General features: G+C 69.6%; 57 protein-coding genes (1 of these 57 running past the window's edge). 19 read left to right on the top strand and 38 right to left on the bottom strand.

All coding sequences use genetic code 11. The features are described from left to right. Positions 1-918, top strand: partial view of an ATP-dependent 6-phosphofructokinase gene (locus ACWEQQ_RS29525; RefSeq protein WP_452350543.1) — the 3' portion only. 114 nt of this gene lie to the left of the window's left edge; only the last 918 of its 1,032 coding nucleotides appear in the window; its start codon lies off the left edge, out of view; its stop codon occupies positions 916-918. A gap of 320 nt (positions 919-1,238) precedes the next feature. Here ACWEQQ_RS29525 and ACWEQQ_RS29520 read toward each other — a convergent pair whose 3' ends face one another. Beyond that, the gene (locus ACWEQQ_RS29520; protein WP_452338759.1) at positions 1,239-1,817 is read right to left on the bottom strand and encodes a CGNR zinc finger domain-containing protein; all 579 of its coding nucleotides are present in this window, start codon (positions 1,815-1,817) and stop codon (positions 1,239-1,241) included. Between the two features lie 87 nt (positions 1,818-1,904). On the opposite strand from ACWEQQ_RS29520, the gene ACWEQQ_RS29515 reads away from it, so the two are divergent. After that, the gene (locus ACWEQQ_RS29515) at positions 1,905-2,399 is read left to right on the top strand and encodes a carboxymuconolactone decarboxylase family protein (protein WP_354835272.1); all 495 of its coding nucleotides are present in this window, start codon (positions 1,905-1,907) and stop codon (positions 2,397-2,399) included. 66 nt (positions 2,400-2,465) lie between these two features. Continuing rightward, positions 2,466-2,690 (top strand): hypothetical protein, encoded by a 225-nt coding sequence (locus tag ACWEQQ_RS29510; protein ID WP_452338758.1) that lies wholly within the window; start codon positions 2,466-2,468, stop codon positions 2,688-2,690. Between the two features lie 37 nt (positions 2,691-2,727). Here the strand turns inward: ACWEQQ_RS29510 and ACWEQQ_RS29505 are convergent, their stop codons facing one another. The 5 genes from ACWEQQ_RS29505 to ACWEQQ_RS29485 form a co-directional block, all read right to left on the bottom strand. Continuing rightward, positions 2,728-2,925 carry a DUF397 domain-containing protein gene (locus ACWEQQ_RS29505; RefSeq protein ID WP_452350542.1) on the bottom strand — a complete coding sequence of 66 codons (198 nt, stop codon included), beginning with the start codon at positions 2,923-2,925 and terminating at the stop codon, positions 2,728-2,730. Beyond that, positions 2,922-3,803 (bottom strand): helix-turn-helix domain-containing protein, encoded by an 882-nt coding sequence (locus tag ACWEQQ_RS29500; protein WP_452338756.1) that lies wholly within the window; start codon positions 3,801-3,803, stop codon positions 2,922-2,924. The genes ACWEQQ_RS29505 and ACWEQQ_RS29500 overlap by 4 nt, the downstream gene beginning before the upstream one ends. A gap of 333 nt (positions 3,804-4,136) precedes the next feature. Beyond that, positions 4,137-6,620: a protein kinase domain-containing protein gene (locus ACWEQQ_RS29495; RefSeq protein WP_452350541.1), complete on the bottom strand. Its 2,484-nt coding sequence runs from the start codon at positions 6,618-6,620 to the stop codon at positions 4,137-4,139. 68 nt (positions 6,621-6,688) lie between these two features. Continuing rightward, positions 6,689-7,348 carry a response regulator gene (locus ACWEQQ_RS29490; RefSeq protein ID WP_452338754.1) on the bottom strand — a complete coding sequence of 220 codons (660 nt, stop codon included), beginning with the start codon at positions 7,346-7,348 and terminating at the stop codon, positions 6,689-6,691. A gap of 125 nt (positions 7,349-7,473) precedes the next feature. Further along, positions 7,474-8,697 carry a sensor histidine kinase gene (locus tag ACWEQQ_RS29485; protein WP_452350540.1) on the bottom strand — a complete coding sequence of 408 codons (1,224 nt, stop codon included), beginning with the start codon at positions 8,695-8,697 and terminating at the stop codon, positions 7,474-7,476. A gap of 329 nt (positions 8,698-9,026) precedes the next feature. Here ACWEQQ_RS29485 and ACWEQQ_RS29480 point away from each other — a divergent pair, with 329 nt between their 5' ends. Next, a complete protein-coding gene (locus tag ACWEQQ_RS29480) occupies positions 9,027-9,761 on the top strand; it encodes a hypothetical protein (RefSeq protein WP_452350539.1) in 735 nt (244 codons plus the stop codon). Positions 9,762-10,063: 302 nt separating this feature from the next. After that, positions 10,064-11,374 (top strand): alpha/beta-hydrolase family protein, encoded by a 1,311-nt coding sequence (locus ACWEQQ_RS29475; RefSeq protein ID WP_452338751.1) that lies wholly within the window; start codon positions 10,064-10,066, stop codon positions 11,372-11,374. On the opposite strand, the gene ACWEQQ_RS29470 is transcribed toward ACWEQQ_RS29475, so the two are convergent. The 3 genes from ACWEQQ_RS29470 to gatC all read right to left on the bottom strand — a co-directional run bounded on the left by ACWEQQ_RS29470 (position 11,335) and on the right by gatC (position 15,410). Beyond that, positions 11,335-13,326: an ADP-ribosylglycohydrolase family protein gene (locus ACWEQQ_RS29470; protein ID WP_452350538.1), complete on the bottom strand. Its 1,992-nt coding sequence runs from the start codon at positions 13,324-13,326 to the stop codon at positions 11,335-11,337. The two genes, ACWEQQ_RS29475 and ACWEQQ_RS29470, sit on opposite strands and share 40 nt — an antisense overlap. Positions 13,327-13,644: 318 nt before the next feature. Continuing rightward, positions 13,645-15,114: an Asp-tRNA(Asn)/Glu-tRNA(Gln) amidotransferase subunit GatA gene (gatA, locus tag ACWEQQ_RS29465; protein WP_452338749.1), complete on the bottom strand. Its 1,470-nt coding sequence runs from the start codon at positions 15,112-15,114 to the stop codon at positions 13,645-13,647. After that, on the bottom strand, positions 15,111-15,410 hold the full coding sequence (gene gatC, locus ACWEQQ_RS29460) for an Asp-tRNA(Asn)/Glu-tRNA(Gln) amidotransferase subunit GatC (RefSeq protein ID WP_354835250.1): 300 nt from the start codon (positions 15,408-15,410) through the stop codon (positions 15,111-15,113). The genes gatA and gatC overlap by 4 nt, the downstream gene beginning before the upstream one ends. Before the next feature lie 244 nt (positions 15,411-15,654). Between gatC and ACWEQQ_RS29455 the strand changes: the two genes are divergently transcribed. From ACWEQQ_RS29455 to ACWEQQ_RS29445, 3 genes are all read left to right on the top strand, one after another. Next, positions 15,655-16,305: an amino acid-binding protein gene (locus ACWEQQ_RS29455; protein WP_452338748.1), complete on the top strand. Its 651-nt coding sequence runs from the start codon at positions 15,655-15,657 to the stop codon at positions 16,303-16,305. 240 nt (positions 16,306-16,545) lie between these two features. After that, complete coding sequence (locus ACWEQQ_RS29450) at positions 16,546-16,965, top strand: hypothetical protein (protein ID WP_452350537.1); 420 nt, start codon at positions 16,546-16,548, stop codon at positions 16,963-16,965. Positions 16,966-16,991: 26 nt separating this feature from the next. After that, positions 16,992-17,546: a hypothetical protein gene (locus tag ACWEQQ_RS29445; protein WP_452338746.1), complete on the top strand. Its 555-nt coding sequence runs from the start codon at positions 16,992-16,994 to the stop codon at positions 17,544-17,546. A 249-nt stretch (positions 17,547-17,795) separates the two neighbouring features. On the opposite strand, the gene ACWEQQ_RS29440 is transcribed toward ACWEQQ_RS29445, so the two are convergent. Further along, the gene (locus tag ACWEQQ_RS29440; protein ID WP_452350536.1) at positions 17,796-18,326 is read right to left on the bottom strand and encodes a GNAT family N-acetyltransferase; all 531 of its coding nucleotides are present in this window, start codon (positions 18,324-18,326) and stop codon (positions 17,796-17,798) included. A gap of 264 nt (positions 18,327-18,590) precedes the next feature. Next, entirely contained in the window at positions 18,591-20,696 is a 2,106-nt protein-coding gene (ligA, locus tag ACWEQQ_RS29435; protein ID WP_452350555.1) for an NAD-dependent DNA ligase LigA, read from the bottom strand. A 135-nt stretch (positions 20,697-20,831) separates the two neighbouring features. Here ligA and ACWEQQ_RS29430 point away from each other — a divergent pair, with 135 nt between their 5' ends. The 3 genes from ACWEQQ_RS29430 (at position 20,832) to ACWEQQ_RS29420 (ending at position 23,149) form a co-directional block, all read left to right on the top strand. Further along, entirely contained in the window at positions 20,832-21,251 is a 420-nt protein-coding gene (locus ACWEQQ_RS29430; RefSeq protein WP_452350535.1) for a PPOX class F420-dependent oxidoreductase, read from the top strand. Positions 21,252-21,431: 180 nt separating this feature from the next. After that, on the top strand, positions 21,432-22,673 hold the full coding sequence (locus ACWEQQ_RS29425) for an AAA family ATPase (RefSeq protein ID WP_452338743.1): 1,242 nt from the start codon (positions 21,432-21,434) through the stop codon (positions 22,671-22,673). 62 nt (positions 22,674-22,735) lie between these two features. Then, complete coding sequence (locus ACWEQQ_RS29420) at positions 22,736-23,149, top strand: hypothetical protein (protein WP_452350534.1); 414 nt, start codon at positions 22,736-22,738, stop codon at positions 23,147-23,149. 107 nt (positions 23,150-23,256) lie between these two features. Here ACWEQQ_RS29420 and ACWEQQ_RS29415 read toward each other — a convergent pair whose 3' ends face one another. After that, entirely contained in the window at positions 23,257-24,105 is an 849-nt protein-coding gene (locus tag ACWEQQ_RS29415) for an SAM-dependent methyltransferase (RefSeq protein ID WP_452338741.1), read from the bottom strand. Between the two features lie 147 nt (positions 24,106-24,252). On the opposite strand from ACWEQQ_RS29415, the gene ACWEQQ_RS29410 reads away from it, so the two are divergent. Further along, complete coding sequence (locus ACWEQQ_RS29410; RefSeq protein ID WP_452350533.1) at positions 24,253-24,807, top strand: TetR/AcrR family transcriptional regulator; 555 nt, start codon at positions 24,253-24,255, stop codon at positions 24,805-24,807. 52 nt (positions 24,808-24,859) lie between these two features. Here ACWEQQ_RS29410 and ACWEQQ_RS29405 read toward each other — a convergent pair whose 3' ends face one another. From ACWEQQ_RS29405 to ACWEQQ_RS29375, 7 genes are all read right to left on the bottom strand, one after another. Next, positions 24,860-25,903, bottom strand: coding sequence for a methionine synthase (locus tag ACWEQQ_RS29405; RefSeq protein WP_452350532.1), 1,044 nt, complete (start codon positions 25,901-25,903; stop codon positions 24,860-24,862). A gap of 201 nt (positions 25,904-26,104) precedes the next feature. Then, complete coding sequence (locus ACWEQQ_RS29400; protein ID WP_452350531.1) at positions 26,105-26,470, bottom strand: hypothetical protein; 366 nt, start codon at positions 26,468-26,470, stop codon at positions 26,105-26,107. An 83-nt stretch (positions 26,471-26,553) separates the two neighbouring features. Further along, positions 26,554-27,675 carry a tRNA 2-thiouridine(34) synthase MnmA gene (gene mnmA / locus ACWEQQ_RS29395; RefSeq protein ID WP_364613386.1) on the bottom strand — a complete coding sequence of 374 codons (1,122 nt, stop codon included), beginning with the start codon at positions 27,673-27,675 and terminating at the stop codon, positions 26,554-26,556. Then, positions 27,676-28,896, bottom strand: coding sequence for a cysteine desulfurase family protein (locus ACWEQQ_RS29390; RefSeq protein ID WP_452338737.1), 1,221 nt, complete (start codon positions 28,894-28,896; stop codon positions 27,676-27,678). A 288-nt stretch (positions 28,897-29,184) separates the two neighbouring features. After that, positions 29,185-30,837: an alkaline phosphatase family protein gene (locus tag ACWEQQ_RS29385; protein ID WP_379382188.1), complete on the bottom strand. Its 1,653-nt coding sequence runs from the start codon at positions 30,835-30,837 to the stop codon at positions 29,185-29,187. A 76-nt stretch (positions 30,838-30,913) separates the two neighbouring features. Next, complete coding sequence (locus ACWEQQ_RS29380) at positions 30,914-31,711, bottom strand: murein transglycosylase (protein ID WP_452338735.1); 798 nt, start codon at positions 31,709-31,711, stop codon at positions 30,914-30,916. A gap of 46 nt (positions 31,712-31,757) precedes the next feature. Next, positions 31,758-33,017 (bottom strand): hypothetical protein, encoded by a 1,260-nt coding sequence (locus ACWEQQ_RS29375; protein ID WP_452350530.1) that lies wholly within the window; start codon positions 33,015-33,017, stop codon positions 31,758-31,760. Positions 33,018-33,769: 752 nt separating this feature from the next. Between ACWEQQ_RS29375 and ACWEQQ_RS29370 the strand changes: the two genes are divergently transcribed. The 5 genes from ACWEQQ_RS29370 to ACWEQQ_RS29350 all read left to right on the top strand — a co-directional run bounded on the left by ACWEQQ_RS29370 (position 33,770) and on the right by ACWEQQ_RS29350 (position 37,253). Further along, the gene (locus tag ACWEQQ_RS29370; RefSeq protein ID WP_452350529.1) at positions 33,770-34,636 is read left to right on the top strand and encodes a helix-turn-helix domain-containing protein; all 867 of its coding nucleotides are present in this window, start codon (positions 33,770-33,772) and stop codon (positions 34,634-34,636) included. A gap of 262 nt (positions 34,637-34,898) precedes the next feature. Next, entirely contained in the window at positions 34,899-35,090 is a 192-nt protein-coding gene (locus ACWEQQ_RS29365) for a hypothetical protein (protein ID WP_354835216.1), read from the top strand. A 296-nt stretch (positions 35,091-35,386) separates the two neighbouring features. Further along, positions 35,387-35,983, top strand: coding sequence for a TetR/AcrR family transcriptional regulator (locus ACWEQQ_RS29360; RefSeq protein ID WP_452350528.1), 597 nt, complete (start codon positions 35,387-35,389; stop codon positions 35,981-35,983). A 65-nt stretch (positions 35,984-36,048) separates the two neighbouring features. Next, entirely contained in the window at positions 36,049-36,684 is a 636-nt protein-coding gene (locus tag ACWEQQ_RS29355; protein ID WP_452350527.1) for a glyoxalase, read from the top strand. 104 nt (positions 36,685-36,788) lie between these two features. Further along, entirely contained in the window at positions 36,789-37,253 is a 465-nt protein-coding gene (locus ACWEQQ_RS29350) for a phage tail protein (protein ID WP_452350526.1), read from the top strand. Positions 37,254-37,317: 64 nt separating this feature from the next. Here ACWEQQ_RS29350 and ACWEQQ_RS29345 read toward each other — a convergent pair whose 3' ends face one another. The 12 genes from ACWEQQ_RS29345 to ACWEQQ_RS29290 all read right to left on the bottom strand — a co-directional run bounded on the left by ACWEQQ_RS29345 (position 37,318) and on the right by ACWEQQ_RS29290 (position 48,187). After that, positions 37,318-37,458: a hypothetical protein gene (locus ACWEQQ_RS29345; RefSeq protein WP_452338728.1), complete on the bottom strand. Its 141-nt coding sequence runs from the start codon at positions 37,456-37,458 to the stop codon at positions 37,318-37,320. Between the two features lie 226 nt (positions 37,459-37,684). Continuing rightward, positions 37,685-38,329: a class F sortase gene (locus ACWEQQ_RS29340; RefSeq protein WP_452350525.1), complete on the bottom strand. Its 645-nt coding sequence runs from the start codon at positions 38,327-38,329 to the stop codon at positions 37,685-37,687. Next, positions 38,326-39,384: a hypothetical protein gene (locus ACWEQQ_RS29335; protein WP_452350524.1), complete on the bottom strand. Its 1,059-nt coding sequence runs from the start codon at positions 39,382-39,384 to the stop codon at positions 38,326-38,328. The genes ACWEQQ_RS29340 and ACWEQQ_RS29335 overlap by 4 nt, the downstream gene beginning before the upstream one ends. Before the next feature lie 245 nt (positions 39,385-39,629). Further along, a complete protein-coding gene (locus tag ACWEQQ_RS29330; protein ID WP_452350523.1) occupies positions 39,630-40,256 on the bottom strand; it encodes a VOC family protein in 627 nt (208 codons plus the stop codon). 75 nt (positions 40,257-40,331) lie between these two features. Further along, the gene (locus tag ACWEQQ_RS29325; protein ID WP_452350522.1) at positions 40,332-41,285 is read right to left on the bottom strand and encodes a lysophospholipid acyltransferase family protein; all 954 of its coding nucleotides are present in this window, start codon (positions 41,283-41,285) and stop codon (positions 40,332-40,334) included. A 6-nt stretch (positions 41,286-41,291) separates the two neighbouring features. Continuing rightward, complete coding sequence (locus tag ACWEQQ_RS29320) at positions 41,292-42,140, bottom strand: GNAT family N-acetyltransferase (RefSeq protein WP_452350521.1); 849 nt, start codon at positions 42,138-42,140, stop codon at positions 41,292-41,294. Positions 42,141-42,448: 308 nt separating this feature from the next. Continuing rightward, positions 42,449-43,579: an S-adenosylmethionine:tRNA ribosyltransferase-isomerase gene (locus ACWEQQ_RS29315; RefSeq protein WP_452350520.1), complete on the bottom strand. Its 1,131-nt coding sequence runs from the start codon at positions 43,577-43,579 to the stop codon at positions 42,449-42,451. Beyond that, a complete protein-coding gene (locus tag ACWEQQ_RS29310) occupies positions 43,576-44,265 on the bottom strand; it encodes an SDR family NAD(P)-dependent oxidoreductase (protein WP_452350519.1) in 690 nt (229 codons plus the stop codon). The genes ACWEQQ_RS29315 and ACWEQQ_RS29310 overlap by 4 nt, the downstream gene beginning before the upstream one ends. Positions 44,266-44,335: 70 nt before the next feature. Next, complete coding sequence (locus ACWEQQ_RS29305; protein ID WP_452338720.1) at positions 44,336-45,097, bottom strand: ABC transporter permease; 762 nt, start codon at positions 45,095-45,097, stop codon at positions 44,336-44,338. Continuing rightward, the gene (locus ACWEQQ_RS29300; protein ID WP_452338719.1) at positions 45,094-46,116 is read right to left on the bottom strand and encodes an ABC transporter ATP-binding protein; all 1,023 of its coding nucleotides are present in this window, start codon (positions 46,114-46,116) and stop codon (positions 45,094-45,096) included. Before ACWEQQ_RS29300 ends, ACWEQQ_RS29305 begins: the two co-directional genes overlap by 4 nt. 79 nt (positions 46,117-46,195) lie before the next feature. Then, a complete protein-coding gene (locus ACWEQQ_RS29295; protein WP_452350518.1) occupies positions 46,196-46,813 on the bottom strand; it encodes a PadR family transcriptional regulator in 618 nt (205 codons plus the stop codon). Between the two features lie 78 nt (positions 46,814-46,891). Beyond that, complete coding sequence (locus tag ACWEQQ_RS29290) at positions 46,892-48,187, bottom strand: NAD(P)/FAD-dependent oxidoreductase (RefSeq protein ID WP_452350517.1); 1,296 nt, start codon at positions 48,185-48,187, stop codon at positions 46,892-46,894. A 112-nt stretch (positions 48,188-48,299) separates the two neighbouring features. On the opposite strand from ACWEQQ_RS29290, the gene ACWEQQ_RS29285 reads away from it, so the two are divergent. Continuing rightward, positions 48,300-49,160, top strand: coding sequence for a LysR family transcriptional regulator (locus ACWEQQ_RS29285; protein ID WP_356997904.1), 861 nt, complete (start codon positions 48,300-48,302; stop codon positions 49,158-49,160). Between the two features lie 10 nt (positions 49,161-49,170). Here the strand turns inward: ACWEQQ_RS29285 and ACWEQQ_RS29280 are convergent, their stop codons facing one another. Then, complete coding sequence (locus ACWEQQ_RS29280; RefSeq protein WP_452350516.1) at positions 49,171-49,662, bottom strand: SRPBCC family protein; 492 nt, start codon at positions 49,660-49,662, stop codon at positions 49,171-49,173. Next, on the bottom strand, positions 49,659-50,444 hold the full coding sequence (locus ACWEQQ_RS29275) for an SDR family NAD(P)-dependent oxidoreductase (RefSeq protein WP_452350515.1): 786 nt from the start codon (positions 50,442-50,444) through the stop codon (positions 49,659-49,661). The genes ACWEQQ_RS29280 and ACWEQQ_RS29275 overlap by 4 nt, the downstream gene beginning before the upstream one ends. A gap of 76 nt (positions 50,445-50,520) precedes the next feature. On the opposite strand from ACWEQQ_RS29275, the gene ACWEQQ_RS29270 reads away from it, so the two are divergent. Continuing rightward, positions 50,521-51,132 carry a TetR/AcrR family transcriptional regulator gene (locus ACWEQQ_RS29270; RefSeq protein ID WP_452350514.1) on the top strand — a complete coding sequence of 204 codons (612 nt, stop codon included), beginning with the start codon at positions 50,521-50,523 and terminating at the stop codon, positions 51,130-51,132. A 150-nt stretch (positions 51,133-51,282) separates the two neighbouring features. On the opposite strand, the gene ACWEQQ_RS29265 is transcribed toward ACWEQQ_RS29270, so the two are convergent. From ACWEQQ_RS29265 to ACWEQQ_RS29245, 5 genes are all read right to left on the bottom strand, one after another. Continuing rightward, positions 51,283-52,224, bottom strand: coding sequence for an aminoglycoside phosphotransferase family protein (locus ACWEQQ_RS29265; protein WP_452350513.1), 942 nt, complete (start codon positions 52,222-52,224; stop codon positions 51,283-51,285). Then, the gene (locus tag ACWEQQ_RS29260) at positions 52,224-52,382 is read right to left on the bottom strand and encodes a CGNR zinc finger domain-containing protein (RefSeq protein WP_452350512.1); all 159 of its coding nucleotides are present in this window, start codon (positions 52,380-52,382) and stop codon (positions 52,224-52,226) included. The genes ACWEQQ_RS29265 and ACWEQQ_RS29260 overlap by 1 nt, the downstream gene beginning before the upstream one ends. Positions 52,383-52,441: 59 nt before the next feature. Further along, positions 52,442-53,143 carry a hypothetical protein gene (locus ACWEQQ_RS29255; protein WP_452350511.1) on the bottom strand — a complete coding sequence of 234 codons (702 nt, stop codon included), beginning with the start codon at positions 53,141-53,143 and terminating at the stop codon, positions 52,442-52,444. A 144-nt stretch (positions 53,144-53,287) separates the two neighbouring features. Next, a complete protein-coding gene (locus ACWEQQ_RS29250) occupies positions 53,288-54,247 on the bottom strand; it encodes an electron transfer flavoprotein subunit alpha/FixB family protein (protein ID WP_452338710.1) in 960 nt (319 codons plus the stop codon). 36 nt (positions 54,248-54,283) lie between these two features. Next, positions 54,284-55,069 (bottom strand): electron transfer flavoprotein subunit beta/FixA family protein, encoded by a 786-nt coding sequence (locus ACWEQQ_RS29245; RefSeq protein WP_452338709.1) that lies wholly within the window; start codon positions 55,067-55,069, stop codon positions 54,284-54,286. Between the last annotated feature and the right edge of the window lie 92 nt (positions 55,070-55,161).

Genomic DNA, 55,161 nt, shown 5'->3' with positions numbered 1-55,161 from the left:
GACGGCTGGCGTGGCCTACTCGAGGATCGCAAGATCCAGATCCTCAACAATGACCGCACCGATCGGCTGCTCACCAAGGGCGGCACCATTCTGGGCACCGCGCGCACCAATCCGGACGTGCTGCGCGCCGGACTCCCCCGCATCAAGCAGACCCTCGACGACAACGGGATCGACGCGCTCATCCCGATCGGCGGCGAGGGCACGCTGACCGCCGCCTCCTGGCTGGCCGACGAGGGCGTGCCGGTGGTGGGCGTCCCCAAGACCATCGACAACGACATCGACTGCACCGACACCACCTTCGGCCACGACACCGCCGTCTCCATCGCCACCGAGGCCATCGACCGGATCCACACCACCGCCGAATCCCACCAGCGCGTCATGCTGGTCGAGGTGATGGGGCGGCACGCGGGCTGGATCGCCATCAACTCCGGCATCGCCTCCGGCGCGCACCTGACGCTGGTGCCCGAGGTGCCGTTCGACGTGGACGAGGTCTGCGCCATGGTGAAACGCCGCTTCCAGCGCGGGGATTCGCACTTCATCTGCGTGGTGGCCGAGGGTGCGCACCCCGATCCCACGTCCATGACCCTGCGCGACGGCGGCATCGACGAATTCGGGCATGTGCGGTTCACCGGCGTGGCCCAGCAGCTGGCGCCGGAGATCGAGCGGCGCATCGGCAAGGAGGTCCGGGTGACGGTGCTCGGGCACGTGCAGCGCGGCGGCACCCCGACCGCGTACGACCGTGTGCTGGCAACGCGTTTCGGCGTGCACGCGGCGGAAGCCGTGCACGCCGGGCGATTCGGGCAGATGGTGGCGCTGCGCGGCACCGAGGTGGAACTGGTGCCGCTGTCGGAGGCCACCAAGCAGCTCAAGCTGGTGCCGCAGGATCGGTACCGGGAGGCGGCCGCCTTCTTCGGCTGAGCCGGCTCGCTCCGAGTCGAAACACACTGCGGCATACGGCCCTCGCACCTGTCGGTGCGAGGGCCGTATCGCGTTGCGGAGGCGTATCGACCGTGGCCCCGGACTCAGTCGCGGCACTCGACCAAGTAGCGGCGCTGGGCTCAGTCGCGATGCTGAACTCGGTCGCGGCGCTGGGCTCAGTCGCGGCGCTGGGCTCAGCCGCGATGCTGAACTCGGTCGCGGCGCTTGGCTCGGTCGCGGCGCTGGGCTCGGTCGCGGCGCTGGGCTCAGTCGCGGCGCTGGGCTCAGTCGCGGCGCTGGGCTCAGCCGCGATGCTGGGCTCAGTCGCGGTGCTGGGCGTAGTGGCGGGCGGCGCGGGCGCGGTTGCCGCATGCGACTGAGCACCACTCTTGGCGCGGATGCGATTTCAGGAAGTAGCGCACGCAGCGCGGGGCCGGGCAGACGCGAATCTGGGCGGCCTGGGCGCCGGAGAAGAACTCGATGGTGGCGTCGGCCAGTCCGGCCATGACGGTGGCCAGGTCGTCCGAGGTGAGCAGCCGGTGCTCGGTGTGCGGACCGGTGCCGTCCCATGCCAGCAGCCGGAGCGCGGGGGCGGCCGCGCGGTTGACGGCGGCCAGTGCGTCCGGGAAGGCCGGCAGCACGGCGGCGTCGGCGGAGCTGGGCGGCTGGGGCGCAACGTATTCCGCGAACAGCGCGCGCACGTTCTGCCGCAGGTCCACCAGGGCGGCGCGCTCGTCCTCGGTGGGCAGGTACGCCTCGAGATCCAGGTACACACCGACATTCGCGGCATTGGCGACCAGCCACTCACGGGTGGATTCGGGGGTGCCGAAGGCGTCCGTGAGGCCACGACTGGTGGCGCGGATGGTGTTCGCCAAACGGAGTGCCAAGGGATCGACCATGTTCACATTCTAACGGGTATTGCGCTTTTGTTCCATGATGCTATAACGTGTGAAAGCACGATCTTCCGTTAGAAGGATGAGGACGCCATGATCACCCCGATCGACAACGCACCACTGCTGGACGAGGTCAAGAAGCGGATGGGCCGGGTGCCGAACATGACCAAGGTGATGGCCAACGCGCCCGTGGTACTGGAGGGTTACCTCGGGCTGTCCGGCGCGCTGAAGAAGGGCACGCTGCCGGCCCCGACCTCCGAGCGCATCGCACTCACCGTCGGCGCGGCCAATGACTGCGGCTACTGCGTCGCCGCGCACACCTTCACCGGCAAGCGGGTCGCCAAGCTGAGTGACGCCGAGGTGGAGGCGGCCAAGGGCGGCACCTCCGCGGACCCGAAAGAGGCTGCGGCCGTTGCCTTCGCCCGCGAACTGACCGAGAGCCGGGGCAAGGCCGATCCGGCCGCCGCACTGGCCGCGGGGTGGACGCAGGAGCAGGTGCTCGAAATCGTCGCCCTGGTCGCCCTGCAGACCCTGACCAACTACGTCAACAAGGTCGGCGAGACCGAAAACGACTGGCCCGCCGCCTGATCTGTCCTATTCCTGGCGCGATCGGACCCCTCGGGGACCCCGCGCGAATCCTTAAGGTCGGAAATCATGAACGCCGTCAAGAACACCAGCCTCGTCGACGCGCAGGTGCTGCGCAGCCTGCTCCGCAACGGCATCGTCATCCGCGCGGTGGCGCTGGCCGTCGCCACCATCGTGCTGCTCGTCATCCACCACCCGACCTGGGTGCCCTACTCGGTGAGCGCCTACGCCATCTGGAACGCGGCCGCGATCACCCTCAACTCCGCCCGCGCCGCCACCGCCCGCACGGCCTGATTCCCGGTGCCGCCACCGGATTCCGCCGGGCCGAGGTTCAGTCTTCGAACCGCCCGGCGGCCAGGGCGGCGGTGAATCGATCCCAGTCCGCCGGCGGGAAGATCAAGGCCGGACCGCTGGGGTTCTTACTGTCCCGGACTCCGACGCCACCGGAGAGGAAGGCGACTTCCACGCATTCCTTCGCACCGGTGCTGCGGGCGCTCTTGAACCACCGGACGCCGGGTTCGACGCTCACGTCGCATACTCCTTCGCTGCCCTCCGCAGGAGGTCTCTGCTGGTCGTCTCGTCCAGCGCGGCGCGCTGGATCGCTTGGTATGCCTCGCGGTATCGGTCGACCGCGGCCTGCTTCTCCAGGTAGAGGTCGCCGAGGAAGTTCTCCAGGTAGACGACCGTGGGTTCGACAGGACGGTTGCCCGCGTCCCGGCCGAAATCCAGGATCACGAACGGGCCGACGGTGTGGCCGATCGGTACGCCCGCCGAGAAGGGTAGTACACGAACAGCGATCGTCGGCAGCGTCGACATGTCCGCGAGGCGTCGCAGCTGCGCGGCCATTACGCGCGGGCCGCCGACAACGCGACGTAATGCGGTTTCGTGTACCACGACATCGAAGGAGGCCGGACTTCGCTTGCGCGTCAAGAGGCTTTGCCGACGGGTCTTCAACTGCACGCGGCGGTCCAGTTCGTCGTGCGCAGCATCCGGCCAGTAATCATTGATCAGAACCCGTGCGTACTCGGCGGTCTGGAACAGTCCCGGGATGATCTCCGGCTGATAGGAGATGAGGGCGCGGGCCGAAGCCTCCAGGCCCACATACATATTGAAACCTTCTGGAATCAGATCGTCGTATTCGTGCCACCAGGACTTGACGCTGGCCTGTTGCGCGAGGCCGGTGAGCGCGGAGCTGAACTCGTCGTCGAAGTCGTAGATTCGGCACAATTCCCGGACATCGAGGACTCGGATCTTCTCGGCATTACCGGTTTCCAGCCGCTGCAGCTTCGATTCGCTCCACTCCATCAGGGCCGCCGCCTCGGCGATCGTCATATTGCACTGCATCCGGCCTTCCCGCAGGTATCGCCCCAGTTGACGACGCGGCAGAGTCGAACCATGCTCCGACATCGAATCCTCCCCCACGAAGGCGGTTTTCGGTCACTGCGAATGATGCTCCCACGCGATATGAATGCTGACCTGGCGCTTTCGGAAAGTTTCCCACCGCGCCGGGGCTGCGATTGTCGGTTCGCCGTAACGGTGCTGGACTGGAGTCGCGCCCGGTGAGAACCGGAGCCCTGATATCTCTGGACCCACTCGTCCCCGAGCCGGGCGCACCCAATCCCTTCCCGACCGCTCCGCGGTCGCTCGGTATGACCGGGCGTGACAAGGGATCCGAATGCGGTGTGGCGCCTCCTGAATCTCGATAGGCTTGACGAGGCCCGGCGCGGATGCGCCGCATGCCTAGCCCGACACCACCAGCACCGCGACAACCACCAACAGCACCAGCGCCACCACCGCCAGCCCGAGCACCACCACCGCGGTGAGCTGCGACGCCTCGGCCCGCTGCGACGTCGGAATCAGCCCGGGCTGCACCGGATTCCCCCCGAACGGCGGCCCACCGTACCCGGTCCCACCCGTCACCCCACTGCCATAACCCCCATACGCCGGCATCCCAGCAGCTGGACCAGAACCGGTCATTCCGGCCATTCCGCCCGAAACTGGCTCGGACACAGCGAAACCCGATGTGTCCCCCTCGGCCGCCACCCGGCCGACGGTCCCCGACCCGCCTACACTGTCCGTCCAGCCGACGCCATCCGTCGAATCGGGCACGAACGCCCCCGAATCCGGATGCCGCACCACACCACCCGATTCCTCGTCGGCGCCACCGGAATCCGCCGGACCGGCAGCGACTCCGGACGGCCCGCCAGACTCCGCACCGCGAACCGGCTCACTCGGCGGCATCTCCGCAACCCCGGCCGCCGCACCCGCCTCGTCCGGCTCCCCGGCCCCCGCAACCGCTGTCGCCTCAGCCGCGGCCGCTGCCTCGGGCACCGGCGCCGCGACAACCGGCTGTGCCAGCGCCGTCACCGGCTCGGCAATGATCTCCTCGAAGCCGGGCGACCCGGCGGTCCCTCCGAGACCCCGCTCCGCCGACTCCGATTCGCCCGTTCCACCGGCAACCGGCGGCTCCGATACGCCGCCTCCCGCCGAACCCGACGAATCCTCATCCGCCGCTGCGGATCCCGCTCCCTCCGGCCGGTCGGTATCCGACACCGCCGGCCCGGCCGCACCCCCGGTCGAGAACTCCTCGGGCTGCCCCGCCGAAACCACCGGCTGCGGCACGACATCCGTCGGCCGCTGCGACGCATCCTGCGCATCCACATCCGCCGACCGATTCGCCCACCCGGCATCCGTTGGCTCGACCTCCGGTACCGCCTGCGGCGCAGGTGATCCCTCAATCGGCGCACCAGGCAGTCCACTACCCGCGCCCCTGCCGGTGCCCGCCGTCGATCCGGCCGTCGGCTCCGCCGGAGCCGCAGGCTCGTACGCGCCGACGGCCGGAGCCATCGGCTGCCCTTGCGGCGCCGGATGGCCGGGCACGCCCACGGACCGGGGTTGCGGCGGTGCGGAGTAACCGGCGGCAGGGCCCTGCGCCGGAGGGTAGGGGCGCGCGGTCGGCCCCGAACCTACCCGGTCGTTGTCCGCTGGCGGCTGCTGGGAAATCTCGGGCGCGGGGGGCTGCGGTGCCGGCGCGAGGTAGGAGGACTGATACGGGGGCGGGGGGTAGGCCGGGGCGGCATAGGTCGGGGCGGCAGTGGGCGCGGGGGGTTGTGGCTGCGGACCCGCCGACTGTGCCGGAGGCGGGTAGCCGGGGGCGCTGACGGGCTGCTGGGAGGCGGGGGGCGCGGACTGTGGTTGCGGCGCGGGGTAATTGGGTGCCGGCGGTTGCTGCGGGGGTGAGGGATAGGCCGCGGGCTGGGGTGGCAGAGCCGTGGCGGGGTAGGGCTGGGGTGGGGCCGGGTAGGGCTGGGGGGCGTAGTTCGGTTGGGGGGCGGGGAGATTGGGGTAGGCGGGGTGGAGGGGCTGCTGGTGGACGGGGTGCTGGGCCGGCGGGCCGGAGAGGGCGCGGCGGGCGGCCTTGGCGAAATCGGTGCAGGTGGGGAAGCGGTCGGCGGGCCGTTTGGCCATGGCCTTGGTGAGGACGGCGTCCATGGCGGGCGAGAGGCCGGGGCGGCGCAGGGAGACGGGAGGCGGGAGGAGCTGGAGGTGGCCCCGGATGAGTTCGGCGGGGTGGGGCGAGTCGTAGGGGCCGGCGCCGATCAGGAGCCAGTAGAGGGCGCAGGCCAGGGAGTACTGGTCGGTGGTGGGGTCCAGGTGGGCGCCGGTCATCTGCTCGGGCGAGGCGTAGGCGAGGGTGGCGGTGAACATGCCGGCCTGGGTGAGGTGGGTGGAGTCCTCGCGCAGGCGGGCGATGCCGAAGTCGGTGAGGAAGACGCGCTCGCCATGGCCGGCGACGGCGCGGGCCAGAATGATGTTGGCGGGCTTCACATCCCGGTGCAGCACCCCCATGCCGTGCGCGTAGTCGAGGGCGCTGGCCACCCCTTCGATCACCTGTACGGCCCGCTCGGGCGGCAGCGTGGCGACATTGATGCCGGCGGCGTCCACCCCGTCCACGTACTGCATGGAGATCCACAGCATCTCGTCCTCGGTGCCGCGGTCGTACACCTCGACGATATTGGGGTGGTCCAGCCGCGCGACCAGATCCGCCTCGCGTTCGAACCGGGCACGAATCTCCCTGTCCGCGTACAGTTCCCGGTTCAGCAGCTTCAGTGCCGTCAACTTGCCCAGGCGGGGGTGCCGGGCGAGATAGACCGAGCCCATCCCGCCCTGTCCGAGCAGTCGTTCGATGGTGAACCCGGCGAACACGTCACCGCTATTCAGCACTGGCTACGACCCCCTTCCGGTGACGTACAAGTCCGTGAGCCTACCCGTCGAAACCCTGTCCGGGCAGGTCAGCCCGGGGTCACCAGTCCGGATTCGTAGGCCAGCACCACCGCCTGCGCCCGATCGCGCAGGTTCAGTTTGGTGAAGACCTTCGACACGTGCGTCTTCACCGTTTGTTCTGCGACAAAAAGGCTTTCGGCGATCTCGGCATTGGACATGCCGCGCGCCACCAGCTCCAGCACCTCACGCTCGCGCGGGGTGAGCACCGACAGCTGCGGCGCGGGCGCGCGCCGGGCCCGGCGACGCGTGACATCGGCGATGAGCCGGCGCGTGACGGTCGGCGCTAGCAGCGCGTCACCGGCGGCCACCACCCGCACCGCGCGCACCAGTTCCTCGGCGGGCGCGTCCTTGAGCAGGAACCCGCTGGCCCCGATGCCCAGGGCCTCGTACACGTAGTCGTCGATATCGAAGGTGGTGAGCATGAGCACCCGCACCGGCGGTTCGAACCCGGCGGAGAGAATCGAGCGGGCGGCGTCGAGCCCGTTCATCTCCGGCATGCGCACATCCATCAGCACCACGTCGGGCCGCAGCCGTTTCGCCTCGGCCACAGCGACTTTCCCGTCCGCCGCGTCCCCGACCACGCTGATGTCGGGCTGCGCCGCGAGCAACGCCCCGAACCCCTGCCGCACCATCGCCTGATCGTCGGCGATCAACACGGTTATCGCCACAGTCCCACCTCACGCACGACACCGAGTTTGCCATGCCCCGACCGGAACGGCCCGCGCGACGACGACTTCGCACCCCCGCCATCGCGCGCCCGGCCGGACCCGGCTCGGTGACCGGAACCCCGGACTCAGTGGCCGAAGCCGAGCGTTTCCGCGCTGCCCGCCGCACTCAGCGCGGGCGCCAGCGGCAGCCGGGCCTGCACCTCGAACCCGCCGTCCGGCCGGGGCCCGGCGGTGAGCACGCCGCCGACCGCGGCCGCACGGGTCTGCATACCGGCGATACCGCTGCCGGACGTGCCCGAGTGATCACCCGGCCGCACCGCGATCGGCCGATCATTGGCGACGGTCAGGGTCAGCTCGCCCGCGCAGGCGAGGTCCACGCGCACCGCCGCCCCGGGCGCGTGCCGGGACGCATTGGCCAGCGACTCCTGCACGATCCGGTAGAGCGCCAGGCCCGTGGTCTCGGGCACGGCGTCGAGGCTGCCGTCGACGGTCCAGGTGAGCGGCACCCCGGCACGCTGCGCGCCCTCGAGCAGACCCGGGACGTCGGTGGCCGAGGGCTGCGGCGCGTGCTCGGGCAGCTGCCCGTCACTGCGCAGCACGCCGAGCATGCCGCGGATCTCGTTGAGCGCCGCCCGCGCGCCGGCGCCGATGGACTCGAATTCGGCGCGGGCATCGGCCGACAACCCGCCGATCCGATACGGCGCGGTCTGCGCCTGCACCACCACCATCGACATGTGGTGCGCCACCACATCGTGCAGGTCGCGGGCGATGCGCGCCTTCTCCTCCAGGATGGCGCGGCGGGCCCGCTCCAGCTCGGTCTCCTCCTCCGACTTGAGCAGCGCCTGTCGCGACAGCACCACCCACCGGATGAGCAGGCCGAACACCACCAGGCCGGTGATGGCCAGCGGCCAGCCGAACCCGGATTCAGCGAAGCTGTCCCCGGTCTGGGCCATGGCGGTGGCGAACAGCAGCGAGGTCGCCACCCACACCACGGCCACGATCCGCATGGGGGCGCGCACGGCCACCGCGAACACCAGGGCGAACAGCACCAGGATGTGCACCACCTGGAACGGGATCGAATTGCCCGGCTGATGCGGCACCGCGAGCGCGATCATCAGCGCCGAACCGGCCGAAACCGCCCATCCCAGTGGCGGATTCACCCGCAGCAGCAGAATCGGGAACGCGGCGAAGCCCGCGATGAACGGCGCGGCCGCCGCCGGAACCTTGTGCGTCAGATGCAGGGTCGGCCAGGCCACCGCGATGAAGACGATCGCGAGCAGGACCGTGAACCCGTCGAACACCTGCCGCGCCCGTGCGACACGGGCCTGCCCAGACATATTTCCGACCATGCCCTCGACGGTAGAGACTCCGCGCCGCCCCCACCTCATACCCCTGAGTGATCTCCCACCCCCTACCCGGGTACGACACCCGCGCGGGTCTGCCCCGCCTCGCCCACCGCGGAACCGCCCCGCAGGCTGAGGCCCCGGTCGGAGCCCGATTCCTAGCGTCGAGACCCATGAGAGCGTTCCCGACTTCCCGCCGGATCTCGACCCGTTCCACCGCACCCGTAGCGGCTGCCGGCCGCGCAGCGGACACCACGCGAGAGACCTCGCCCGCCACGACCGCTGACGTACCGGCGGCTGACGACTCGACGAGTGCCATGTCCCCCGGCCCTGGCGTGTCAGGCCACGACCGCCGGGCCCGGCAGCGCCGATATGGTGCGCTCGCGGCGGCCGCGGCGGTGATGTGCTCGGCCGGTGTGGCTTTCGCCCCTGGCGCCGGGGCCGTGATCAGCTGGCCGGGCACGCCCGAGAACGCCGCCGCCCGCAGCGGAATCCTGGAATCGGTTGCCGTGCAGCCGGATCCCGCGCTCATCCCCGAGGACTTCGTCACCACGGCCGGATATCGCCCGGTGGTCGAGTCGGGCATGCTCATCAACCCGAACGGTGACTGCTCCTCCCCCGTCCCGCTGCCCGCCGAATTCGATCTGGCCTGCAAATCCCACGATCTCGGCTACGACCTGCTGCGCTACGCGGCCGCGCACGGCCAGACGCTGGGCCCGTGGGCCCGGCAAACCGTCGACGCCGCCCTGGAACGACGCATGCACGCGGCCTGCGACGCCCGCGAGAACCCGGTCTCGCGCGCCCAATGCCAGGTCATGGCCAGCGTCGCCACCACGGCCGTCGACTTGAACTCCATCCGGCAGGACTACGGCAACCCCATCTACGAGCCCTTCTTCGAGCACTCCGGCGACGCCCCCTCCCCGGCCACCCTCACCCTCGCGGGCCTCGGACTCGCTGCCGGACTGGCCACGGCGACAACCATTCTCGTGGGTCGCACGCGCAACCGCCGGACCACCCTCGCGCATTTGCGCGGTCCCGACGCACTCGATGGCATGGCGGTGGCACGGTGACCCGCCCACCCGAGACCACCGGCGCGCGCGAGGCCGAGCTCTCCCTCCCACCGGGACATCGGGCCGAACCACCTACCGCGGCAGATCAACCCGGATTCATCCCGACTCATGCGGTAGATGCGGCAATTCCTGCTGCCGACCTCCCACCCCACGGTCGGCAAGGCCCGAGTGGCGGCGGGCGGGCGGAAGTGGTCCCCACAGCGGACGGGGAGCGGACCGGGCGTCAGGCGGGAGGCGCCGCTGCCGTGGTCCGGGATGGGCCTCGAAGGTGGCTCGGGCGGGCGAAATTCCATGCCCCACGAGTGGGGACCAGTGCCGCGGTGGCGGGCGGGACGATGATCTCGCTGGCGCCGGGGCTGCTACCGCGGACACCGTCGGCGCAGGCGATCCTGACCGCACTCGTGGTGCTGATCGGATTGGGGCTGGCGGCGATCATCCGAATGGCGCTGCGGTGGACGCGGTTCGGGATCGAGCATCTGACGCGCGGCCGAGTTCCGGCACTGATCGCGGGCATGGTGCTGGTCGGGGCCGCGATGGGCTACGCCGAACATTGGCAGAACACCTTGCGCGCCGCCATGGGAGTCGCGGGTATCGGACCCGGGTACTGGGTGCAGTGGCTGGCCTGGACCGTACCGCTCGTCGTCGCCGTGGTCGCCCTGGCACGCGGAGTGGGCTGGGTGGTGCGGAGATTGGGGCGGGTGCGCAGTATCGCGGCGGGAGTGGCGCTGCTGGTGGCGGGGCAGCTGGTGGTCGTGCCGACGGTGGTGGAGTGGCGGCGGGCGGCCTATGCGGCGGCCAATTCGTATGTGGATCCGGAGTTGGTGCAACCGGATTCGCCGACGCGGTCGGGTAGTCCGGTGTCGATGGCGAGCTGGCCGTCGCTGGGGGCGCAGGGCCGCCGGTTCGTGGCGGGGGCTCCGGCGCGGACCGTGCGGGTGTACGTCGGGTTGAACTCCGCGCCCGATCTGGATTCCCGGGTGGCGCTGGCGATCCGGGAGCTGGAGCGCACCGGCGGACTGCAGCGCCGGAATCTGGTGGTGACGGTGCCGACCGGTTCGGGCTGGATCGACAGCGATGCGGCCAAGGGTCTCGACGCCCGCTTCGGCGGCGATGTCGCCCTGGTCGGTCTGCAGTACTCCGATGCCCCGAGCTGGGTCACCTTCGTCTTCGGCCGCAGCGCCGCCGAGCAATCCGCCCGCGCCGTGTTCCGGGCCGTGGAGCAACGGATCGCGGCGCTACCGAATCCGCCGAAGCTCTACATCTACGGACAGAGCCTGGGCGCACTGGGCGGCAGTGCCGTCTTCACCGATGCCGCTGACCAGGACCGCCGCGTCTGCGGCGCGCTCTGGGCGGGCCCGCCCGCCGGGCAGGTCCAGCACGGCCGCGCGACGGTGCTGGCCAATGCCTCCGATCCGGTGGTGCACTGGTCGCCGGCGCTGCTGTGGCGCGCACCGGATCTCACCGCCACCCGCCCGGACGCGCCGGTCCCGCACTGGCTTCCGGTGATCAGCTTCCTGCAGACCACCGCCGACCTGCTGGGCGCGCTCGACGCCCCGCCCGGTCACGGTCACCGCTACGGCGCCGACCAGGGAACGGTCATGCCGGACTGCTGAGCGGCGCCGCGGAATTCGCGGGTGAAGTCGGCGGCCAGCCGTTCGATGGCGGCCGCCGCGTCGAGGCCGGCGCGCCAGGGCGCGGGGATGGCATGCACCCCGAGCCGGGCCCCGAGCAGCGCGCCGCAGACGGCCCCGGTGGAGTCGCTGTCCCCGGAATGATTCACCGACAGCAGCACACCGTTGCGGAAGATCTGTTCCGGTGTGCCGCCCACGTTTTCGGCACATACCGCCGCGCACACCCCCAGCGCCAGCGCCTCGGACCCGATGACGCCGGTGCCCAGCGGTTCCAGCAGTCCGGGCGGCGGCATGGGCCGGCCCCGGAAGGCCACGGTGTCGGCCAGCCGCACGGCCGCGTCGAGTGCCTCGGTGGTCTCCTCGTGATCGCGGTTGCGAACCAGCTGGGCCCGAGCCTGTTCCACCGCCGCCCGCACGTCCAGTCCCCGGCAGAGCCCGTACACGATGGCCGCGAACGCGCCCGCCGGCAGCCAGCCGCTCGGATTGCCGTGGGTAAGTGCCGCCGCGTCACAGGCCAATTCGAACGCGTACTCCAGCGAGGGCATGAACCCGCACGACGCGGATCGCACGGTGGCCGCACAGCCCTTGGAGTCGTTGATCGGATGATCGCGGGTGCCCAGCGGAATTCCGGGCTGCTGCCGCGCCGCCACCCGCAGCATGGCCGAGATGGTCGTCTGCGTCGGCCCCCGATAGGTCATCAGCTCCGGATATCCGGTCAGCCCGCTCTGCAACGGCACCGGCTGTTCCGGCACCGCCGCCTGCCCCTGCCCGCGCAGCCACACCAGCAGGTTCTCCTGGATCATGCCGACCGCGGCGGCGGTGCCGCGCTCGCGCGCCCGGGCGCTGCGGATGAGCGCCTCCATGGTGAACAGCGCCAGCTGCGTCTCGTCGGAGATGCGGCCCCGGTAGCCGCTGCCCGCCCCGGTGACGCCCTGGATCCCGTAGCGCTGCTGGATGTTCGGCAGCAGCATGGTCTCGATCGGCGCGCCCAGCGCGTCCCCGACGGCGCCGCCGAACAGACAGCCGAGCACGGTGTCCTGACGCGGCAGCCGGTCCGCGACCAGCCCGCGCGGCCGCCGCACCAGCGACACCGGTTCGGCCACCGTCTCCCAGGCGGATTGCGCGAATTCGAAACAACTGTCGTAGCGGTCGCGCGGATCCTTGGACAGCGCCTTCCGCAGCACCGCGTCCAGTTCGGCGGGCAGCTCGGGCCGCAGCAGGCTCACATCGGGCGGCGGCGACTGCAGATGCCCGAGCATGACGGTCGCGATATTCGGGGCGTCGAACGGCCCGCGCCCGGTGAGCAGCCGAAACAGCGTGCACGCCAGGGAATACTGGTCCGAGCGCGGCCCCATGGGCGCCGAGGTGAGCTGTTCCGGCGAGGCGTAGGCCAGGGTGGCATTGAGCATGCCGGTGCGGGTCAGGTGCGCGGTGTCATCGAGGACCCGGGCGATGCCGAAGTCGCTGAGCAGCGCCCGCTCGGCGAATCCGGCGCCGATGCCGCCGGAGCGGGACAGCAGGATATTGGCGGGCTTCACATCCCGGTGCAGCACGCCGCGCCCGTGCGCGTAATCCAGTGCGGCCGCGGTCTGCACGACGATCTCGACTGCCCGGTCGGGGCTGAGGTCGTAGGGATCGATGGAGGCGCAGTCGACCCCGTCCACGTACTGCATGGCGATCCACAGCTGCTCGTCGTCATCGCCGCGGTCGTAGACGGTGATGATGTTGGGATGGTCGAGCTGGGCGATGACGTCGGCCTCGCGTTCGAACCGGAGGCGAGTCTCGTTCTCGCCGAACATCTCCCGGTGCAGCAGTTTGAGCGCGATGAGCCGCGGGAGCCGAGGGTGGCGGGCAGCGTAGACCGAACCCATTCCGCCACGGCCCACTTCGCGCTCGATCACGTAGCCCGCGAAGACTTCGCCGCGTCGCAACATCCCCAAGAAAACCCTTCACACACGCCGAACCGCTGCCAGCCTACCGGTCTGGGCCGACAAGCCGCAGGCATTGCCCGATCGGCCGGACGCCGATCGGGCAGAACCCGACAAGTCGGGCAGCGGGCAACCCGGACGGACAGCGCCGGGTCCGTGCCGGTGGACAGGGACGGCCCCCGCCGGTGGATACCGGCGGGGGCCGAATTCGCTTGCGGGACCGCCTCGATCAGGCTGTCGACACAGCCTGGATCAGGCCGTCGACACAGCCTGGATCAGGCCGTCGACACAGCCTGGATCAGGCCGCCTTCATGACCTTCGCGCTCAGGCGATGGGCCCGCGGGCCGCCTCGTAGGCCGCGCCGACCCGGTAGAGCCGGTCGTCGGCCAGCGCCGGAGCCATGATCTGCAGACCGACCGGCATGCCGTCGTCCGCGCTCAGCCCGGACGGCACCGACATGGCGCAGTGCCCGGCCAGGTTGGTGGGCAGCGTGCACAGGTCCGAGAGGTACATGGCCAGCGGGTCGTTGACCTTCTCGCCCAGCTTCCACGGGGTGAACGGGCTGGTCGGCGAGACCAGCACGTCGACGGTCCGGTAGGCCTTGTCGAAGTCCTGCGCGATCAGGTTGCGGACCTTGTTGGCCTGACCGTAGTAGGCGTCGTAGTACCCGGCCGACAGCGCGTAGGTGCCGATCATGATGCGGCGCTTGACCTCCGGGCCCAGCCCGGCCTCACGGGTCATGGACATGACCTGCTCGGCCGAGCGCGAGCCGTCGTCGCCGACGCGCAGGCCGTACCGCATGGCGTCGAAGCGCGCCAGGTTCGACGACACCTCCGACGGCAGGATCAGGTAGTAGGCGGGCAGCGCGAATTCGAAGTGCGGGCAGGACACCTCGATCACCTCGGCGCCCAGTTCCTTCAGCTGCGCGACCGCGGCGTCGAAGGAGGCGATGACGCCCGGCTGGTAGCTGTCGGAGTGAAGTTCCTTCACCACACCGACTTTCAGGCCCGTCAGGTCTCCCTTGGCGCCCGCGCGGGCAGCGGCGACCACCGGCGGCACCGGCACATTGCGGGAGGTGGAGTCCTTCGGGTCGTAGCCCGCGATCACCTCGTGCAGCAGCGCGGTGTCCAGCACGGTGCGGCCACACGGGCCACCCTGGTCCAGCGAGGACGCGCAAGCGACCAGGCCGAAACGGGACACGGTGCCATAGGTCGGCTTGGTGCCGACGGTCGCGGTGACCGCGGCCGGCTGGCGGATGGAACCGCCGGTGTCGGTGCCGATGGCCAGCGGCGCCTGATACGAGGCGAGCGCCGCGGCGGAGCCGCCCCCCGAACCGCCCGGAATCCGGTCGGTGTCCCAGGGATTGCGGGTCGGGCCGTACGCCGAGTTCTCGGTGGACGAACCCATGGCGAACTCGTCCATGTTCGTCTTGCCGAGGATCGGGATGCCCGCCTCGCGCAGCTTGGTGGTGAGCGTCGCGTCGTACGGCGACACCCAGCCCTCCAGGATCTTCGACCCGCAGGTGGTCGGCATGTCCGTGGTGGTGAAAACGTCCTTGAGCGCCAAGGGAACACCGGCCAGCGCCGAGACCACCTTGCCGCCGGCGACCTGACGGTCCACCTCGGCGGCGGTCAGCAGCGCCTGCTCGCCGGCCACGTGCAGGAAGGCGTTGATCTCCCCGTCGACCTCGGCGATGCGCTGGATGTGGGCCTCGGTGACCTCGACCGAGGAGACCTCGCGCGTGTGGATCTTGTCCGCGAGTTCGGCCGCGGACAGCTTGGTCAGGTCTGTCATTCGCCCTCTCCCAGAATCTGCGGAACCATGAACCGCTGCTCGTCGACGGCCGGCGCCATGGCGAGCGCCTGTTCCGGAGTCAGGCAGGGCTGCTCCGCGTCCGGGCGCGTCACATTGGTCTCCGGATTCGGGGATGCGGTGGCGGGCACGTCCGCGGCGGCGACCTGCGAGATCTGTGCAACGTGGGTCAGGATGGAATCCAGCTGACCGGCGTACAGATCGAGTTCGTCGTCCGTCAAAGCGAGCCGGGACAGCCGGGCGAGGTGAGCGACCTCGTCCCTGGAGATGGCGGGCACCGCGGGACCCCTTTCGGCATGGTTCGAGCTTGGTGATTGGCCATTCGACAGCCTAGTAGGTCGCCCCGAGCCAGCGGTCGCAGGTGTGCGCCAGACCTGGCACCATCAATGTGTAACCGATGGGTAAGTGGCCCGCGTCACAGGGAATGGTTCGATTCGATAACCAGCTCTCGAGGGTGTAAGTATTGCGGGACTCGGGTACCCGTCCGAAAGTTTCGGTCGCACAGTAAAGAAAGGAAGGCACGTGTCTTATCTGCTTCGCGTGCAACTTCCGGATCGCCCAGGGAGTCTCGGGTCGCTGGCATTGGCGCTGGGTTCCGTCGGCGCGGACATCCTCTCGCTGGATGTCGTCGAACGCGGCGACGGCTTCGCGATCGACGACATCGTGGTGGAGGTGCCCTCGGGCGCATTGCCCGACACCCTCATCACCGCGGCCGAATCCCTGCACGATGTGCAGGTCGATTCGCTGCGCCCGTACTCCGGGATGTTGGACACCCACCGCGAACTCGAGCTCATCGATCAGGTCGCCAATGCGCGCGACGATCGTTTGCAGGTGCTGGTCGACGGCGTGCCGCGGGTGCTGCGGGTGGGCTGGTCGACCGTGATCGACATGGGCCCGCAGGGCGCGTACCGCGTGGTTGGCTCGCAGAGCGCCCCGTCGACCCAGGCGGCGTCGGCGCCGTGGATGCCGCTGGAGAAGCCGACGGTCCTCGACGGCGAGGCCGACTGGCTGCCGCAGCTGTGGAAGGACATGGACACCAAGCTGGCCGCGGCGCCGCTCGGCAATACCGGCAAGGTGCTGCTGCTGGGACGTCCGGGTGGTCCGGATTTCCGGCCGTCGGAGGTCGCGCGGCTCGGCTACCTGGCCGGCATCGTCGCCACCGTGCTCGGCTGAGCCGCACCACCTTTCTCGCACCGCGTTTCACGCCCCCTCCGGAGATCCGGTGGGGGCGTTCTCGTCTGCCCGGCCGCTGTTCACCGTGCCGTATCTACGTACGAACTTAGTAGATTCACAGGATTTACCTACTATTCATCTACGTAGATGATCTACGGTCTTACTTAGTAGATAAGTCACCGACGTGACCAGAACCGGCAAGCAGATCAGCAATGACGCCATGCAGAGAGGCAGGACGCCATGCCGCAAGCCCATCGATCACGCCCGACCCTCCGACGCGCAACCCTCGTCCTGACCCCCGTGGCCGGACTGGCCGCAGCCCTGCTCGCAGCCGGGCCCGCCACCGCCGAATCCCAGTCCCGCGGAACCATTTCGCCCGGCGCCTCCGATTCGGCCGGACCCCGATCCGGCGGCGGCCGGGGCACCATCACCCACGGCGACGACCCAACCGGCATCCACGCGAGCGACCCCTTCGGCCACCGCCACTCGGACATGAATCCCGTTCTGCAGAACCAGCATCCGCGCTCCCCGGGCAAAGTCCCCGCCCCTTCGCCGCAGCCGTTCGACACCGGGGCGGGCAACTCGTCCGTCTGGACGCCGTCGTGGAACGCCGACGGCTCCGGCTACACCGTCTGCCCCCCGCTAGCCAACTACTGCTGACCCCGCACCGAGCCACGGGAGCCCCCATGCCGAAACCCGCGACACCCCCGCCGACAACCACCAGCACCCGTCGCCTCGGGCGCGTGGCCGCCGCGCCCCTGGCAGCGGCGGCGCTGGCGGTCGCCGGTCTTCCGCTAGCCGCGGCCGCCGAGGCCGAACCGAGCGAGCGCAAGTCGCGCGCCGGCGCCGGATGTCTCTGGGCGGGAACGACCCACCCGCAGGACAGCACCGTGGTCGCGGGCGGCACCACCTTCCGCTGCGGAACCCAGTCGGGCGCGCCGTACTGGTTCGCCGGGGCCGCCACCGATCGGCCGAGCACGGTTCCGGCCCCGGGCGCGACCGCCAGCCCGGTCGGCCAATTCAGCGCCGGCGCAAGACAACCCGGCACCAGCTACACCGACTACTGCGTCGGCAACCAGCTCATCCCGGGCACCGACGATGTGTACCAGGTGGTCCGCCTCCCCGGCGACGTCATGCTCTGGAAGGCCGCACACCCGATCTCGCAGTGGGACTTCGACAGCGCCCGCCCCGCCCCGACCTGGCGCACCGCGTCGCTCTGCATCGACGGCGTCCTGACCTGAGCGGGTGCAGCCCGCAATCCCGGCGCGTTCGCGGACGAAATCCACCGCCCGAGATCGCGGCCCGAACATGCCGGGATGACAGACACTTCCGTCGCCGCTTCCCCGGGGCATCGCCCGCGCACCCGTCGCGGGCCCGCGAGGTTGGCCGGTTCGACCGCGTGACGGTCGAGCCGGTCCGCCGCGGCCGGTCGGTGAGTCCGCCGCCGCCCTTTGCCCAATCGACGATGCCGGGCGTCCGGCCCGGCCAGGTCAGCGTGCCGCAGCGATCTCCAGGCGCATCACCGTGAGCTGCAGGCCCGAGTCGGTGCGCCAATCTCGTTCCGGGGCATGGGCGAAGCCGAGCCGGTCGTACATGCGCCTGGCGTCCTGCATGGTCGGCATGGTGGTGAGCACCACCGCGTCGAAACCTTCGGTGCGGGCGGTATCGATCACCCGCCCCATGAGGGCGGTCCCGATTCCCAGCCCGCGGGCCCCCTTGGACACCGCGAGCATCCGGAACTCCAACTCCCCCGGCCGCGCGATATCCGCGAACGGCGTGCCGGGCCGGGCCATGGTCAGCGAGCCCAGGAGCTCGCCGTCGCGGACCGCCACCACAATCTCGGCCGCCGCCGCCCGGGTGGCCGTATCCGCCAGCTCCTCGACATAGGGGCTGCGCGGATTCACGTGCCCCTCACCGACATACACCTCGACGGTCAGCTCACCGATGGCCGGGTAATCCCCGGGCTCGGCCACCCGAATCTCCACGCGGCCGTCCCGTGACCGCTCACTGCGCACATTCATCACCACAACTCCATCCTCAATACCGCCCCGCCGCACGCGATTGCCTTTACCGATCGCCCCGCCCGGGCGATCGTGTCGGCGAGCTCCCCGGCATAGAGGCCCGGCGGATTCGCGCACCCCTCACCGGCATACACCACGACGATCAAGTCGCCGATGGCCGGGTAGTCCGCCCGAAATCTCTACGACCCCGAGCGCATTGCCGATCGCCCCCGCACCGGGCGCGTACGCGGTTGCACGAGGCGCCGCGCCGGTGCGAATCGATCTCTAGGACACCGCCTCCGGGCTCTCGGACTCCGGTTCCGGGACTTCCGACACCGCCTCCGGGCCGCCCTCGAGCAGTTTCACGAAACCTGCCTCGTCGAGGATGGGGACACCCAGTTCCTCGGCCTTGGCGGCCTTCGAGCCGGGTGCGTCGCCGATCACCACGAAAGCGGTCTTCTTGGAGACGGATCCGGCCGCCTTGCCGCCGCGGACGAGGATGGCCTCCTTCGCGCCGTCGCGGGTGAAGCTCTCCAGCGAGCCGGTCACCACGATGGACAGGCCCTCCAGGTTGCGCTCGATGGACTCGTCGCGCTCGTCCTCCATCCGGACGCCGGCGGCGGTCCACTTGTCGACGATCTCGAGATGCCAGGGCACCGTGAACCATTCGGTGACCGCGGCGGCAATGGTGGGGCCGACGCCGTCGGTGGCGGCCAGTTCCTCGGCCGAGGCCTCCCGGATGCGGTCCATGCTGCCGAATGCGGTGGCCAGGGCCCGGGCCGCGGTGGGACCGGCATGGCGGATGGAGAGCGCGACCAGCACGCGCCACAGCGGGCGGTCCTTGGCGGACTCCAGGTTCTCCAGCAGGCGTTTGCCATTGGCCGACAGGGTGCCGCTCTTATTGGTGAACAGCGTGGTGGTGAGCAGCCTGTCCTCGTCGAGGGAGAACAGGTCGCCCTCGTCGGCGATTGCGCCCGACTTCAGCAGGTCGATGGCGGCCTCGTAGCCCAGCGCCTCGATATCGAACGCGCCGCGCCCGGCCACGTGGAATACCCGCTCCCGCAGCTGCGCCGGACAGTACTGCTGGTTGGGGCACCGGATATCGGCGTCGCCCTCCTTGGCCGGGGCCAGCTCGGTGCCACACTCGGGGCAGTGCGTCGGCATCACGAATTCCCGCTCGCTGCCGTCGCGGGCATCCACCACCGGGCCCAGCACCTCGGGAATCACGTCCCCGGCCTTGCGGATGGTGACGGTGTCGCCGATGAGCACGCCCTTGCGCTGCACCTCGGAGGCATTGTGCAGGGTGGCCATGGCGACGGTGGAGCCCGCCACGGTGACCGGCTGCATGACCGCGAACGGCGTAACCCGGCCGGTGCGACCGACATTCACCTGAATGTCGAGCAGCTTGGTGGTGGCCTCCTCCGGCGGGTACTTGTAGGCGATGGCCCAGCGCGGCGCGCGCGAGGTGGAGCCCAGGCGGCGCTGCAGGCTGAACTCGTCGACCTTGATGACCTGGCCGTCGATCTCGTGCTCGATATCGTGGCGGTGCTCGCCCCAGTAGTTGATGCGGTCGACCACCGCGTCCGCGCCCTGCACCCGGATCGTGTGCGCCGACACCGGCAGACCCCAGGAGGCCAGCGCGCGGTAGGCCTCGAACTGTGATTCCGGCGCGAAGCCCGCCAGCCGGCCGAAGCCGTGGCAGATCATGCGCAGCCGCCGCCGCGCCGTCACCGCTGGATCCTTCTGCCGCAGCGACCCGGCGGCGGTATTGCGCGGATTCGCGTACGGCGCTTTGCCTTCCGCGACGATGGCGGCGTTGAGCGACTCGAAGTCGGCCAGCGTCATGAACGCCTCGCCTCGCACCTCCAGGAGCTTCGGCACCGGGAACTCGTCGCTGTGGATGAGCTCGTGCGGAATGTCCTCGATGGTGCGGGCATTGAGGGTGACGTCCTCACCGGTGCGGCCGTCGCCGCGGGTGGCGCCGCGCACCAGCTTGCCGTCCTCGTAGACGAGGTTGAGGGCGACGCCGTCGATCTTCACCTCGCACACGTAGTGCAGATCGGTGCCGGCATCGGCCTCCACCTTGGCGATCCACTGCCGCATCTCGTCCTCGTTGAAGACGTTGTCCAGCGAGTACATCCGCTCCAGGTGATCCACGGGCTGGAATTCGGTGGTGAAGCCGCCGCCGACCAGCTGGGTGGGCGAATCCGGGGTGCGCAGATCCGGATGCGCCTCCTCGAGCGCCACCAGGCGGTTGAACAGCTCGTCGAACTCGCCGTCGGAAATGATCGGCGCGTCCCGCACGTAGTAGCGGAACTGGTGGCCGCGAACCTCCTCCGCCAGCCGCTGCCACTCGACGCGCTCGTCCCCGCTCGCCGCGGTGATCTCCATGCCCGATTCGCTCACACCAGGCACTCTATCCCGCCCCGCCGACAGGTTCGATCACCATTCCCGCACGTCGCACGCCTGATGCGAGGTTTTTCCGGACTCGGGAACACGCCCGCAACCGGCCGGGTTCCACTCGGTATGGACCTCGCCAAGGCAGTCGATTTCGCGCGCTCCCACCGCAAGTCGGTGCTCACCACGATTCGCCGCGACACCCGTCCGCAGCTCTCCAATGTGCTGCACTGGGCCGGCGAGGACGGCATCATCCGGATCTCCATCACCGCCGACCGTGCCAAGTACCACAATCTGGTCCGGGACCCGTGGGCCGCGCTGCACATGAGCAGCGACGACTTCTGGTCGTACGCGGTCATCGAAGGCGAGGCCGAGGTCTCCCCCGTCGCCGCCGATCCCGGCGACGCCACGGTCGACGAATTGGTCGCCTACTATCGCGCCCTCAGCGGCGAGCACCCCGACTGGGACGACTACCGCCGCGCCATGGTCGCCGACCGCCGCGCCGTCGTCCGTCTCGCTCCCGCCCGCGCCTACGGTCTGCTCCGCTGAGGTTCGCGCCCTGCTCCGCTGCGGTTCGTGCACACCGGCATTCGGCCGCGGCGCGGTCCGTGCCGGTCGCCCCGGTTTCGAACCCGGATATCGCGAAAGTTGCCCTCCGGGTGCCGCCCTCGCGGAATGCCCGAATAAGGTGAGTCGCATTTCCGACCCGCGACCGGCAGGATGTCCAGGGTGTTGCGTAGTTTTCAGGTGTCGAATCATCGGTCCCTCGCCGAACCGCAGGAACTGCGGCTGACCCGGGGTAGCGGGCCGGTCGCCACACCGGTCACCGCCGTCTACGGGACGGCCGCTACCGGCAAGACGGGCCTCATCGACGCGCTCGATCGCATGCGCGACGCCGTACTGAATTCGGTCACCGGGTGGGATCCCTACTCCGGTCCGGTTCGGACGCCGCACCTCGGATTCTCCGATCGCCCTTCGGAATTCGTGGCGAACTTCGTCGCCGAGGGGTGCCCGTACACCTACGGGTTCCGGCTCGACAATGCCGACGTGGCCGCGGAATGGCTGCACTCGCATCCGCACAATCGCAAACGCGTGGTGTTCGAGCGCGCCGGCGACGACATCCGCATCGGGCCCATGTTCGAGGCCGCGCGCTACGGGCTGGGTGCCGTGGTGCCGCTGGTGCGCCCGAATGCCTTGCTGCTCAGCCTGTCCGGGCAGCTGTACGCCGAGCCGCTGGTCCCGGCCTACCGCTGGTTCCAGTCGCTGCTGGAAGTACAGTGCGGGCAGCCGGATCCGCAGGAGGTCGCGCACCGGGTGGGCTCGCACATCTCGCGCTCGACCGACCATGCGGTGCGGCTGCTGACCCTGCTGCGCTCCGCCGACCTCGGCATCACCGATCTACTGCTGCCGTCCGACGACCCCATGTACGCCGACTACCTGCGTGACCTGGACACCGATATCGCCTCCACCACAAAGGAAATCGAGTCCTGCACGGTCTCGGCGAACTACGCCGAGGAGATGTTCCTCGAGCACGGCATCACCGTCACCCTGTTGCAGCGCGAACTGGCCAACCTCTATGCCGCCCGGGACGCGCTGTACTCCCGCATGGTGGCCCGCCGCGGCGTCGGCCTGGGCCTCACCCACGAGGGCATCGAAACCGCTTTCGACATCACCGACGAGTCCAGCGCCACCCTGGCCATGCTGCGCCTGCTGCCGCCCATGCTCGACGCTCTCGACACCGGCGGCGTGCTGGCGGTGGACGATATCGACGCCGCCCTCACCCCCGAGACGGCCGACAGCCTCATCCAGCTGTTCCAGAATCCCGAAACCAATACCCAGGGCGCGCAATTGGTCTTCACCACCGCCAACCGCACCCTGATCGACCGCGGCAACGGCCGCTCCCAGTCCAAGCGCACCACGGTCTGGCAGCTGCGCCGCCACAACGGCATCTCCGAACTCACCGCCCACTAGCCGCACCGGTCGTCACCCGGCCCCGGCCGGGCATGAACTCCACGCCGCCTAGCATGGAGTTCATGCTCCTGCAGCTCATGTTCGTCCTGCTGATCGGCGGCGCACTGGCCGCGGCCCTGGTGTACTACCGCCGCGGCAACGGCGGCGGCTCACGAGCCTTCCCCGGCGACCCGCTCGCCGCCTCCTGGAACGCCTCCCCCGCCGGCCTCGAATCCGGCACCCTCCACGTCACCGGCGTCAGCCCCCGCCCCGACGACCTCGGCGAGCAGTACGCCACCATCTCCGGCAGCATCTCCGGCCCCACCGTGTTCGCCCACGAGGTCTACGGCCGCTTCGCCTGGGACGTCGGCAACTGGCCCTCCATCGGCGACCAGATCCCCGTCACCTACCCCTCCGGCAAGCCCGACAAATGGCAACTCGACCACCCCGGCGCCCGCCCCTACTTCGGCTCCAAACGCCCGAAGAACCAGGGCTGAACGCACCTCGGTTCCCGTTCCACGCCGCACGCCGGGGATAGGCCGGACTACCTCGTATCTCGAATGAAATCCGGCCTCGCAACCAAGTTCGATTTGGCCGGCAGGGCTCAACGGCGGATGGCGGCGATGGTGCCGATGCGGGGGTCGAGGGGGGTGGTGGGGCGGGGTAGGTGGGCGGTCATGTCGTTCCAGGTGCGGAGTTCGGTGGTCCAGCCGATGGTGTTGAGCCAGTGTTCGATGTCGGGGTCCTGGGTGGGGGTGGGTCGGGGCGGTGGTGGGGCGTCGTCGCCGGAGACGAGGCGGCGTAGGTCGCGGTACCGAGGGGCTTCGCGGTCGATGAGCATGCGGCCTGCGCCGAAACGGCTTCCGGGGGCGGACAGTTCGGTGAGGGTCAGGACTACCTGGCGGTTCCAGTCCCGGTCGAGGTAGCCGAGGGAGCCCTCGTCGACCCAGCAGGTCGGGACGGTTGGGTCGAAGTCGGTGTCGAGCAGGCTTTTTCGCCAGTTCTCGCGGAGGTCGGCGATGACTACGTGGCGGTGGCAGGTGGGGGTGGCGGCGGTGGCCGCCAGGACCGGTTCCTTGAAGGCGAAGAGTTCGGGTAGGTCGATCTCGTAGATGTGCAGGGCGGGTGGGAGGTCGAGGCGGTAGGCGCGGGTGTCCAGACCCGCACCCAGGAGGACGATCTGGCCGCAGCCGGCCTCGATCGCCTCGTGGAATCGTTCGTCGACGAGGCGCACGCCGATGGTGCGGCCGTCGTAGAACTGGTCGGCCAGGGCTTCCATCCGCGCCCAGCGTTCGGGGTCGAAGCCTTTGCGGGCCGCGGCGACGAAGTCCTTCGCCTGCGGGTCGTCGTAGAGACGATCGTCGCGTTCGGATTCCCGCGCCCGGATGATGGCGACCCCGATGGCGGTCACGGCTACGCCGTCAACCGGCACTGTCGCTGCTGTCTCGGTCATGTCCTGCTCCCCACTGCGCAAAGTAACTTGCCGACCGGCTAGGTATCTGCCGGTGACGGAGACGCTAGGCTTTCCCTTGCCGGTCGTCAAGCAAAAGGGGCCGGTCGTCAAGAGAACAAGCGTGGGGGGTACCGAGGGAAGGACTCGATGGACGGGCGTCGCAGTGATACGCGGGAGCGGATTCGGTCCGTCGCCATGGAGCTGTTCTCCGAGCGCGGCTATGAGAAGACCTCGCTGCGCGAGATCGCCGAGCGCCTGGGCGTCACGAAAGCCGCTCTCTACTACCACTTCCGGACCAAGGAAGACATTGTCGCCAGCCTGTCGGAGGATCTGCGCGGCGGCGTCGACGAGATCGTGCAGTGGGCCGAGGCCACGCCGCCGGGGCCGGATCGGGCCCGCGAGATCGTGATTCGCTACGGCGCGCTGCTGCACAGCCTCGGCAAGGACATGATCCGGTTCTGGCACGAGAACCAGCCCGCCTTCCGGGACCTCGGCTTCGGCACCAGCCTGCGCTACCAGTTCCGGGTGCTGGCCGACCTCATGACCGCGCCGAGCACGCAGCCGCTGGCCACCTTTCACGCCCGGCAGGCACTGCTGGCCATCAGCTGGAGCCTGTCCATGATGGGCGATCTGGAGCTCTCCGACGAGGAGAGCAACCAGGCGGCGGTGGCGATCGCGCTGGACATCCTGACCCGGATGTGAGCCGCGCCCGCCGGAACACCCTGCGGCACAGCGTCACGCTGTCACCCGGCCTTCACTCGAAGGTGAGCGACTCCGGCTCCTCGGCGTAGGCGCGCGCGGTCTCGGCGGCCAGGCTCAGCGCGCGGCGCGCCCAGGACAGCGGGGCACCGGCCAGGCCGCAGGCCGGGGCGACCAGAATCTGCTCGGCCAGCAGGCGCCGCGGGAAACCGAGCCGATCCATCAGGCGCACACCGGGTTCCGCGATATCGCGCCAGGTGACAGGTGCGGCCGGGGCGGTGGTGGGCACCAGCCCGAGTACCAGATGCTTTCCGCTGTCCAGCAATTCGCCGATCCGGTCGAGGTCGGGGGTGCCGATGGCGGCCATGTCGAAGCCGACCGCGGCGGCCCCGCTCTTGCGCAGGAACCCCAGGGCGGGCCGGTCGGCGCAGGTGTGCACCAGCACCGGCACGGACTGGCTGCCGGCGACGATGTCCAGGATGTGCAGCGCCTCGGGTTCGGGCATGGCGCGCACCGTGTTCAGGACGCTCACGCCCTTCAGTGTGCCGTTCAGCACGGCCGTCAGGTCCGGCTCGTCGATCTGGAGCACGACCTGCGCGCCCAGCCGCTTGCCCACCTCCGCCACATGATTCGCGATGCCCTCGGCCAGCGACTCCGAAAGATCGCGCAGCGCACCGGAATCGGTCAGCACACGATGCCCACCCGGCAGCTCCACCTCCGCGGCCACCGACAGCGGCCCGGCCACCTGCACCTTCACCGGATGGCCGGAGCCCGCGAAACCGCCGGTCTCCCAGGCCTCTTCGAGCGCGTCCAGATCGGTGCGCAGCAGATCGTGGGCCCGCCGCGCGACCGCGCCCGGCCGCGCCGCCAGCCGATATCCGCGCGTGGTGCTGTCGAACTGCATGTCCACCAGCAGACCCGATACCCGTCCGACCATGTCCGCGCCCACGCCGCGGCCGGGCAGTTCGACGAGATGCGGCAGCTGTCCCAGCTCCCCCACCACGGTCGCCGCCGCCTCCCGCGGATCGGTCCCGGGCCAGGAGCCCACGCCGGTCGCGATGCCGCCGCGCAGTACCGCCGTGTTCGTGTCGTCAGTCATCCCAGCCATCCCGTATCACCCGGCCGTCCGTTCCGAAAACCCCTCGTACCAACCGAACTCGTGACCTCGACGTCGACCCGGCCACCCGGCGTCCGCTCGCCCCGTTTCAGAGGCGTCGACGAACTCCCGCCCGGACCGAACCGGATCGCGTGCGAGCCGTCGCGCACTGCGCGGCGAAGCGGGCTGCCGAGCCGCGCGAGGTCACTCGTCGGCATCGCCGCGTTCGGTGCGGCTGCTCGAATTCGTGTACCAATCCCAGCAGGTCACGTTGACGAACCAGTCCCAGGTTTTGCCCGCCCGCTCGGCCACGTCGCCGGGCCCGGTCGCGGGGCGGCCGCGCTCGGCATACGGTGTGACCTTGACGACCACGCCGGCCCGTGCCCGACCGCGGCCGGCGCCGTGCGCCGCGTCCGTTTTCCCGTCCGGGTCGGGTTGCGGCTCGCCGGGCCGGAATTCGCCGGTGTCGGTGCGGGCGATCTGCTCCGGCGCGGCGCTGCCCGCGGCGTTCCGGCCGAGCCTGGCCCGCCCCGGCGCGCGGCGCGGGCGCAGGCGCAGTGGCTGCGGCATTCCGGTGCGCCAGACGACCCGGGAGGTCGATCGAATCTGCGCCGCTACATATGATTTCGCGCGTCCGCGCGTGTGGCGGTCGCTCACCGGGCGCTATCCGAGACCAGTTCGCTTGCGTACGAATGAGGTTCGCGTTCGGTGCCGGAGATGGTGCCGCTGCCCAGCACCTCGTCCCCCGCCGGGTCGGGGCGGTAGAGGACCACGGCCTGGCCGCGGGCCACACCGGTGAGCGGTGCGCGCAGCCGCACCACCAGACCGCCGTCAACGGCCTCGGCGACGGCCGGGGCGATGCCGCCGTGGGCACGCACCTGGGCCACGCATTCCACGGGGCCGGAAGGACTTTCACCCGAGGTCCAGATGGCGCGGTCGGCGCGCACCGTCCATACCTCGAGGTCCTTGGCCGAGCCCACGTGCACGGTGCCGGTGTCCGGGTCGATGCCGGTCACATAGCGCGGCTTGCCGTCGGCGGCCGGGCCGGGCAGGCCCAGGCCCTTGCGCTGGCCGATGGTGAAGCCGTGCACGCCCTCATGGTCGGCGAGCTTGGTGCCGTCGGCGTCGAGCACCGCGCCGGGGCGGATGCCGATCTTGGCGCCCAGGAAGGCCTGGGTATCGCCGGAGGGGATGAAGCAGATGTCGTGGCTGTCGGGCTTGCCGGCCACCGCCAGCCCGCGCTCGGCGGCCTCGGCGCGGATCTGCGGCTTCGGGGTGTCGCCGACCGGGAACATGGCGCGCGAAAGCTGTTCGGCGGTAAGGACGGCCAGCACGTAGGACTGGTCCTTGTCCTCGTCCACGGCCCGGCGCAGCACGCCGTCCGCGAGCCGCGCGTAGTGCCCGGTGACGACGGCGTCGAAGCCCAGGGCCACCGCGCGGTCGGCCAGCGCCGAGAACTTGATCTTCTCGTTGCAGCGCAGGCACGGGTTGGGGGTCTCACCGGCGGCGTACGCGGCGACGAAGTCGTCGATCACGTCCTCCTTGAACCGGTCGGCGAAATCCCAGACGTAGAACGGGATTCCGAGCACGTCGGCCGCCCGCCGGGCGTCACCGGCGTCCTCCTTGGAGCAGCAGCCGCGCGATCCGGTGCGCAGCGTGCCCGGGTTCGCCGACAGCGCCAGGTGCACGCCGACCACCTCGTGTCCGGCGTCCACCGCGCGGGCGGCCGCCACGGCGGAATCCACGCCACCACTCATCGCGGCAAGTACTCGCATCTAGAAGCCTCCCTTCGCTCCGGCCAGTCCGGCCGCCTTCGCCCGTTCCACCACCTGCGGCAGCACTGCCAGCAGGGCATCGATATCGGCGTCGGTCGAATTGTGTCCCAATGAGAATCGCAGGGATCCGCGCGCCAGCGCCGGTTCCACGCCCATGGCCAGCAGCACATGGGAGGGTCCGGCCACACCGGCATTGCACGCGGATCCGGTCGAGCATTCGATCCCGGCGGCGTCCAGCAGCATGAGCAGCGAGTCGCCCTCGCAGCCGGGGAACGTGAAGTGGGCGTTGCCCGGCATGCGCTGCGCGCCGGTCGCCCCGTTGAGCACCGCGTTCGGCACGACGGCGCGCACGCCCTCGATGAGCCGGTCCCGCAGCCGCTCCAGGTCCATCGCGCGCACGGCCAGGCCGGCCACGGTCTCGCGAATCGCGGCGGCCAGGCCGGCCGCCGCGGGTACGTCCGAGGTGCCCGAGCGCAGATCCCGCTCGTGCCCGCCGCCGTGCAGCAGCGGCACCGCGGGCACCTGCCGCCCCAGCAGCAGCACGCCCGCGCCGTGCGGCCCGCCGACCTTGTGCCCGGCGAAGCTGGCCGCGGCCAGCCCGCTGGCGGCGAAGTCGATGGGCAGCTGCGCCGCGGCCTGCACCGCGTCGCTGTGCATGGGCACGTCGAATTCCTGTGCCACCGCGGCCAATTCCTGGATCGGCTGGATGGTGCCGACCTCGTTGTTGGCCCACATGACGCTCACCAGTGCCGTCTCGGCGGCGTACTCGGCCAGCGCGTCGCGCAGCGTGCGCGGCGAGACGATGCCCTGGGCATCGCACTCCAGCCACGTGATGCGCGCGCCCTCGTGCTGCTCGAGCCACTCCACGGTGTCCAGCACCGCGTGATGCTCCACCGCGCTCACCAGGATCCGGTTCCGCCGCGGATCGGCGTCACGCCGCGCCCAGTAGATGCCCTTGACGGCGAGATTGTCGCTCTCGGTCCCGCCCGAGGTGAAGATCACCTCCGACGGCCGCGCCCCCAGCCCCGCCGCGATCGACTCCCGCGCCTCCTCCAGCACCCGCCGGGCGGCCCGCCCGGACCCGTGCAAGGACGACGCGTTCCCCGTCATCCCCAGCGCAGCGCACATCGCCTCGACAGCGACCGGGAACATGGGTGTCGTGGCCGCGTGATCGAGGTAGACCGTCTGGGCACCGACCGGACCCGGGAAAGCCGACTTCATGACCGTCCAAGGATAGCCGCCACCGTCGAGACGATATTCCCGCCATGCCCGCAGCAGCTCCCGCCCCCATCGTCGCGACCACCGCGCCCGCACGCTCCGCCTCCGCTCCCGACGCCGGCCTCCCGCCGCCGACCACCCTGCTCGAGTCCTCCATCAAGGCCACGAATCGGCGACGGGCCGGGTTCGCCCGCGTCCCGCCCGGTCCGTTGATTCACCCGTGCGGCCGGGTGCGGAACGGCCCGCCGGATCGGACCGGCGGGCCGTTGTGGTCGTGTGATCCGAATCGGATCAGCCCAGGTTCGGCAGTTCGCGCACGCCGTGGGCCTTGGCGGCGTCCAGCTTCTGCGGGTTCTCGTCCAGCAGCTTCAGGATGGTCGGGGCGATCTGGGTGGTCTGCACGGCGTCGGTCACGACCGTCTTCTTGGCGCCCGGGCCGGAGACGATCAGCGGGACATTGCGGTCGGCCGGGTTCGCGCCGCCGTGTTCGGCGATCTTGCCCTTGCCACCGGTGTAGACGGTGCCGACCTGTGCGACGCCGACCAGGTCGGGGTGGCGGGGGTCGTTCTCCGGGGCACCCAGGTACGAGGCGGCGTCGGCGCCGGCGTGCACCTCGGTCAGGCCGGACTTGGTGTACGCCTTCGGGTTTCCGCTGATGTCGTTGCCGGTGCCGTTGTTGGCCAGCAGCCACTGCTTCGCGAAATCGGCGGCCGCCTGCGAACGGTCGTTCAGCCACAGCAGCATGGCGTCGTCGTTCACGCTGAAGGCGACCAGGTCCTTGGTGGCCTCGGGGTGCTTGGCCTTCCAGGCGGCGTTGAGGGCGGTCATGATCGGGCCGTCGTCGATGCGGGTCAGGTCGCTCGGCTTGGTGGGCGACTGGCCGTGCTTGGCGGAGACGATGACTGTGGTGTTCTTGTCCTCGCCCTTGGTCTTCAGCTCGCCGAGCAGCTTGCCCAGCTGGCCGTCGACGTAGTCGAGCGCACCGGACAGCAGCGCGCCGGGGGTCACGCCGTCGGCCTGGTAGCCACCGGTCATGCCGTCGGAGGTCGGCAGCTTCTGCGCGACGGAGACGGTCTGGAAGTTCATGCCGAAGACGGCCGGCTCACCGACCTGCTTGGTGTGGCCGTGGTCGTAGCCGTCGATCTCGTTGAGGACGGCCTGCACCTTGTAGCCGTCGTACTGCTGGGTGGACTTGTCGTCCTTGGTCCAGTCCTGGCCCGCGATCGGGGAGTTGGAGTTGATCTCGGGGGTGAAGAGGTCGTCGATGGCGTTGCCGGCCTTGCCCTCGAGGATCGAGTAGGCGGGGTGCTTGTCCGACCAGGCGGTCAGCTTGCCCGCGGCGTGCAGGACGTCGAAGACCGAGTTCACCTGGAGGTACTGGCTCGGGTAGACCGGCTTGCAGGTGGCCGGGTCGACCGGCATGGCCGCCGGGTTCAGCAGGGAAGCCGGGTTGCCAGTCATGCCCAGGATGCTGCCCGGCAGGCCCGCCAGGCCCTGGCCGGCATCGATCGAGTTCTGGTTCTTGTCCATCGCCTCGGTCATCGCGACCTCGGCGCCCTTCGGGGTGTGGGCGCAGTCGGTGGTGCCGGCGGGCAGCAGGTCGTGATTGAAGGTGTCGTCGTAGTAGACGCCCGACTGTCCCGCGGTGGCGCCGGTGAACTGCGCGACCATGCCCGGGAAGGAGTCCGACGGGTTGGTGGTCTGCGCGTTGGTGTACTCGGCGCCGTTGTTCGCCAGCGAGGCCAGCGCGGAGTTCGGGTGCTGCTTGACGTACCACGCCAGGTCCGCCTGGTGCATTCCGTCGATCGAGATCAGCAGCACGTGGTCGGCGTCCTTGCCCTGACCGGTCTTGCCGCCGGGGGCGGCATGGGCGATACCGGCGCCGGTACAGACCAGCGCCACCGCACCGGCGGCAGCGGCGACCCGAATGCTCTTGCGGGACATGAATTCCTCCTGATCACGCGACACCGAACTCTGGTGTCACGGCGTTATTGCGGATGAAGTGATCGAAAGACAGCGGTCAGGCGTCGTAACCGGTTGCGGCAGTGCGTACTTGGCCGACATAGACCGAGGAGTGGTTGTAGGCGAGGATGGCCTGCCGCCAGCCCGCGGCGGTGGCCAGATCGCCGCCGGCGGCACACAGGTAGCGGCCCGCGGCCAGCGCGGCGTCGTCGATATTGTCCGGGTTGCCCGACAGGTCGCCGGTGGCAACGGGTTTGGCGGCCTCGAGCGCATCGGCGAGGGCGCGATAGTCGGCACCGGCGCGAACGCCCCAGTGCTTCCAGGTGTCCGGGATGAATTGGAACGGGCCCATGGCGCGGGCGTAGACGGTGCGTCCGGCCCGGGCGGTCGAGGCGGGATCGAGGATGACGGCATTGCCGCCCGTGCCGTTGAGAGCCACACCGCGGATCGGCGGCTGCACCAGGCCGTCGGCCGCGATGGTGGCGCCGCCGAAACGGGCGTGATCGCTTTCCACGCGGGCGATCCCCGCCAGCGTGGTCCAGCCGAGGTGGCAGCCGGGCTGCGCCTTCGCCAGCACGACCGTGGCGTATCCGTACGCCTCCAGCGCGCGAAGCGGGATGCCGTCCTTGTCGGCCCGTGGGCGAGCCCACTCGCGGAGCTGGTCGAGCTTGTTGTCCATCGCGTCGAGCCGGATTTTCGGGATCGGGCCGCCGGAGCCCGGAGGAGCGGGTTCCGGCGCCCGGCCCGGCCCCGCGGCACACCCGGCCACGGTGAGCGCGACCGCGGCGATGAACAGGGGCAACCGAGCCCCGCCCAGGCCCCGGCCACCCGTGCCGGGCACGTACGAATTCGTCATGGTTCCGCGAAATTCACTGGTGCGAACAAGGTTTCGTTCCGTACGCCTAGCCGCACGGGTGAGGGGCGGGCGGGGGTACCGGCGTTTTGGATGCCGGGGGCGTGGCCGGCTTCGAGGTCGCCGGCACCGGGGGCTTCGAGGTCGCGGGCACGGGCGGCTTCGGCGCCGGGGCGGCCGGTGGCACGGGCTGCGGCTTCGCGGTCGGCGGATGCGCGAGGGTCGCGGATGCCAGCGGCTGCATCGGATTCCGCGGCGGCGTTGCGATGCAATGGGGCGAGGTCGGCGGCGGGGCGGTCGTCGTCACCGGGGCGGGCGTCACCGCGGGTGTGGTCGTCACGGGAACCGTGGTCGTCACCGGCGATGTCGTCGTGGGTGCCGTGGTCGTGGCGGCCACCGGAACCGTCGTCGTTGTCGACGGGGGCGTGGTGACCGGAGTTGTGGTGGTGGCCGGAGTTGTGGTGGTGACCGGAATCGTGGTGGTGGACGGGACGGTAGTGGTCGTCGTCGAGGGGTCGGCGGTCACCGTGACCGTCGTTGTGGTGGTGGCAGGGTCCGATGTGGGAGTCACCGACTGCGAAACGGTTTGCCCCGGATCGGAAGACTGATCCGCCTGGAACGAGAGGGTCGCGCTCGCGTCGATGGAGAGGCTGGGCGCGGCGGTCGCGGTCGGCGTGTCCGTGGTCGTGACCGGCGTATCCGTGGTCGTGACGGGGGCGCTGGTGGTGGTATCCGGGGTGGTGGTGTCCTGGGCGGGATCCGTTGTCGCGGACGCGGGTTCGGTGCCCGGATCGGTCGCGGCGATCGGGTCGCCCGTGGCGTCGGGTGTGGAGCCGTCGGTGGGGACCGGAACGTCGCTCGGGGTCAGTGAGCTGTCGGCGAGACCGATCTCCGGCGTGGTCGACCCGGACTGCGCGGCCGTCAGATCGGCGTAGCTCTGCGAATCCGGCGCCTTCGCCGCTTCGGTCGACGCGGCACTGGTCGCCGCCGGATCGGTCCCGTGCGTTTCGGCCGCGGCGACCACGCCGACGACGAGGCTCGCCAGCGCGGCGCCGGCCGCCACCTTCGGCAGATGGCGGCGGACAGGACGCGACGCGATCAGCCGAGCCATCAGCTGCCATTTCCCCGGGGCCTCGGCGAGCTCTCCCGGGGCCTCGGCGAGTTCTCCCGGGGCCTCGGCGAGCTCTCCCGGGGCCTCGATGAATTCGGTCGGCACCGCATCGACGGCATCGGCGTTCGGCTCGATGGCCGGTTCGGGCGTGTCCGATTCGTCCCGATCGGGTTCGTTGCTGTCCAAGGTTGTCCCCACTGTGGATTCTTTCTCCGCGATAAGTCGCCGCACCAGCGCCCGTGCGGAGGATGAACTGGATGGCCACCGGGGCCGAAATTCAAAACTCGTTATGAAACGGCTTTCTGGCGACCAAGACTGTGCAATGCACTCGGACAGCACGCAACTCAGCCCCGCACTGCGCACCACAAACCACCGGTGCCCCGCAACACAGCAGCGACAACGTGGCCGAGATCAGGCAGAAATCTTTGCGCGACAGGGGAATCGAGCACTACCGGCGGGATGGATCAACCAATCGGTACGTCGAAGGACGCAGCAGCACCCGTCGGCTGGGAAAAAGACAGCTACCACCGATCAGGCGCGCCGAGTCGCCCCCCGGCGGTTCCGCTGGAGATCACCAAATTCGTTGTGCCAAAACATGTTTCACACAGAACTCGACACCAGAACGCGAGCTGATCGATTGACCGAGCGACACAAATTGTCACACCTTCCGTCCGAACGCCCACACCCATCGCCCGCACAACCAGGCAACGCGAGATATGAGCTTCGGAGCTCTGTTCACGTTTTTGCCCCATTACCCAAATTTCAATGAACAAACGGTGCATGAAAGGTGTCGGAAAACCGTTGGCATCAGCGAATATTCATGTTGTGAACGCTGTGATCTTTCCGACAGTGCGCCGTTTCGGCCCGTCGGGTAAAAGTTCTTCAGCGAATCCGATTCACACCGCTCGGCCGCGCAAGGCTTCGTAGGACGTTCGATAGAGAGGCTGGCCGTGCAGATCGCCGCACCGCTCCCCCACCCCGGCCAGTCGGTGTTTCCCCCGATCCCACCCACCCAGGTCCGCCGCGGCGCCGGCCGGCTCTCGTGGGTCTGCGAGCGACCCGAGATCGGCGGATATCTCCGCCGGCAACGTGAGGCGCTGGGACTGACCCAGGAGGAGGTGGCCCTGGCCGCGTCGACCACGCTGTCGTCCCTGCGGAAGTGGGAGGCGGGCCTGCGCAACCCGAGCACCGAAGGTCTGGCGGCCTGGTGCCGCGCGCTGAATCCACCCGACTGGATGCTGCGCAAGATCGTGTCGCTCGCGCTCGGTGACATGGATACGCTGCGCACGGAACCCTGGCCCCGGACCATCGGCCGCGAGGATCTCGCTCATCTCGAATCGTTCTCCGGGCCCGCCTTTTTCATCAGATTCCCGCATTTGGATGTCGTCGCCGCCAACGGACCCGCGCGCCAACTGATTCCGAGCTTGACGCCGGCCGACCTCGGTCCGGCCCGGCCGGTCAACCTGGTCGAATGGATCATGACCGACGCCGCACGAGAACTGCTGGTCAACTGGCGCTACGTCGCCGTTCGCGTGATCCATGCCCTGCGGGTCATGGGTCCCGGCACCGTTCCGCAGCAGCGCCTCGACGAGATCTTCAACGCCTGCCATTCGCGATCGCCGAAGGACTTCAAACGATTCTTCGCCACCGACCCGGTCGAGGACGAACAGGGCGGCGACGCACTATTGGTGCGAAACCTGGAGCAGGGCACGGTCGATCGGTATACCTACCGATCCTTGCGCCCGACCCAGCCGATGCGCTCGTACGACGTCGTCCACCTGATCCGGAGCACCGCATCGCGCGATGCGGGCGCGTAGGCCGCACCGGATCGACCACACCGAACACGTTCCCGCCGCCCCCATCCCGGGGGTTCCGATCGTGCCAGACTGCGGACCACACGTGCCGATCTCGGACACCGGTGCTGCAGCGCCGGGCCCGGTGCACCAGAATTCGGTGCGGCCGACACCGACTCGCGGACCGGCCCTGGTTTTCAACGCGGTCGACCGCACACGCACCGGTACATGGGCAATGGGGTGGTGTGCGGCGCGGCCGCGACCGATCCACACGAAAGGTCGATACGTGCCCAAGCACCTGATCACAGTGGCGTCGATTGCGCTGGCGGCGGTGGCCCTCGCGGGCTGCGGCAGCCACCACAGCAGTCCGCTCACCCCGCCGACTTCGACGACCTCGGTACCGGTTTTCGGCGGCGGCCAGATACCGGATGTGATCGATGTGCCGACCACCACCCCGTCCACGACCAAGGCCCGGTGATGGCCGGGCGGTGACCTCGACCGGTTGCCGGCCGCGCCGGAGGCGACGCTCACGCCCATACAGCCGAGCCTCTGCGCGGAGAGCGCCGGGCCCTGGGCGCCGAGTTCGCTTGTCCCCATGCGAAGTCCGTTGCGGGGCACGCGAATCCGGCAGCACCTGATGAGCCACAACGGCTCGCTCCGCTCGGTCGCGGCGATGCTAGCAATGGTAGAACTCGTGTCGCTGACATGCTTGGAGTCTGTAGCTAGATAACTTTACGGCCGATACGATAAGTCGATGACGATTCAGAAGACGCCATGACGATCCAGCAACGGCGGGAGCGGGAACGGGCGGCCAGGCGTCAGCTGATCATCGACACCGCACGCAGACTCGCCGAGGACGATGGCTGGGCCGCGGTGACCACGCGCCGGCTGGCCGATTGCATCGAGTACAGCCAGCCCGTGCTCTACAGCCATTTCACGAGCATGGAAGCCATCGTGGCGGCGGTGGCCGTGCAGGGCTTCGCCGAGCTGGCCGACGATCTGCACGCTGCGGGTGCGGGCCGCGAGACCCCCGGGCAGCGCCTGGGCGCCCTCGCCACCGCCTATGTCGAATTCGGGTTGTCCCAGCCGGCGCTCTACGACGCCATGTTCGTCCAGGCCACCGATCTCGCCTTCGGCAGCGCCGAGGCGCCCGAGCAGTTGCGCCGCGCCTTCGACGAAATGCGCTCGGCGATCAGGGCATCCCCCGGCGACATCGATCCGGACGCCGACACCGACACCGAGGTGTTCTGGGCCGCCCTGCACGGCCTGGTGACGCTGGCGCGCAGTCACCGCCTGCGCACCGCGTCCATCGGTGTCCACCTGACGGTGCTGCTGGAGCGTTTCACCAACCTCGGAATCCACCGACCCTGAATCCGTGGCGGGATCCGTGGTCGGCACGGATGTCGCCGGACCGGCGGAAACTTAGCGTTATCGGCATGACGAACACCGCCACCACCACCGAGATCAACGTCAGCCTCGAGGCTGCCGACCCCGCCGCCACCGCGGCCGCCTATGAAGCCGCCTTCGGCCTCGGCGCCCGGCTGGCCTTCCGTCCCGCCACCGCCGCGGCGGAAGGCTTCCGCGGATTCATGCTATCCCTGGTCGTCACCCAGCCCGGCACCGCCGACAACCTCATCGCCAGCGCGCTGCAGAACGGATTCACCATCCTGAAGCCGGCCAAGAAGAGCCTCTGGGGCTACGGCGCCGTCATCCAGGGCCCGGACGGCACCGTCTGGAAGGTCACCACCTCCCAGAAGAAGAACACCGGCCCCGCGACCCGCGAGGTCGACAGCGTCGTCCTGCTGCTCGGGGTCGAGAACGTGAAGGCCAGCAAGCAGTTCTACCTCGACCGCGGCCTCACCGTCTCGAAGAGCTTCGGCAGCAAGTACGTCGAGTTCGCGCTCCCCGACTCCCCCGTCAAGCTCGCCATGTACCCCCTCGCGGCCGCCGCCAAGGACGCCGGCGTGCCGCCGACCGGCTCGGGCCCGCACGGAATCGTGGTCGGCGGCGCCACCGCCTCGTTCGTCGACCCGGACGGCTTCGAATGGGAAGCAGCAGCGAATCGCCCGTGACGCCTTCGGGTTAGCAATCGGCCGGGCGGTCGCGACTAGGATTACCGCGGCCTGTCCGAGAGCACCGTCCGACCCGATCGGACACTCGTGTGAAGGAATTCGCCATGCCGTATGTTGTTGACTTCGTGAACGTCTCGACCGAGGGACTGGAGTCGTCGCCGGTCGCACCCGCGCTCGCCGGATTGCGGGCGAACGAGGCCCGGTACTTCAAGAACAAGTACGACCATGTCTTCACGGTGGAGCCCGCGCAGGACGCCCAGCAGACCATCGAGTGGGTGAACCGGATCCTCGCGGAGGAGCGGTCCCTCGTCATCTCCTCGAAGCCCCTCGAGGCGACGGCCTTCCAGGTCGAGGACATTCGAATCGCCTACGTGTTCTATCAGAACGGCCTGTCGATCAATGTGATGTACACCGTCGACGACGCCAAGAAACGAGCGGTCGGGTTCAAGCTCTCCGACGGGATGGAAGTCCCCGCGGAGCTCGCCTCGCAATTCAAGTTCGCACGGCAGAAGTCGAAGCTGGCCGGCACCATTCGCGGCTCGTACTTCGTCATCAAGGGCGAATACTGACCCCGGTGGGCCTTACCGCCCCGCAGCCGACGAAGACCTGCGGGACGGTTCGGCCACTGCCCGATCAGCCGAACGGGTACTGACCGGCGCCGGCGTAGCCGGTGCCACCCATACCGATGATGTCGGTGAGCAGCACGAGCATTCCCTGCCCGATCGACAACGCGTCGTTGCCGATCGTTCCGAGGTTCTGCGCAAACGTCTGCATGTCCACCTCCGCTGTCGGTCGATCCGAATGGTGCGCACGGGAACGTAGCCAATCCGGGTCACCACCGGCAAGTCCGGTGTGGCGCGATCTGCCGCACCCGGATGCTCCGAAATCTGTTCTCTGCCAACAATATTGGCCAGTCTCAGCGGACGCGACAGCGCGACACGCCGACATTCGGACAATCAGGGCCACAGCAGACTCACAGGACCGCGCGCGCCGAACGCGGCTAGGTCACCGAATCGAGGGACGAGAAGACCACCACGTTGGACTCGTAACTCTTGGCAGCCTGGTCGAACTGGCCGCCACAGGTGACCACCTGCAGCGTCGCGCCGCCGCGGGGACCGAAGACGAGCTGGTCGGGAAACTGGGATTTCAGGTACATGCGGACATCGGTGACCTTGAAGTGCGCGGTCTTGCCGTCCGCGCGCTTCACATCGATCATGTCGCCCGGCTTCATCTTCTTCAGATAGAAGAAGACGCCGGTGCCCTTGTAGGAGTCGACGTGGCCGAGGATGACCGCCGAGCCCTGCTCGCCCGGCGCGGGACCCTGCTGATACCAGCCGGCCTGCAGGTAGTCGGTAGGCACCTGGACCGAGCCATCGGCATTGAGCCCCACCGCGATCAGCGACCCCGAGGCCTTGATCGAGGCGATGTCGAACGACACCGGAGTGGACCGGCTGATCGCGGCCGCCGTCTTCACCCCGGAGGCGGCCGCGGCCGCGGTAGTCGTGCTCGCGGCCGAATGGGTCGCGCCGGAGGACGAACAACCAGTCACCAGGGCCAGGATGATCGCCACCACGGCGACGAGCGCACCACGCAGTGGTCTACGGATTCTCAACGCGCCCAAGGCGTTTCCCTTCGCGGTGCTCACTGCGCACTCACCTGGGCAGCCATGCCGCCCGCGCCGGTTTCGGGCGCGCCCTTGGGAATCACGTAGCCGCCCGGCGGAACCTGATCGGTGACCGCCGTGCCGCCCGGGATGCCGGTGGTCGCACCGACCGGAATCGCCATGCCGTACACCGTGTCCGCACCGGCCGCCGCGGCTCCGGCCGTCACCAGATCGATGCCGCCCAGTGCGCTACCGCCGATGTCGGTGTTCCCGCCGGCCTGTACTCCGCCACCGGCATTGCCACCGATCTGCGTACCGCCACCGACCTGCACACCACCGTTGGCATTGCCACCGATCTGCGTACCGCCGCCAACCTGCACACCACCGTTGGCATCCCCGCCGATCTGCGTACCGCCGCCGACCTGCACACCACCGTTGGCATTGCCACCGGTCTGGACGCCGCCGCCGACCTGCACACCGCCATTCGCGTCACCGCCAACCTGGGTGCCGCCGCCGATCTGCACGCCACCGTTCGCGTCACCGCCAACCTGCGTACCGCCACCGATCTGCACGCCACCGTTGGCATCTCCGCCGGTCTGCGTACCGCCACCGACCTGCACGCCACCACCGGCATTGCCACCGGTCTGCGTACCGCCACCGACCTGCACACCGCCATTGGCATCCCCGCCGACCTGCGTACCGCCACCGACCTGCACGCCACCACCGGCATTGCCACCGGTCTGCGCGCCGCCACCGACCTGCACACCACCATTGGCATCCCCGCCGACCTGCGTACCGCCACCGACCTGCACGCCACCACCGGCATTGCCACCGGTCTGCGCACCGCCACCGACCTGCACGCCACCACCGGCATTCGCGCCGGCGCTCGGCTGGACGGACGCACCGGCATTGCCGCCGCCTCCGCCTTGGACGCCGACGCCCACGTTCACCCCGCCGGGTCCGATGCCGACGTCCACACCGAGACCGGCGCCCGGGGCGGGCTGTGTCGTCGCGGTCGGGTCCGCGCCGGCCAGCGGCGCCCACAGTGCGACTGCGGCCGCGGCGATCACCATGACCGGGAATGTCCTAGCCGACATTTTCGAATTCGCTTCCAGACGTTGTTGTTCGGTTGCCTTCCCGTCGAACAGACGGGTTGGTGTGTTACCGACAAGTCGCCCCTGACCGCGAGAACTATGCCGTTTCAGGCGCATTTGAAACTGGACGCCTGCTCAAGCCCCTAATGCATCGAGCCCCCACCCGAAGCCCCTAATTTGCTCCACTCCACCGACCGTGCCGATGGTATTCCGGTACGGCGGACAACCGCCCGTGGAACGGTGGCGGGTCAGCGGGCGGCATGCTGGGACGTGGTCTCCCAGGCGAATCCGTCCGGATCGGTGAAGGTCGCAGCGCCGCCGACCACAAGGCGGTGAGACCCGCTGCCGTCGGAGGAGACCCCGGCGTCCTTGGCCAGGGCGCGACGCTTGTACAGGGCCAGCTTCACCGGGCTCGAGCCGGTGTCGAACTCCACGTACATCGGCCCGAAGCTCTTAGCCACCGGCAGCCCGTGATCGACATAGAAGCGCTTGCTCGCGCCGATGTTCTCCACACCCAGCAGCAGCACCATGGAGTCGGAACGCTTGGCCGCCGGACCGCTGTTCTTCTTCGAGGAGGTCGCGACCTTCCAGATCGCGCCGTCCGGGGCCTGGACCACGCCGCCGTAACCCCACATCGACTTGGCCGCGGGCTTGAGCGCGGTCGCGCCCGCCGCCAGCGCGGCATCGAGATAGGCGTCGGCGTCGGCCGGCTGTGCCACCGTCAGCGAGAGCGTGTACCCGCGGAATCCGGTGCTGGGCTCCTGGGTGGCCCGGAAGCCCAGCAGCTGCGAGTCCAGCCCGAACGCGGTGGAGTAGAAGGCGGCCGCGGCGTCGATGTCCGCGACGTCGAGGGTGATGTGCTCGAGGGAAGTCATGCCGGCAACGCTACGGTCGCGCCACTGACCAGCGCTTCTCGATTCCTGATCAGTCCCGGGCCACTCGCGGGCGAGTCACTTCCCGGCGGTCGCCCGCGGTGCCTCCGCACGTCGGACCGCACCCGTGCCGACGGCCTCGAGGTGCTGGGAGCCGTGGATGACGTCGGTGAAGGCGCGGGCGACGGTATCGCCCTCCAGGGTCTGTTCGCAGCGGCGGGCCAGCTCGTGGCGGTCGGTGCCGGGGAGCAGCTGCGGCTGCAGAGCGATCTCGGCGACGACGCCCTTGGAGCGCAGGACGCGGCGGAACGAGTCGGCCAGCGAGTCGATCCCGACGAAGCCGGGGATCGTGGACAGGTCGCCGGCGCGGTCGAGGTAGCGCAGGCGGATGGGCTGCACCGGGGTCTCGGAGTCGATGGCGGCCTGGAACAGGGCGGGACGCAGGCTGCCGTGGGCGCGGCCGCACCAGGTGGTGCCCTCGGGGAAGAAGGTGACGCGCTCGCCGGCGCGCAGGCGGTCGGCCATGGTCGTGATGACCGACGGCAGCTGCCGCAGGCGTTCGCGCTCGATCGGGATGACACGGACCCGCTTGGCGATATCGCCGAGCATCGGCCACTCGACCAGGTCGGCGCGGGCCACGAAGGACATGGGCTCGACGGCGGTGAGGGCCACGATGTCGGTCCAGCCGGTGTGGCGGGCCGCGATCAGCACACCGCCCTCGCGACGGTCCTCGGGGGCGCGGTTGTCGACGATGCGGACGCGAATTCCGCAGCAGGCCAGCAGGGCTCGCGCATAGCGGCGCTGCAGCCCGGCGCGACGGCGGCGCGGGGTGGCGTAGTGCGCGATCGGGAAGCTCAGCAGGACCCCGGCGATTCCGGCGATCCGGGCGGCCACCCGCAGCGTGCCCGCCTCAGCGGGAGCGTCGACACACGAAAGGCCGCAGGGACTGTGGGGCATCCAGGCGTGGGCGGAGGCCTCGGCCGGCGGGCACGAGAGCGATCCGGTCTCCGGGGAGAGCAGTGCGGGCATCATGGGGCATCACCGGGCATCCAGGCTGTTGGCCGCGCCCTGCAGGCGCTCCAGGTAGCGGGTGTTGATGGTCTCGAGGCCCAGCAGGGCGACGAAGTCGGCGACCGCGAAGTCCGGGTCGTGGGCGGGCTCGCCGCAGATCTGCGCGCCCAGGCGTAGGTAGCCGCTCAGCAGCGGGGGTAGCTTGGGGCGGGCGGGAGCCGCCAGCTCGTCGAGGGTGCGGCCGTCCACCACCACCGGGTTGTAGGGGCGCACATGGCGTTCCGTTTTCAGCGCGTGCTTGCGCAGCAGCATGTCGCGCACGCCGCGCACGTTCACGCCGGGCTCGTCCTCGGGCGTCATCCGCATCGGCACCGACACGCAGCCCATCACCCAGTCGTATCCGGTGAGCTGGATGTAGTGCAGGATGCCCGCCCACATCAGCGTCAGCACCGAACCGTTGCGGTGATCGGGCACCACGCAGGCGCGGCCCATCTCCACGATCCGGTGACCGACGGGATCCAGTGCGGCCAAGTCGAATTCGGTGGCGGTGTAGTATCCGCCGGCGGCTGTCACCTTGTCCGGGGGCAGCATGCGGTAGCAGCCGACGAACTGCTCGGTGAGCTCGTCGCGCACCAGCAGGTGATCGCAGTGGTCGTCGAAACGGTCGGCGTCCAGGCCGGTTCCGTTGTCGGGAATGGTGAAGCCCGGCTCATTGGCGAACACCTGGTAGCGCAGCCGCTGTGCGGCCTCGCGGTGCTCGGCATCGGAGGAGACGACCAGGGAGTACTGGGACCGTCCGGTGGTGCGGGGCGCTTCCGGGGCGGGCTTCGACGCGGCTGCCAGCAGGCTGGAATTCGACGCTGCCATGGTGGTCATAGGCTTGATCAAGCCAGTCCCAGACTGCCTTGGAGCGACCGCCGGATTACCTGCCGATGCCAGTCCGGTGAACGCGACGCAGACCGCACCGGGAGTTCATCCGACCGCCTCGCAACGTTCTCTACCAGGACAAATGCTCGTATCCCGGCGGGGTACCGGCGGCTCTGGAAGGCCGCGCGGCGAGCCCGGAAGACGTTGCGGCGAGCCCGGACCCGCGTCCGCGAGCGGTCGGCAACGCGGAAGAAATCAGCCTACGCTCCCCGGGTGAGCCTCGCATCGCGGGGGTCCGGGTCCGGAACGAGGGAGGGTCAGTTCCGGAAGAGCAGGGCTGAATCGCCGAATTCGTGCCAGAGATACCCGGAGTCGAGCGCCACCCGGTACGCCTCCCGCACCACCGCTCCGCCCGCCACGGATTCGAGCAGATGCAGATGCGAGGCGCCCGGCGCGTGCCAGCCGGTGATCAGCCCGTCCACCGCCCGCGCGGGACGATCCCCGTCGAGCACCAACTCGGTCCAACCGGCCATCGGATGCACCAGACCGTCTGCGGCGGTGGCGGTTTCGAGCGCCCGGGTGACCGTGGTGCCCACCGCCACCACCCGCCCGCCCGCCGCATGCGTGGCATTGACCAGCCGCGCCGTCATCTCCGGCACCGCGAACCGCTCCGGACTCGGCGGCTCCCCGGACTCCGGCGACGAAACCCCGGTGTGCAGCGTGATCGGCGCGAACCCCATCCCGCCCGCCACCAGCTCGGTCACCAGCGCCTCGGTGAAAGGCCGCCCTGCACTGGGCATTTCGGCACTGCCCGGCTCGAGCCCGAAGACCGTCCGATAGTAGGCGGCCGACCACCGCCCCGTGAGGTAGGAGTAGGAGATCGGGCGGCCATACCGTGCGAGCAGCGCCCGCACATCCGCCCCCGCTCTCTCGACCCCGTCGCCGTGGCCCACGGCGGCAGCGCCCCGGACCCCAACGGCAGCTGGATTCCCGACGGCATCATCATCGGACGCGGCTTCGACGTCCGCGACCCACAGGCGGTCGCTGCCGCGCAGCCAACGGGTGCGCACGGTGGCGATGTGACCGGCCGGAAGGGTAATGCGCGCACCGGGTTTCAGCGCCCGGCCGTGCCACGGCACGCCCGCGGGGTCGCGCAGCTCGACCACCCAGCCCCCGTCGCCGAGCCAGGTCGAGAAGTGCAGCACCGCGGCCGCATCGCCGTACCGTGCGTCGACCGCGGCGCTGAGCATGGCCGAATTGTTCACCACCACAAGGTCTCCGGCGCGCAGGAATCTCGGCAGCTCCCGGAACCGCGCGTGGGTGACCGTCCCGGCGTCGCAGACGAGCATCCGGACCTCGTCACGCGCCAGGCCGCGCGCCTCGGGCGGGCTGGTCGCCGACAGCTCGTCGGGCAGCGTGAACGCGAGCTCCTCCATACCGAGGGTCATGACGCCACCGACAGTTCGGACGCGAGGTAGCGGCCGCTCGGCGGGCGCGACTCGAGCAGGTGCAGCAGTGCGGGCACAACGGTTTCCGGCTCGGGGCGATCGGAGATGTCCTCGCCGGGGAAGGCGGCCTGGTGCATCTCGGTGCGCATGTCGCCGGGATCGAAGCTGTAGATGCGCAGCTGGGGATTCTCGGCGGCGAGCACGTTGGTGAGCTGGTCCAGTGCGGCCTTGGAGGCGCCGTAGCCGCCCCAGCCCTGGTAACCGCCGACGGCGGCGTCGGAGCTGATGTCCACCACCACGCCGTCGGAGGCCCGGAGTGCGGTCAGGGTGAGCTGCAGAATCGCCAGGGGTGCAATCACATTGGTGTCAAGGACGGTGGCGAGTTCGTCCAGCGGGTAGCGGTCCAGGGCCGGGAGCGGGCTCGGGCCCAGTGCGCTGGCGTTGTTGAGCACCAGGTCCAGCCGGCCGGGGCCGACGGCATCGGCGATGCGCTCGCGCACCGCCGGGTCGGCGACATCCCCCGCGATGGCGTGCGCGCCGGTCGCGGCCCGCACCCGGTCGAGCCGATCCGCGCCGCGAGCGACGAGGATCAGCTCCCAATTCCGTTCGGCGAGCGCGAGCGCGACCGCCCGGCCGAAGCCCGCCGACGCCCCGGTGATCAGGGCCCTTTTCGTGTTTTCAGGCATACAGCCATCGTGAAACCTGAACCTCTGTTCAGGTCAACAGCTTTTCGCCGGCGGCGAAGAACCGCCCGGGTCAGGCGTTCTCCCGGGCGAAGCTGCGGGAGGCGACCAGGATCAGCAGCAGCGAGACCACGATGGTGACGGCGGTGCCGACATAGACCTCGTGCGCCCCGAAGTCACCGCGGAACAGCGCCCGCGCCGCGTCCACGGTGTGCGAGAACGGATTCACCTTCGCGAGGTCCTGCAGCCACTTCGGTCCCACCGTCATCGGCAGCAGGATGCCCGACAGCAGCATGATCGGTACCGAGACAGAGTTCAGCAGCGAGGCCAGGGTGTCCTCGGAGCGCGCCCACAGGCCCAGCGCGTAGGACGCGGACGCCAAGCCCGCACCCATGACCGCGATCAGCAGCAGCGACAGCACCAGGCCGACCGGATTCGGCCGCAGCCCGAAGACCGCCGTGGCGACGCCGACCAGCACGAGGGCCTGCACCAGCAGCACCGTCATGTCCTTGAGCACCCGGCCCAGCAGCAGCGCGCCGCGCGAGGCGGGAGTCACCCGCTGCCGTTCGATCACGCCCGCGCGCCATTCGGCCACGATGCCGAAGCCGACGAACAATGCTCCGAACAAACCGATCTGGATGACCAGCGCCGGGGTGAGGATCTTCCACGGATCCGCGCCCGGGCCCAGTGACGGGGCGATGCCCTTCACCAGGGGACCGAACAGGACCAGGTAGATGATCGGCTGCATCAGGCCGATGATCACCCAGACCGGATTGCGCAGGTTGGCCCGGACCTGGGACCAGTAGATCAGTCCGGTGTCGCGCAGGAATGTCATGACCGGTCTCCTTCCCGGAGCGAACGCCCGGTGAGCGTGAGGAACACATCGTCGAGGCTGGGACGCTTGACCGTGAGCGAGCCGGGCGTGATGCCCTTGTCGCCGAGCGCCTGCAGCAGCGGAACCACCGCGGCGTCACCGTGTTCGACGGTGAGATGCACGAGACTCTTTCCGGCATGGCCGTTCTCGTGGCCCTCGGTGCGCAGCCGGGAGCGCAGTTCGAGCGCCTCGGCGGCGACCTCCAAGGCCAGATCGGCGCTGCCGGAGGCGATTTCGAGGCTGATCACGTCGCCGGAGATGCGCCGCTTCAGCTCGTCGGGGGTGCCTTCGGCGACGATGGTGCCGTGGTCCATCACCAGGATGCGATCGCAGAGCGCGTCCGCCTCCTCCAGATAGTGGGTGGTGAGCACGACGGTGGTGCCTTCGTCGCGCAGCCGCCGGATGTGGTCCCACAGGTTGGCCCGGCTCTGCGGATCCAGCCCGGTGGTGGGTTCGTCGAGGTAGATGAGCGTGGGCCGGTGCACGAGGCCGAGCGCGATGTCCACCCGCCGGCGCTGCCCGCCGGAGAGCTGCCCGCACCGGCGGCGTTCCAGCCCGTCGAATTCGAGCGCCTTGGCCAGGTCGGCGGCATTGCGCCTGGCCTCGGTCTTGGACAGCCCGAAAAGCCTTGCCTGCAGGATCAATTCGTCCTCGACCAGTTCGGTCTCGTTGGTCGATCCGCCCTGCGGCACATAGCCGATGCGGGCGCGCACCGTCCGCGGCTCGGCGCGCAGGTCGGCGCCGACCACGGTGGCCTCGCCCGCGGTCGGCGCCAGCAGCGTCGAGATCATCCGCAGGGTGGTGGTCTTGCCCGCCCCGTTGGGGCCGAGCAGTCCGATGATCTCGCCGTAGCGCACGTCGAAGTCGATACCCGTGACCGCTTGCACGTCACCGGTTTTGGTCTTGAAGGTCCGGGCCAGCCCACGGACCCGGATGACCGGGTCGGTGGGTGCGCCGCGGACGGGTGATGTCGTTTCCACGCCTCAACGGTAGAAACGACTCACCCATATAGTCAAGCTTGACTATTAAAACTTGAGTACTTTGGCGGAAACGGCGACACTACTTCACCGGAGGCGGGACCGGGGCCCCGCCCATGGTCCCCGACCAGGCATCCAGCTCCCCGCTCTCGATCCGCCGCAGGGTCCGGCGCGACCACTCCAGATCCGCACGCACATGTGCCGCAGCAAGATTGATCGCATCGGCGACATGATGCGGCTCCGCCTCCCGCGGATCCCCGCTCCCGGCCAGAATCCGCTCCTCCTCGCGCTCGAGATAGACCAGATTCGACTCGAACTGCAGGATCCGGCTGCGCAGCGCCGCAATCACATCCACCTTCGGCGCGTGCGGAAACAGCGACACCGTCGCGAAGTACGGATGCTTGAGCTGGTCGGCCGCGAACAGCGACTCGCGCAGCATCTCGCCGAATTCCTTCTCCCCCTCCGAGGTCAGCCGATACGTGCGCCGCTCCGGCCGCGCCCCCTCCTGCCCGACACCCTCCACCGAGATGAGGCCGTCCCGCTCCAGCGTGTTCAGCGCCCCGTACACCGAGCCGGGCTTCACATTGGCCCAGTCGTCGGCATGCCAGGACAGCAATTCGCGGCGCACGTCGTAGCCGTGCACGGGCTGGAGCAGGCGCACCACCGCCAGCACCAGCAATCGAGTTGTAGGAACAGCCATAGTCGCAGGTTAACCTTGCCCCACAACGGGAACGAGCCGCCCGGCGCTAGCGCCGGGCGGCTCGTTTCGTTCGTGCGGTCAGGCCGCTACCGGCGACTTCTCCGGAGTCTTTGCGGCCGAGGCCTTTTCGACCTCGTTGAAGCCGGGCCGGCCGCTGCCGATGAAGGCGACCAGCCACGACGCCACCGCGGCGAAGCGGTTGCGGAAGCCGACCAGGTAGTAGATGTGCACCGCGAGCCAGGTCACCCAGGCGATGAGGCCGGTGAACTTGATCTTGTCGTTCAGCTTGGTGACCGCGCTGAAGCGGCTGATCACCGCCATCGAGCCCTTGTCCCAGTACTTGAACGCGGTGGCCGCGGGCTTCTTGCCGCGGATGATGTCGGCGACGTGGCGGCCCTCCTGCATGGCCACCGGGGACTGGCCGGGGTAGCCGTTGAGGTAGGTCATGTCACCGATGGCGAAGATGTCGGCGTGGCCGCCCACGGTGCAGTCGGGGTTGATGAGCAGGCGGCCGGCGCGGTCGGTCTCGCAGCCGGTGGCCTCGGCCAGCACCTGGGCGAAGCCGCCGGCCTGCACGCCCGCCGACCACACCACGGTCTCGGCGGCGATGCGGCGTTCCACACCGTCCTTGCTCTTGACGGTGACCTTGCCGTCCTCGATGTCGGTCACGAAGGTGTCGACCAGCACCTCGACGCCGCTGCGCTCCAGCGACTCCTTGGCGTATTCCGACAGCCCGCCGCCGAAGGGCGGCAGCACCACGCCCGCGCCCTCCACCAGGGTGACGGTGTCCTCCTGGTGGTAATACCTCTTCGCGAGCTCCTTCAACTGACCGGCGACCTCGACGCCGGTCGCGCCCGCACCGACCACCACGAAGCTCAGCAACCGGCGGCGGGTCTCGGGGTCGGCATCCTTGGCCTGCTCGAAGACGCGCTGGATCTGCGCGCGCAGGTTGCGGGCGTCGTCGATGGTCTTGAGCGAGAACGTCTTGTCCGCGAAGTCGTCACGGCCGAAGTACGACTGGCTGGCGCCGGTGGCGGCGATGAGCTTGCCGTACCGGATCCGGCGCGGACCCTCGGCTGTCTCATAGGTGAGTACCGCATCGGCGGCGTCGATGGCGGTGACCTTGCCCAGCCGAACCTCGCCGTTCTTGTGGTTGCGCAGGATATTCGCCATGGGAGGCGCGATCTCGTCCGAAGCCAGCACACCCGTCGCGACCTGATAGAGGAGTGGCTGGAAGAGGTGCTCGGGCGTACCCGAGATCAGGACGTAACGGACACCCGACTTGTTCAACTGCTTCGCAGCGGCGAGACCACCGAAGCCCGATCCGACGATGACGACATCGGCGGTTTCGATACCCGCCTCCACGTGTTGCATGACTGCTCCCTTCCGTCATGACTAACCGTGATTCGGAACGCGGTTGTTCCAGCCGTCAGGGCGCATAATCAAGATGACTCTTATCTACGTTGATCATGAATTGGAGAATGCCGTGGAGCTGCGCCAACTGGCCTACTTCGTGGCGGTCTGTGAGGAGCTGAGCTTCAGCCGGGCCGCGAGCCGATGCTTCATCTCGCAGTCGGCTATCAGTCATCAGATCGCCCGGCTGGAACGCGACCTCGGCGTGAACCTCTTCGAACGGTCCACACGCTCGGTCGTCCCGACCGACGCGACCACTCGGCTACTTCCCCTTGCGAAGCAAATGCTGAGCCTGGAATCGGCCATTCGCGCAGCTGTGCGGGCCTCCGGGCCGCGCATTCGCTTGGCGGCCAATATGAGCTTTGCAACTAGATCGCTGTCCGCCATCGCGGGCGCGCGCGAGGCGCACCCGGGCGCGGAGATCGAATTCGTCATCAAGCCCTTCCGGCAGCGCATCCAGGCGGTGGCCGACGGCGACTGTGACCTTGCCCTCATCCGGGGCAGCGTGGACCAGCCGGGGCTGACCGTCGAGAAGCTCTGGGACGAGGATCCGGTCATCGCCACCTCCACCGCGCACCCGCTCGTCATGCGCGGCGGCGATGTCACCCTCGCGGAATTGGGTGCCTATCCCCTGCTGCTCCCGCCCGAGTCGGAGCAGGTGCTGCTCCACAATGTGGTGCGGGCCGCCTTCGCCGACCTCCCCACCGGGCCGGTCTTCGGCCCGCCCATCCCGCCGGACCACACCGCCACCATGGAACTCATCAACCGGCCCGACGCCTGGACCATCCTCTACGCCGACAGCCAGACCGAGGGCATCGCTACCCTGCGGCTCACGGGGCACCCGCTGCGCATCCCGGTCTCGGCCGTCACCCGCAGCGAGGGCCGCACCTCCCCCATCGTGACCACCCTGCTGGCGGCGCTGCACTGCGCGTGACGCACCGCCTCTAACCGGGATGCGCGGCGGCGAACTCGGCGAGACCGGCCGCGAAGGACTCGAACATCGGAGTCAGCATGGACCGCACGAACCGCGCCTCGACCGGAGCGAGCGCCGGTGCCGGATCCAGATGGACCTGCCAGGTCAGGGTGCAGTGCCCGGCGTCGATCGGCGTGAACGAGATGTCCTCGATCATGCGGCGGGCCAGGGGAATCGACATGGCGTCCGCGCCGAAGGTGAAGCGCGCGGCCGGTTCCCAGGCCAGGAAGCGTTCCCGCACGGTGATCCAGCGCAGGTGGATGTCGCGGATCGCCCCCGCGGCACGGGCATTCGAGTACCAGGTGGTGGCGCGATAGCCGTCCGCCCACTCGGTCTGCCCCTCCCCCGCGGCGAGGATCTCGAAGGTGCGCGCCGCCGAGGCCGCCACCGTGCGCTCGCTGTGCAGGTGCAGGCGCATGGCATCGATATCGCCGAGTTCACTCGGGCGCAGTGCGAACATCATTTCGACCCCACCAGACGCCTGGTCACGCGGATGGTGGTGCGGCGGGGCAGGATTCGCGGCAGACCCGACGAGACCGCGTTGGCGGTGCCGGACACGGTGCTCGGCGGCGGGTTGCGGCGATCCAGGGCCCGCAGGGCGGTGGCCACCACCTGCTGTGTCGTCTGCCGGCTGCCGACACTCGCCGCTTCGCCTGCCACATCGAAGAATTCGGTGTCGGTCGCGCCCGGGCAGACCGCCAGCGCGGTGACGCCCGACCCCTCCAGTTCGCCCCACAGCGCCTCGGTGAAGGAGAGCACGAAGGCCTTGGTCGCGCCGTAGACGGCCATGAACGGAATCGGCTGGAAGGCCGCCGTCGAGGCGATATTGACGATCACCCCGCGATCGCGAGTCACCATGGCCGGCAGTGCGGCGTGGGTCAGCTCGGCCAGCGCGGCCACATTCACCGCGATCTCCTCGCGAACCTTCCCGGCCGCATGGTCGGCCAGCGCGCCGTGGGTGGCGAAACCCGCGTTGTTGATCAGGATGCCGACGGGATGCAGCGGATCGGCGCAGACCTCGGCGACCCGGGCCACACCGGCCGGATCCGCGAGGTCCGCGGCGAGTACGCGCACCGAAACCCCGTGCGCGGCTTCCAATTCCTTCGCCAGGTCCCGCAGCCGCGGCTCGCGCCGGGCCACCAGGATCAGATCGCAGCCGCGGGCGGCCAGGGCGGTGGCGAAGGCCGCGCCGATACCGCTGCTCGCGCCGGTGACGACCGCGGTCGCCGGATACCACTCGGTCATTTCTCCTCCTAGGTGAACAGATGTTCAGCTATGTATACTTAACAGCTGTTCAGTCATCTCTGTCAAGGAGGACTTCGTGCCGGGTACCCGACAGCGCCGAACCCGCGGCGAAGGCGAGCGGCTGCGCGCCGAACTCGTCGCCGCAGCCATCGACCTGCTGCTCGAACCACAGCCGCTGCCCGCGCCGTCACTGCGCGCCATCGCCCGCGCCTGCGGCGTCGCACCCAGCGCCGTCTACATGCACTTCGCCTCCCAGGACGCGCTGAACTACGCGGTGATCGCCGAGCTGTTCGGCCGGCTGCGCGCCGACCTCGACGCCGCCGACCCGGAAGCCGCGAGCCCCGCCGAACGGCTCGATGCCCTGCTCGGCGCCTACCTGACCTGGGCCGAAAACCACCCGGGCGCATACCAATTGCTGTTCGAGCGGCCCGATCCGCTCGACGCCGAGGGCGAGGGCCCCGGCCTGGATCTGCTCGACCGCCTCGCCCGGCTGCTGCCCGATACCGGCCCGCACGCGCCCGGCACCGACCCGCAGGCCCGCCACGCCACCGCTCTGCGCATCTGGTGCGCCGTGCACGGGGTGGCCTCCCTGCGCATCCACAAACCGAGCGCACCGTGGGCCGCGACCGCCCGCGCCGACGCCCGGGCACTGGTGGCCGGCCTCGCCGGACTCCCCGCCGGCACCTGACCACCGCGCGAAAGCCGCGGCGGCCGAATACCGCCGACACACCCGTGGAACCGATCCCCACCTCCATCGGCATGGTGGTCCAGCGCGACGCGCAGCGACGGCGGGCGGCCCGCGAACGGTATCGGCCGCAGTAGATTTCGGCCGCCCCGATCAGGCCAACGCCGTCGCGACCGCGAGATGCAACCGCAGGTCCGCGGGCTGCTCGTCCCCGACGGCCCCCACGATCTCCTCCATCGACCGCATGAACGCCCAGGCGCGCGCCCGATCGGCGCGGACGGCCAATCCCGCGGCGGTCCGCTCGACCACCGCCCGGGCATGGTCGGGCGCCGGATCGCTCTGCACCTGAATCATGATCAGGAATCCGGCATCGAACGCCGCCTCCCCGAGATACGCCTTCGGGTCGATGAGCAGCCACGGCTCCCGTTCCGCCGCAACGATATTCCCCAGATGGGTATCCCGATTCACCACCAGCAGCGGCCCGTCCGGCACCGCCAGCTCACCACACCGCTCCGCCGCCCGATCCAGCAGGCGAGCCGGAATCACCTCGGCGACACCGTCTTCCGGCTCGAAGAACATCCCCTCCCACCCCGCCACCATCCCGGCGGCAGCCGGCAACTCGGGAAAGCCCGCCGGAACCGCTACCGGCTCCCGCCGCAGCCTGCGGTACAACCCGCACGCCTGCTCGACCTTGGCGATGTTCTCCGGCCGCCCTTCGAGACTCGGGAACCCGGGCTGATACAGCAGTTCCGTCCCCGGCCGCGCCCACTCGAGCAGCATCGCCCCCGTCCCCGGATCGAACTCCAACAACCGCACCGCGCCATCGCCGCCATAGAGGTACAGGCCGGTCGGCTCCCCATAGTTCTCCTCGTCGACCACCGGCACCTTGAGCACCGCGACCGACCCGTCGGCCCGCCGCACCGGCGCTACCCACGAATGTGTCCCACCCCCGAAACTCTCCCCGATGACCTCCAGCCCCCAAGCCGCGCACAATGTGTCCACCACCCCGGGCAGCGCGGCCAGCCACAGCGGCCCCCGTTCCCCGAAACTCCCCGCGATGGTCTCCGCCACATTCGGCGGCAACGAGATCGGCATCAGTCCATCCTGCCGGACCGTTGCCGGTGCGCGGCCACCCTGGTTCTGGTGGCACAGGTGGTTCCGCAGTACTTCTGAGGTTGCCGCCGCCCGGTGTCGATGAAGAAGCGGCCGCAGTCGGTGGCGGCGCACCGGCCCCACGCGCATCGGCACGACACTCGCCACCGACGGCTACATCCCTTCGGCGGATGTCGGCGAGCGGCTCCCGCACGCCTGGCTAGCCGACGGCCGCTCCACACTCGATCTGGTCGGGCCCGGCCACGTCCTCCTCACCGGATCCCAACTCCCCCAATCCCTCCGCGACCGCTGCGGGCTCTCCTCCGCCACCGCTCTGCTCATCCGCCCCGACGGCCACATCGCCGCCCGCCTCTACGGCTGAGCCCTCGGCCGGCTCCTCGTCGGCGGTTTGGGCCTGCTCGGGCGGCGCACCAGCAGGTGGCTCCGTGGTGATGGGCTGGGCAGTTTCGGGAACCGGCGTCTCATGCACGGTGCGCCACAGGTAGGTTCGTCCGTCCGTCACCAGGACCGCCGTCACCGTGCGTCTGCCGGTCTTCACCGCACCGATGCGGTTCTCCGCGTCGAAGCGGACCACGATCAGCTGCCCGCTGCGGGCGATCTCCGCGACCTCGGAGACCTCGATCGCCACCCCCGAGAGCACATTCCGGGCCGACCAGATCCCCGCCAGGAACGTCTCCCGATCCACCGCCTGCCCGGTCGTGACCACCGAGGTGAAGCCCCCGTCGAGCGCGCCGGAGATCCGGTCGAACACCTTCGGCGGCGCATCCGAACCCAACCACTCGGCCAGATCGAGATGCAAGGCCGCGACGATATCGGTCAGCTCGACATCGTCTGCCGCACCGGCCTTCTCCGGCGCGACCGGCTCAGCCCGCCGACGCCGAGGATCGAATCGCCCAAGCACCGTGCCACTTTACGACGAACACCCACCTCACCCGAGTCGGAGCCCCTGGTACCTGGGAGCCCCCGATACCTTGGGCACGAACGCAAACTGTCCCCCGGCCGTGCGGGCCGGGGGACAGTCGATTGCGGGTTACCGCAGGGGTGTTCAGCCCTTGTGAGCCTTCACGGCCTCGGTCAGCTGCGGGGCGACGTTGAACAGGTCGCCGACGATGCCGTAGTCCGAGATCTCGAAGATCGGGGCCTCTTCGTCCTTGTTGACGGCCACGATGGTCTTCGAGGTCTGCATGCCGGCGCGGTGCTGGATGGCGCCGGAGATGCCGAGGGCGATGTACAGCTGCGGGGAGACCGTCTTACCGGTCTGACCGACCTGGAACTGGCCCGGGTAGTAGCCGGAGTCGACGGCGGCACGGGACGCACCGACGGCGGCACCGAGGGCGTCGGCCAGCGGCTCGACGACCTTGCCGAAGTTGTCGGCGGAACCGACACCACGGCCACCGGAGACCACGATCGCGGCCTCGGTGAGCTCGGGGCGGTCGCCGCCCACGTTCGGCTCACGCGAGACGACCTTGACGACGCCCTCTTCCTGCGCGGGCAGCTCGACGGCGACCTTCTCGCCGGCGGCGGCCTGCGGGGCGGCCTCGATGGCGCCCGGGCGCACCGAGATCACCGGCACGTCGCCGGTGGCCTTGGCGTCCACGGTGAACGCGCCACCGAAGATGGAGTGCTGCACCGAGCCGTCACCGTTCACGGTGATGGCGTCGATGAGCAGACCGGAACCGATACGGGCGGCCAGGCGACCCGACACCTCCTTGCCCTCCGCGGTGGCGGCGACCAGGATCGCGGCCGGGGCGGCGGACTCGGACAGGCCGGCGAGCACGTCGACCTTGGGGGTGACGAGGAAGCCCTCGGCGTCGTCGCCCTCGGCGACGTAGATCTTCTCGGCGCCGGCGGCGGCCAGGGCGTCACCCAGCTTGTCGGCGGTGCCGGCCGGGCCGACCACGACGGCGGCCGGGGTGCCGAGCGAGCGGGCTGCGGTGAGGAGTTCGGTGGTCACCTTCTTGGGCGCACCGTCAGCGTGCTCCACGAGCACCAGAACTTCTGCCATTTTTCTATCTCCTGAAAGTCGTTGGGCTCGGGGGCTTTAGATGATCTTCTGGCCGACCAGGTAGGTGGCGATCTGGTTGCCGCCCTCGCCCTCGTCGACGATCTTCTCGCCCGCCGTGCGCGCCGGCTTCGGGGTCACACCGGTCACCTGGGTGCCGGCGTTCGCAACGCCCACGGTCTCCGGGTCGACGCCCAGATCCGCCAGGGTGAAGGTCTGAACTTCCTTCTTCTTGGCGGCCATGATGCCCTTGAAGGACGGGAAGCGCGGCTCGTTGATCTTCTCGGTGACCGAGACGATGGCCGGAAGAGTGGCCTCGAGCTTGAACACGCCCTCGTCGGTCTCCCGCTCGCCGGCGATGCGCTCACCGTCGACGGTCAGCTTGCGCAGGTGGGTCAGCTGCGGCAGGCCCAGGTACTCGGCGATGATGGCCGGAACGGCGCCGGCGCGACCGTCGGTGGCCTCGTTGCCCGCGATGACCAGCTCGATGCCCTCGATCTGGCCCAGCGCGGCGGCCAGGATGTAGGCGGTCTGCACGGCGTCGGAGCCGTGGATGGCCGGGTCGTTGATGTGGATGGCCTTGTCCGCGCCCATGGACAGGGCCTTGCGGATGGCCTCGGTGGCCCGATCGGGGCCTGCGGCCAGCACGGTGACCTCGCCGCCCTGCGCCTCCTTGATCAACAGCGCCTCCTCGACGGCGCGCTCGTTGATCTCATCGAGGATGGCGTCGGCGGCCTCGCGGTCGAGCGTGAAGTCCCCACTGGAGAGCTTGCGCTCGGACCAGGTGTCGGGAACCTGCTTGATCAGTACGACGATGTTCGGCATGGGTCTTCGTCGACCTCCTGTTCTGGTGGCACTGGGGGTGGCGGTCGCACGAGTTCGTCACGTACGTCCACAAGTAGCTCGTCCGGGAGATT

The sequence above is a fragment of the Nocardia sp. NPDC004123 genome (assembly GCF_053603795.1).
Note: the sequence above shows the minus strand (reverse complement) of the source record. Positions and strands in the feature narration are given on the sequence as shown.

What these genes read in the sequence shown, in the direction of transcription:
- ACWEQQ_RS29275 (WP_452350515.1), bottom strand. Translation starts at nt 50,444, where the DNA reads ATGACCGAGTGGTATCCGGCGACCGCGGTCGTCACCGGCGCGAGCAGC.
- ligA (WP_452350555.1), bottom strand. Translation starts at nt 20,696, where the DNA reads ATGGAGATCACCGCGGCGAGCGGGGACGAGCGCGTCGAGTGGCAGCGG.
- ACWEQQ_RS29350 (WP_452350526.1), top strand. Translation starts at nt 36,789, where the DNA reads ATGCCGTATGTTGTTGACTTCGTGAACGTCTCGACCGAGGGACTGGAG.
- ACWEQQ_RS29315 (WP_452350520.1), bottom strand. Translation starts at nt 43,579, where the DNA reads ATGACCCTCGGTATGGAGGAGCTCGCGTTCACGCTGCCCGACGAGCTG.
- ACWEQQ_RS29485 (WP_452350540.1), bottom strand. Translation starts at nt 8,697, where the DNA reads ATGGTCGGAAATATGTCTGGGCAGGCCCGTGTCGCACGGGCGCGGCAG.
- gatA (WP_452338749.1), bottom strand. Translation starts at nt 15,114, where the DNA reads ATGACAGACCTGACCAAGCTGTCCGCGGCCGAACTCGCGGACAAGATC.
- ACWEQQ_RS29385 (WP_379382188.1), bottom strand. Translation starts at nt 30,837, where the DNA reads ATGTCCCGCAAGAGCATTCGGGTCGCCGCTGCCGCCGGTGCGGTGGCG.
- ACWEQQ_RS29470 (WP_452350538.1), bottom strand. Translation starts at nt 13,326, where the DNA reads ATGTTGCGACGCGGCGAAGTCTTCGCGGGCTACGTGATCGAGCGCGAA.
- ACWEQQ_RS29515 (WP_354835272.1), top strand. Translation starts at nt 1,905, where the DNA reads ATGATCACCCCGATCGACAACGCACCACTGCTGGACGAGGTCAAGAAG.
- ACWEQQ_RS29415 (WP_452338741.1), bottom strand. Translation starts at nt 24,105, where the DNA reads ATGACCGAGACAGCAGCGACAGTGCCGGTTGACGGCGTAGCCGTGACC.
- ACWEQQ_RS29330 (WP_452350523.1), bottom strand. Translation starts at nt 40,256, where the DNA reads ATGACTTCCCTCGAGCACATCACCCTCGACGTCGCGGACATCGACGCC.
- ACWEQQ_RS29245 (WP_452338709.1), bottom strand. Translation starts at nt 55,069, where the DNA reads ATGCCGAACATCGTCGTACTGATCAAGCAGGTTCCCGACACCTGGTCC.
- ACWEQQ_RS29335 (WP_452350524.1), bottom strand. Translation starts at nt 39,384, where the DNA reads ATGTCGGCTAGGACATTCCCGGTCATGGTGATCGCCGCGGCCGCAGTC.
- mnmA (WP_364613386.1), bottom strand. Translation starts at nt 27,675, where the DNA reads ATGCGAGTACTTGCCGCGATGAGTGGTGGCGTGGATTCCGCCGTGGCG.
- ACWEQQ_RS29410 (WP_452350533.1), top strand. Translation starts at nt 24,253, where the DNA reads ATGGACGGGCGTCGCAGTGATACGCGGGAGCGGATTCGGTCCGTCGCC.
- ACWEQQ_RS29265 (WP_452350513.1), bottom strand. Translation starts at nt 52,224, where the DNA reads ATGCCGATCTCGTTGCCGCCGAATGTGGCGGAGACCATCGCGGGGAGT.
- ACWEQQ_RS29360 (WP_452350528.1), top strand. Translation starts at nt 35,387, where the DNA reads ATGACGATCCAGCAACGGCGGGAGCGGGAACGGGCGGCCAGGCGTCAG.
- ACWEQQ_RS29305 (WP_452338720.1), bottom strand. Translation starts at nt 45,097, where the DNA reads ATGACATTCCTGCGCGACACCGGACTGATCTACTGGTCCCAGGTCCGG.
- ACWEQQ_RS29390 (WP_452338737.1), bottom strand. Translation starts at nt 28,896, where the DNA reads ATGAAGTCGGCTTTCCCGGGTCCGGTCGGTGCCCAGACGGTCTACCTC.
- ACWEQQ_RS29500 (WP_452338756.1), bottom strand. Translation starts at nt 3,803, where the DNA reads ATGTCGGAGCATGGTTCGACTCTGCCGCGTCGTCAACTGGGGCGATAC.
- ACWEQQ_RS29380 (WP_452338735.1), bottom strand. Translation starts at nt 31,711, where the DNA reads ATGACGAATTCGTACGTGCCCGGCACGGGTGGCCGGGGCCTGGGCGGG.
- ACWEQQ_RS29440 (WP_452350536.1), bottom strand. Translation starts at nt 18,326, where the DNA reads ATGAATGTGCGCAGTGAGCGGTCACGGGACGGCCGCGTGGAGATTCGG.
- ACWEQQ_RS29295 (WP_452350518.1), bottom strand. Translation starts at nt 46,813, where the DNA reads ATGGCTGTTCCTACAACTCGATTGCTGGTGCTGGCGGTGGTGCGCCTG.
- ACWEQQ_RS29325 (WP_452350522.1), bottom strand. Translation starts at nt 41,285, where the DNA reads ATGATGCCCGCACTGCTCTCCCCGGAGACCGGATCGCTCTCGTGCCCG.
- ACWEQQ_RS29405 (WP_452350532.1), bottom strand. Translation starts at nt 25,903, where the DNA reads ATGACTGACGACACGAACACGGCGGTACTGCGCGGCGGCATCGCGACC.
- ACWEQQ_RS29250 (WP_452338710.1), bottom strand. Translation starts at nt 54,247, where the DNA reads ATGGCAGAAGTTCTGGTGCTCGTGGAGCACGCTGACGGTGCGCCCAAG.
- ACWEQQ_RS29290 (WP_452350517.1), bottom strand. Translation starts at nt 48,187, where the DNA reads ATGCAACACGTGGAGGCGGGTATCGAAACCGCCGATGTCGTCATCGTC.
- ACWEQQ_RS29445 (WP_452338746.1), top strand. Translation starts at nt 16,992, where the DNA reads ATGCCGAAACCCGCGACACCCCCGCCGACAACCACCAGCACCCGTCGC.
- ACWEQQ_RS29400 (WP_452350531.1), bottom strand. Translation starts at nt 26,470, where the DNA reads ATGCCGCAGCCACTGCGCCTGCGCCCGCGCCGCGCGCCGGGGCGGGCC.
- ACWEQQ_RS29320 (WP_452350521.1), bottom strand. Translation starts at nt 42,140, where the DNA reads ATGACCACCATGGCAGCGTCGAATTCCAGCCTGCTGGCAGCCGCGTCG.
- ACWEQQ_RS29355 (WP_452350527.1), top strand. Translation starts at nt 36,049, where the DNA reads ATGACGAACACCGCCACCACCACCGAGATCAACGTCAGCCTCGAGGCT.
- ACWEQQ_RS29520 (WP_452338759.1), bottom strand. Translation starts at nt 1,817, where the DNA reads ATGGTCGATCCCTTGGCACTCCGTTTGGCGAACACCATCCGCGCCACC.
- ACWEQQ_RS29310 (WP_452350519.1), bottom strand. Translation starts at nt 44,265, where the DNA reads ATGCCTGAAAACACGAAAAGGGCCCTGATCACCGGGGCGTCGGCGGGC.
- ACWEQQ_RS29450 (WP_452350537.1), top strand. Translation starts at nt 16,546, where the DNA reads ATGCCGCAAGCCCATCGATCACGCCCGACCCTCCGACGCGCAACCCTC.
- ACWEQQ_RS29420 (WP_452350534.1), top strand. Translation starts at nt 22,736, where the DNA reads ATGCTCCTGCAGCTCATGTTCGTCCTGCTGATCGGCGGCGCACTGGCC.
- ACWEQQ_RS29430 (WP_452350535.1), top strand. Translation starts at nt 20,832, where the DNA reads ATGGACCTCGCCAAGGCAGTCGATTTCGCGCGCTCCCACCGCAAGTCG.
- ACWEQQ_RS29280 (WP_452350516.1), bottom strand. Translation starts at nt 49,662, where the DNA reads ATGATGTTCGCACTGCGCCCGAGTGAACTCGGCGATATCGATGCCATG.
- ACWEQQ_RS29510 (WP_452338758.1), top strand. Translation starts at nt 2,466, where the DNA reads ATGAACGCCGTCAAGAACACCAGCCTCGTCGACGCGCAGGTGCTGCGC.
- ACWEQQ_RS29345 (WP_452338728.1), bottom strand. Translation starts at nt 37,458, where the DNA reads ATGCAGACGTTTGCGCAGAACCTCGGAACGATCGGCAACGACGCGTTG.